Origin of the sequence: Aureimonas glaciei (assembly GCF_014643375.1) — a bacterium.
GTDB lineage: Bacteria > Pseudomonadota > Alphaproteobacteria > Rhizobiales > Rhizobiaceae > Plantimonas > Plantimonas glaciei.
This window is the reverse complement of the sequence record NZ_BMJJ01000004.1, coordinates 56,653-112,681: the sequence shown is the minus strand read 5'-3', so window position 1 is coordinate 112,681 and position 56,029 is coordinate 56,653. Positions and strand designations below refer to the sequence as shown.

Annotated in this window: 51 protein-coding genes, 1 pseudogene and 1 riboswitch (2 of these 53 running past the window's edge); of the genes and pseudogenes, 19 read left to right on the top strand and 33 right to left on the bottom strand. The window is 67.5% G+C overall.

What is annotated here, in order from left to right; genetic code table 11:
* The 9 genes from solA to hutF all read right to left on the bottom strand — a co-directional run.
* Positions 1 to 952, bottom strand: partial view of an N-methyl-L-tryptophan oxidase gene (solA, locus tag IEX88_RS09845; RefSeq protein WP_274604596.1) — the 5' portion only. 188 nt of this gene lie to the left of the window's left edge; only the first 952 of its 1,140 coding nucleotides appear in the window; the start codon lies at positions 950 to 952; its stop codon lies beyond the left edge, outside the window.
* Entirely contained in the window at positions 949 to 2,487 is a 1,539-nt protein-coding gene (gene hutH, locus IEX88_RS09840; RefSeq protein WP_188850439.1) for a histidine ammonia-lyase, read from the bottom strand. Before hutH ends, solA begins: the two co-directional genes overlap by 4 nt.
* Positions 2,484 to 3,749 (bottom strand): imidazolonepropionase, encoded by a 1,266-nt coding sequence (gene hutI, locus IEX88_RS09835; protein WP_373289568.1) that lies wholly within the window; start codon positions 3,747 to 3,749, stop codon positions 2,484 to 2,486. The genes hutH and hutI overlap by 4 nt, the downstream gene beginning before the upstream one ends.
* Positions 3,746 to 5,269 carry an HAL/PAL/TAL family ammonia-lyase gene (locus IEX88_RS09830; protein ID WP_188850438.1) on the bottom strand — a complete coding sequence of 508 codons (1,524 nt, stop codon included), beginning with the start codon at positions 5,267 to 5,269 and terminating at the stop codon, positions 3,746 to 3,748. Before IEX88_RS09830 ends, hutI begins: the two co-directional genes overlap by 4 nt.
* Before the next feature lie 19 nt (positions 5,270 to 5,288).
* Positions 5,289 to 6,059: an ABC transporter ATP-binding protein gene (locus tag IEX88_RS09825; protein WP_188850437.1), complete on the bottom strand. Its 771-nt coding sequence runs from the start codon at positions 6,057 to 6,059 to the stop codon at positions 5,289 to 5,291.
* 43 nt (positions 6,060 to 6,102) lie between these two features.
* Entirely contained in the window at positions 6,103 to 6,837 is a 735-nt protein-coding gene (locus tag IEX88_RS09820) for an ABC transporter permease (protein ID WP_188850436.1), read from the bottom strand.
* A 2-nt stretch (positions 6,838 to 6,839) separates the two neighbouring features.
* A complete protein-coding gene (locus IEX88_RS09815) occupies positions 6,840 to 7,562 on the bottom strand; it encodes an ABC transporter permease (protein WP_188850435.1) in 723 nt (240 codons plus the stop codon).
* Positions 7,563 to 7,652: 90 nt separating this feature from the next.
* Entirely contained in the window at positions 7,653 to 8,504 is an 852-nt protein-coding gene (locus IEX88_RS09810; protein ID WP_188850434.1) for a transporter substrate-binding domain-containing protein, read from the bottom strand.
* Positions 8,505 to 8,554: 50 nt separating this feature from the next.
* A complete protein-coding gene (hutF, locus tag IEX88_RS09805) occupies positions 8,555 to 9,934 on the bottom strand; it encodes a formimidoylglutamate deiminase (protein WP_188850433.1) in 1,380 nt (459 codons plus the stop codon).
* A 109-nt stretch (positions 9,935 to 10,043) separates the two neighbouring features.
* Between hutF and hutC the strand changes: the two genes are divergently transcribed.
* The 3 genes from hutC (at position 10,044) to IEX88_RS09790 (ending at position 13,111) form a co-directional block, all read left to right on the top strand.
* Positions 10,044 to 10,781, top strand: a complete 738-nt coding sequence (gene hutC, locus IEX88_RS09800) for a histidine utilization transcriptional repressor HutC (protein WP_188850432.1) — start codon at positions 10,044 to 10,046, stop codon at positions 10,779 to 10,781.
* A 105-nt stretch (positions 10,782 to 10,886) separates the two neighbouring features.
* Positions 10,887 to 12,563 (top strand): urocanate hydratase, encoded by a 1,677-nt coding sequence (hutU, locus tag IEX88_RS09795; RefSeq protein ID WP_188850431.1) that lies wholly within the window; start codon positions 10,887 to 10,889, stop codon positions 12,561 to 12,563.
* Positions 12,564 to 12,565: 2 nt separating this feature from the next.
* Complete coding sequence (locus tag IEX88_RS09790) at positions 12,566 to 13,111, top strand: HutD/Ves family protein (protein WP_188850430.1); 546 nt, start codon at positions 12,566 to 12,568, stop codon at positions 13,109 to 13,111.
* 106 nt (positions 13,112 to 13,217) lie between these two features.
* Here IEX88_RS09790 and IEX88_RS09785 read toward each other — a convergent pair whose 3' ends face one another.
* Positions 13,218 to 14,114 (bottom strand): DMT family transporter, encoded by an 897-nt coding sequence (locus IEX88_RS09785; RefSeq protein WP_188850429.1) that lies wholly within the window; start codon positions 14,112 to 14,114, stop codon positions 13,218 to 13,220.
* Between the two features lie 168 nt (positions 14,115 to 14,282).
* Between IEX88_RS09785 and IEX88_RS09780 the strand changes: the two genes are divergently transcribed.
* The gene (locus IEX88_RS09780; RefSeq protein WP_188850428.1) at positions 14,283 to 15,170 is read left to right on the top strand and encodes a LysR family transcriptional regulator; all 888 of its coding nucleotides are present in this window, start codon (positions 14,283 to 14,285) and stop codon (positions 15,168 to 15,170) included.
* Positions 15,171 to 15,383: 213 nt separating this feature from the next.
* On the opposite strand, the gene IEX88_RS09775 is transcribed toward IEX88_RS09780, so the two are convergent.
* A complete protein-coding gene (locus IEX88_RS09775; protein ID WP_444542185.1) occupies positions 15,384 to 17,318 on the bottom strand; it encodes a hybrid sensor histidine kinase/response regulator in 1,935 nt (644 codons plus the stop codon).
* 307 nt (positions 17,319 to 17,625) lie between these two features.
* On the opposite strand from IEX88_RS09775, the gene IEX88_RS09770 reads away from it, so the two are divergent.
* From IEX88_RS09770 to IEX88_RS09755, 4 genes and pseudogenes are all read left to right on the top strand, one after another.
* On the top strand, positions 17,626 to 18,396 hold the full coding sequence (locus IEX88_RS09770) for an exodeoxyribonuclease III (protein ID WP_188850427.1): 771 nt from the start codon (positions 17,626 to 17,628) through the stop codon (positions 18,394 to 18,396).
* A 178-nt stretch (positions 18,397 to 18,574) separates the two neighbouring features.
* Complete coding sequence (locus tag IEX88_RS09765; RefSeq protein ID WP_188850426.1) at positions 18,575 to 20,605, top strand: AI-2E family transporter; 2,031 nt, start codon at positions 18,575 to 18,577, stop codon at positions 20,603 to 20,605.
* Between the two features lie 168 nt (positions 20,606 to 20,773).
* Positions 20,774 to 21,358 (top strand): TRAP transporter small permease subunit, encoded by a 585-nt coding sequence (locus IEX88_RS09760; protein WP_188850425.1) that lies wholly within the window; start codon positions 20,774 to 20,776, stop codon positions 21,356 to 21,358.
* Between the two features lie 93 nt (positions 21,359 to 21,451).
* Positions 21,452 to 22,954, top strand: a pseudogene (locus IEX88_RS09755) (TRAP transporter large permease); the annotation flags it as partial.
* A 420-nt stretch (positions 22,955 to 23,374) separates the two neighbouring features.
* On the opposite strand, the gene IEX88_RS09750 reads toward IEX88_RS09755, so the two are convergent.
* The 8 genes from IEX88_RS09750 to thiC form a co-directional block, all read right to left on the bottom strand.
* Positions 23,375 to 23,989, bottom strand: a complete 615-nt coding sequence (locus IEX88_RS09750; RefSeq protein ID WP_188850424.1) for a hypothetical protein — start codon at positions 23,987 to 23,989, stop codon at positions 23,375 to 23,377.
* Positions 23,990 to 24,168: 179 nt separating this feature from the next.
* Positions 24,169 to 25,275 carry a TRAP transporter substrate-binding protein gene (locus IEX88_RS09745; RefSeq protein WP_188850423.1) on the bottom strand — a complete coding sequence of 369 codons (1,107 nt, stop codon included), beginning with the start codon at positions 25,273 to 25,275 and terminating at the stop codon, positions 24,169 to 24,171.
* Between the two features lie 197 nt (positions 25,276 to 25,472).
* Positions 25,473 to 26,258 carry a bifunctional hydroxymethylpyrimidine kinase/phosphomethylpyrimidine kinase gene (gene thiD / locus IEX88_RS09740; RefSeq protein WP_188850422.1) on the bottom strand — a complete coding sequence of 262 codons (786 nt, stop codon included), beginning with the start codon at positions 26,256 to 26,258 and terminating at the stop codon, positions 25,473 to 25,475.
* Entirely contained in the window at positions 26,258 to 26,914 is a 657-nt protein-coding gene (locus tag IEX88_RS26825; RefSeq protein WP_244640018.1) for a thiamine phosphate synthase, read from the bottom strand. The genes thiD and IEX88_RS26825 overlap by 1 nt, the downstream gene beginning before the upstream one ends.
* Positions 26,911 to 27,711: a thiazole synthase gene (locus IEX88_RS26820; protein ID WP_244640017.1), complete on the bottom strand. Its 801-nt coding sequence runs from the start codon at positions 27,709 to 27,711 to the stop codon at positions 26,911 to 26,913. The genes IEX88_RS26825 and IEX88_RS26820 overlap by 4 nt, the downstream gene beginning before the upstream one ends.
* 1 nt (position 27,712) lies before the next feature.
* The gene (gene thiS / locus IEX88_RS09730) at positions 27,713 to 27,910 is read right to left on the bottom strand and encodes a sulfur carrier protein ThiS (RefSeq protein WP_188850421.1); all 198 of its coding nucleotides are present in this window, start codon (positions 27,908 to 27,910) and stop codon (positions 27,713 to 27,715) included.
* Positions 27,907 to 29,028 (bottom strand): glycine oxidase ThiO, encoded by a 1,122-nt coding sequence (thiO, locus tag IEX88_RS09725; protein WP_373289567.1) that lies wholly within the window; start codon positions 29,026 to 29,028, stop codon positions 27,907 to 27,909. Before thiO ends, thiS begins: the two co-directional genes overlap by 4 nt.
* Positions 29,029 to 29,149: 121 nt before the next feature.
* Complete coding sequence (gene thiC, locus IEX88_RS09720) at positions 29,150 to 30,949, bottom strand: phosphomethylpyrimidine synthase ThiC (RefSeq protein ID WP_188850419.1); 1,800 nt, start codon at positions 30,947 to 30,949, stop codon at positions 29,150 to 29,152.
* Between the two features lie 84 nt (positions 30,950 to 31,033).
* Positions 31,034 to 31,149: riboswitch (TPP riboswitch) on the bottom strand.
* 355 nt (positions 31,150 to 31,504) lie between these two features.
* On the opposite strand from thiC, the gene IEX88_RS09715 reads away from it, so the two are divergent.
* A complete protein-coding gene (locus tag IEX88_RS09715) occupies positions 31,505 to 32,479 on the top strand; it encodes a diguanylate cyclase domain-containing protein (RefSeq protein ID WP_188850418.1) in 975 nt (324 codons plus the stop codon).
* A 101-nt stretch (positions 32,480 to 32,580) separates the two neighbouring features.
* Positions 32,581 to 33,771, top strand: coding sequence for a bis-aminopropyl spermidine synthase family protein (locus IEX88_RS09710; protein ID WP_188850417.1), 1,191 nt, complete (start codon positions 32,581 to 32,583; stop codon positions 33,769 to 33,771).
* Here the strand turns inward: IEX88_RS09710 and IEX88_RS09705 are convergent.
* The 3 genes from IEX88_RS09705 to IEX88_RS09695 are packed head-to-tail and all read right to left on the bottom strand — an operon-like array spanning position 33,765 to position 36,075.
* The gene (locus tag IEX88_RS09705; RefSeq protein WP_188850416.1) at positions 33,765 to 34,019 is read right to left on the bottom strand and encodes an acyl carrier protein; all 255 of its coding nucleotides are present in this window, start codon (positions 34,017 to 34,019) and stop codon (positions 33,765 to 33,767) included. The two genes, IEX88_RS09710 and IEX88_RS09705, sit on opposite strands and share 7 nt — an antisense overlap.
* The gene (locus IEX88_RS09700) at positions 34,016 to 35,719 is read right to left on the bottom strand and encodes an HAD-IIIC family phosphatase (protein ID WP_188850415.1); all 1,704 of its coding nucleotides are present in this window, start codon (positions 35,717 to 35,719) and stop codon (positions 34,016 to 34,018) included. Before IEX88_RS09700 ends, IEX88_RS09705 begins: the two co-directional genes overlap by 4 nt.
* Complete coding sequence (locus IEX88_RS09695) at positions 35,719 to 36,075, bottom strand: S-adenosylmethionine decarboxylase family protein (protein ID WP_188850414.1); 357 nt, start codon at positions 36,073 to 36,075, stop codon at positions 35,719 to 35,721. Before IEX88_RS09695 ends, IEX88_RS09700 begins: the two co-directional genes overlap by 1 nt.
* A 207-nt stretch (positions 36,076 to 36,282) precedes the next feature.
* Here IEX88_RS09695 and IEX88_RS09690 point away from each other — a divergent pair, with 207 nt between their 5' ends.
* On the top strand, positions 36,283 to 36,837 hold the full coding sequence (locus tag IEX88_RS09690) for a GNAT family N-acetyltransferase (protein ID WP_188850413.1): 555 nt from the start codon (positions 36,283 to 36,285) through the stop codon (positions 36,835 to 36,837).
* 35 nt (positions 36,838 to 36,872) lie between these two features.
* Here the strand turns inward: IEX88_RS09690 and IEX88_RS09685 are convergent, their stop codons facing one another.
* Together IEX88_RS09685 and IEX88_RS09680 are read right to left on the bottom strand one after the other, a co-directional pair.
* Complete coding sequence (locus IEX88_RS09685) at positions 36,873 to 37,634, bottom strand: SDR family NAD(P)-dependent oxidoreductase (RefSeq protein ID WP_188850412.1); 762 nt, start codon at positions 37,632 to 37,634, stop codon at positions 36,873 to 36,875.
* 97 nt (positions 37,635 to 37,731) lie between these two features.
* Positions 37,732 to 38,211, bottom strand: coding sequence for a TspO/MBR family protein (locus IEX88_RS09680; protein WP_188850411.1), 480 nt, complete (start codon positions 38,209 to 38,211; stop codon positions 37,732 to 37,734).
* 109 nt (positions 38,212 to 38,320) lie between these two features.
* Here IEX88_RS09680 and IEX88_RS09675 point away from each other — a divergent pair, with 109 nt between their 5' ends.
* Positions 38,321 to 39,502 (top strand): glycosyltransferase family 4 protein, encoded by a 1,182-nt coding sequence (locus IEX88_RS09675; protein ID WP_244640016.1) that lies wholly within the window; start codon positions 38,321 to 38,323, stop codon positions 39,500 to 39,502.
* 187 nt (positions 39,503 to 39,689) lie between these two features.
* Entirely contained in the window at positions 39,690 to 40,391 is a 702-nt protein-coding gene (locus IEX88_RS09670; RefSeq protein WP_188850410.1) for a class I SAM-dependent methyltransferase, read from the top strand.
* Positions 40,392 to 40,439: 48 nt separating this feature from the next.
* On the opposite strand, the gene IEX88_RS09665 is transcribed toward IEX88_RS09670, so the two are convergent.
* The 7 genes from IEX88_RS09665 to IEX88_RS09635 form a co-directional block, all read right to left on the bottom strand.
* The gene (locus tag IEX88_RS09665) at positions 40,440 to 42,077 is read right to left on the bottom strand and encodes an FGGY-family carbohydrate kinase (protein WP_188850409.1); all 1,638 of its coding nucleotides are present in this window, start codon (positions 42,075 to 42,077) and stop codon (positions 40,440 to 40,442) included.
* Between the two features lie 309 nt (positions 42,078 to 42,386).
* Positions 42,387 to 43,853, bottom strand: coding sequence for a mannitol dehydrogenase family protein (locus IEX88_RS09660; protein WP_188850408.1), 1,467 nt, complete (start codon positions 43,851 to 43,853; stop codon positions 42,387 to 42,389).
* A gap of 134 nt (positions 43,854 to 43,987) precedes the next feature.
* Positions 43,988 to 44,995: an ABC transporter ATP-binding protein gene (locus IEX88_RS09655; protein WP_188850407.1), complete on the bottom strand. Its 1,008-nt coding sequence runs from the start codon at positions 44,993 to 44,995 to the stop codon at positions 43,988 to 43,990.
* A 13-nt stretch (positions 44,996 to 45,008) separates the two neighbouring features.
* Positions 45,009 to 45,839 (bottom strand): carbohydrate ABC transporter permease, encoded by an 831-nt coding sequence (locus tag IEX88_RS09650; protein WP_188850406.1) that lies wholly within the window; start codon positions 45,837 to 45,839, stop codon positions 45,009 to 45,011.
* A gap of 3 nt (positions 45,840 to 45,842) precedes the next feature.
* On the bottom strand, positions 45,843 to 46,706 hold the full coding sequence (locus IEX88_RS09645) for a carbohydrate ABC transporter permease (protein ID WP_188850405.1): 864 nt from the start codon (positions 46,704 to 46,706) through the stop codon (positions 45,843 to 45,845).
* A 182-nt stretch (positions 46,707 to 46,888) separates the two neighbouring features.
* Complete coding sequence (locus tag IEX88_RS09640; RefSeq protein WP_188850404.1) at positions 46,889 to 48,205, bottom strand: ABC transporter substrate-binding protein; 1,317 nt, start codon at positions 48,203 to 48,205, stop codon at positions 46,889 to 46,891.
* Positions 48,206 to 48,380: 175 nt separating this feature from the next.
* Positions 48,381 to 49,337: a sugar-binding transcriptional regulator gene (locus IEX88_RS09635; RefSeq protein WP_188850403.1), complete on the bottom strand. Its 957-nt coding sequence runs from the start codon at positions 49,335 to 49,337 to the stop codon at positions 48,381 to 48,383.
* A gap of 210 nt (positions 49,338 to 49,547) precedes the next feature.
* On the opposite strand from IEX88_RS09635, the gene IEX88_RS09630 reads away from it, so the two are divergent.
* The 4 genes from IEX88_RS09630 to IEX88_RS09615 all read left to right on the top strand — a co-directional run bounded on the left by IEX88_RS09630 (position 49,548) and on the right by IEX88_RS09615 (position 53,784).
* Positions 49,548 to 50,945, top strand: coding sequence for a circularly permuted type 2 ATP-grasp protein (locus IEX88_RS09630; protein ID WP_188850762.1), 1,398 nt, complete (start codon positions 49,548 to 49,550; stop codon positions 50,943 to 50,945).
* Between the two features lie 6 nt (positions 50,946 to 50,951).
* Complete coding sequence (locus tag IEX88_RS09625) at positions 50,952 to 51,899, top strand: alpha-E domain-containing protein (RefSeq protein ID WP_188850402.1); 948 nt, start codon at positions 50,952 to 50,954, stop codon at positions 51,897 to 51,899.
* 196 nt (positions 51,900 to 52,095) lie between these two features.
* Entirely contained in the window at positions 52,096 to 52,845 is a 750-nt protein-coding gene (locus tag IEX88_RS09620; RefSeq protein WP_188850401.1) for a proteasome-type protease, read from the top strand.
* Positions 52,846 to 52,983: 138 nt separating this feature from the next.
* On the top strand, positions 52,984 to 53,784 hold the full coding sequence (locus tag IEX88_RS09615) for a GGDEF domain-containing protein (protein WP_188850400.1): 801 nt from the start codon (positions 52,984 to 52,986) through the stop codon (positions 53,782 to 53,784).
* Between the two features lie 54 nt (positions 53,785 to 53,838).
* Here the strand turns inward: IEX88_RS09615 and IEX88_RS09610 are convergent, their stop codons facing one another.
* Positions 53,839 to 54,204 carry a gamma-butyrobetaine hydroxylase family protein gene (locus tag IEX88_RS09610; protein ID WP_188850399.1) on the bottom strand — a complete coding sequence of 122 codons (366 nt, stop codon included), beginning with the start codon at positions 54,202 to 54,204 and terminating at the stop codon, positions 53,839 to 53,841.
* 184 nt (positions 54,205 to 54,388) lie between these two features.
* On the opposite strand from IEX88_RS09610, the gene moaA reads away from it, so the two are divergent.
* Positions 54,389 to 55,378 (top strand): GTP 3',8-cyclase MoaA, encoded by a 990-nt coding sequence (gene moaA / locus IEX88_RS09605; RefSeq protein ID WP_188850761.1) that lies wholly within the window; start codon positions 54,389 to 54,391, stop codon positions 55,376 to 55,378.
* Between the two features lies 1 nt (position 55,379).
* Positions 55,380 to 55,859, top strand: coding sequence for a hypothetical protein (locus tag IEX88_RS09600; protein WP_188850398.1), 480 nt, complete (start codon positions 55,380 to 55,382; stop codon positions 55,857 to 55,859).
* 85 nt (positions 55,860 to 55,944) lie between these two features.
* Here the strand turns inward: IEX88_RS09600 and IEX88_RS09595 are convergent, their stop codons facing one another.
* Positions 55,945 to 56,029: the 3' end of a hypothetical protein gene (locus IEX88_RS09595; RefSeq protein ID WP_188850397.1), read on the bottom strand. 470 nt of this gene lie beyond the right edge of the window; only the last 85 of its 555 coding nucleotides appear in the window; its start codon lies off the right edge, out of view; the stop codon is at positions 55,945 to 55,947.

The window sequence follows — 56,029 nt, the reverse complement described above, 5'->3', positions numbered from 1 at the left end:
CCGGCAGCATGGTGTAGCGGCAGGTGATCGCCGCCCGGCGGTGCCCTGTCGCCACCGGGATACGCCGCGTGACGAAATCGTCGAGCATGGCGAGATCGGCGTCGTTGACCTGCGGATTGGGCTGGTCTGGGTCGATCGGCTCCATGAAATGGGCGTGCTTGCCGACCTTCAGCCCGTCCGGTCCGAGCGCCGGCACGCCGAAGAAGGAGCCGCCTTCGGCCTCGTCGAGCAGGAAGGGCAGCATCGGCCCAAGCGTCGTGATGGCGTCATCAGGCGTATACCAGGCGACGACCTGCCGGATCGGCTGCGCGATGCCCACCAGCGCCGGCACGAGGTCGGCGATCCAGGGACCGGTGGCGACGATCACCTTGCGCGCCCGGACCCGCGAATGCTCGGTCTCGATGGTGACGCCCGCATCGTCCGGCTCGATCGCCGTGACTTTTTCGCCGAGCCGCAGCACGGCCCCTGCCCCAACCGCGACCTTCAAATGCGCGGTCACGGCCGCCTCGGGCCGGAGGAACCCACCCTGCGGCTCCAGCACCGCCACCTCGTCCGGCTCGAGGCGCATCGCCGGAAAGCGCCGCGCCATGGCGGCGGCGTCGAGCACTTCGTGCGGCAGGCCGTGAAGCTCGCAGGAGGCGATCGTGCCGGCGACGATGCCGCTGTCCGGTCGGCCGATCTGCAGGATGCCCGAGACGGTCAGAAGTTCGGCGCCGCTCGCCGCCTCCAGCGCCCGCCAGTTGGCATAGGCGCGGTGCAGCAGCGGCACATAGGCCGGGTCCTCGAAATAGCCGAGGCGGATCAGCCTGGTGTCGCCATGCGAGGAGCCGAGACCATGCGCCGGAAACTTCGCCTCGAAGCCGATGGCGCGGATCCCACGCTCGGCCAGATGCGCGATCGCGGCGCTGCCCATGGCGCCGAGGCCGATGACGGCGACGTCGAAATCGCTCAAAGCACCCCCTCCACGACGCCGGGCAGCGCGCCGCCGGCGGCGGCGAGCGCGCCGCTGACGATGAGCGCTGTCGCCTGCTCCATGTCGGGGGAGAAATAGCGGTCTTCGCCGAGCATCGGCACCTTCGCCCGGATCACCGCGCGCGCCGCTTCCAACAGGGGGCTGGAGACGAGCGGCGCGTGGAAGTCGCAGCCCTGCGCCGCGGCCAGGAGCTCGATGCCGACGACATGGGCGACGTTCATCGCCATCGGCCCGAGCCGCCGCGCGCCGTGCGTCGCCATCGAGACATGGTCTTCCTGGTTGGCAGAGGTCGGAATGGAATCGACGCTCGCCGGATAGGCCCGGCTCTTGTTCTCTGAGACGAGCGCCGCGGCCGTGACCTGCGGCAGCATGAAGCCGGAGTTGAGACCGGGTTTTGCCGTCAGGAAGGCCGGCAGGCCCGAGAGCACCGGGTCGACGAGCATGGCGATGCGCCGCTCGGTGATCGAGCCGATTTCGCAGAGGGCAATGGCGATCATGTCGGCGGCAAAGGCCACCGGCTCGGCGTGGAAATTGCCGCCGGAAATCACCTCGCCGGTCTCGGCGAAGACCAGCGGATTGTCCGACACGCCGTTCGCCTCGATGGCGAGCGTCGTCGCCGCCTGGCGCAACAGGTCGAGGCAGGCGCCCATCACCTGCGGCTGGCAGCGCAGGCAATAGGGATCCTGCACCCGCGTGTCGCCGACGAGATGCGACTGCCGGATCGGGCTGCCGGCCATCAGCCCGCGCAGGGCGTCCGCCACCTCGATCTGGCCGCGATGGCCGCGCAGCGCATGGATGCGCGGATCGAAGGGTCCGTCGGAGCCGCGCGCGGCGTCGGTCGCGAGCGCGCCGGTGACGAGCGCCGACTGGAACACGCGCTCGGCTGCAAACAGGCCGGCGAGCGCCAGAGCGGTCGAGACCTGCGTGCCGTTGAGGAGGGCGAGACCCTCCTTTGGGCCGAAGGCGGCGGGCGTCAGGCCGGCGCGTCGCAGTGCCTCGGCGGCGGGCATCCGCTCGCCCTTCAGCATCGCCTCGCCGACGCCCATCAGCACGGCGGCCATGTGCGCGAGCGGCGCGAGATCGCCGGAGGCGCCGACCGAGCCCTGGCCGGGAATGACCGGGATGAGGTGGTGGTCGAGACAGGCCTGCAGCGCCTGCAGCGTCTCCCAGCGCACGCCCGAGGCGCCGCGGGCAAGGCTGGCCAGCTTCATCGCCAGGATCAGCCGGACGACGGGCACTTCCAGCGGTTCGCCGACGCCGGCGGCATGCGACAGGACGATGTTTTCCTGCAGTTGCGCCAAGTCGGAATCGGGAATGCGCACGGTCGCCAGCTTGCCGAAGCCGGTGTTGATTCCGTAGACGGGCTCGCCCTTGGCGACGATCGCCTCGACAGTGGCGGCACTGGCGAGGACGCCCTCGCGGCAGGCGGGATCGAGGCGCACGGACGCGCCGACATAGACCGCGCGCCAGTCAGCGAGGCTGACCACGCCGGGGGTGAGGATGAGGTCGGTCATTGGCCTTGAAAGATCCTTTGGTGCAGCGGGTTGTAGCCGATGCGGTAGACGAGTTCGGCGGGACGCTCGATGTCCCAGATGGCGAGGTCGCAGGACTTGCCGGCTTCGAGCGTGCCGATGTCGGCGAGCCTTCCCAGTGCCCGCGCGGCTTCGCGCGTGACGCCGGCGAGGCATTCCTCGACCGTCATGCGGAAGAAGGTGGCGGCCATGTTCATCGTGGTGAGCAGCGAGGTGATCGGCGCCGTGCCGGGATTGCAGTCCGTCGCCACTGCCATCTTCACGCCGAAGCGGCGGAAGGCATCGATCGGCGGCTTCTGCGTCTCGCGCAGCACGTAGAAGGCGCCGGGCAGGATCACCGCGACGGTGCCGGCGGCGGCCATCGCCGCGGCGCCGGTGTCGCTGGTGTATTCGAGATGATCGGCCGAGAGCGCGCCGAATTCGGCGGCAAGACCGGCGCCACCGAGATCGGAGAGCTGGTCGGCATGCAGTTTGACGGGCAGGCCGAGCACCTCGGCAGCGGCAAAGACCCGCGCCACTTCATCGGTCGAGAAGGCGATGCCCTCGCAGAAGGCGTCGACCGCATCGACGAGCCCGGCTTTGGCGAGTGCCGGCAGCACCGTGTCGCAGACGAGATCGAGATAGCCGGCGCGGTCGGCGGCATATTCCGGCGGCAGCGCGTGCGCGCCGAGATAGGTCGTGGCGACACGGACGGCCCGGTGCGTGCCGAGGTCGCGCGCGGCTTCCAGCATGGTGCGCTCGCCCCTGGCGTCGAGGCCGTAGCCGGACTTGATCTCGACCGTCGTCACGCCCTCGGCGAGGAGCGCGTCGAGCCGCTTCAGCGCCGAGGCGACGAGGTCCTCGCGGCTGGCGGCGCGGGTGGCGCGCACGCTCGACAGGATGCCACCGCCGGCCGCCGCGATCGCCTCATAGCTGGCGCCCTCCAGCCGCATCTCGAATTCCAGCGCCCGGTCGCCGCCATGGACGAGATGGGTGTGGCAGTCGATCAGGCCCGGCGTCACCCAGCGGCCGCCGAGATCGACGGTCTTCTCCGCCGCGAGATCGGCCGGTAGGTCGGCGCGTGCGCCGACGAAAATGATGCGGCCGCCCCGGGCGGCGACGACGCCGTCCTCGATGATGCCGAGATCCGGCAAAGCAGGATCGAGCGTGGCGAGGCGCGCATTCGTCCAGAGCGTGTCGGCCGGCGCGGACAGGTCGACGGTGCTGCTGGCAATGGTGGGAGTGGGGGTCGGCTGTTGGCTCATGGTGCTCTCTCCTCCTGCGGCCCGGCATCGGGCGCCGCCGAGGCGACGATCAGACCGTGGGCGCGGGCCATCAGCCCCGATAGCGGCCGGTCGTCGCCATAGCGGGCGATCGCGGCGCGAAGATGCGCATGGACCGTCTCCGTTCCGGCAGCGCGGGACGCCGTGCCGGCCAGCGCGTCATGGGCGTCGCCCGCCGCGAGATATTCGATGCCGAGAATCATCGCGGCATTGTCGGCGATCCCGAGGCATTTCGTCGAGGCCGCCGTGGCGTGCGCCAGAAAATCCTCCTGCAGGCCGGAGGTCACGCCGCCGTCGAGACTGGCGGGCGCCGCCAGCCGGCGGTTCTCGGAGACGAGGCCGAGCGCCGTGTATTGCGCGATCATGAAGCCGGAATTCGAGCCGGGATCGAGCGCGAGGAAGGGTGGCAGGCCAAAAGCTCCCGAATTGACGAGCGGATTGATCAGCCGGTCGAGACGCCGTTCGGCCATCGACGCGACCTGCGCCACGGCGACGCCGAGCGAATCCAGCGCCTGTCCCAAGGCCGGCGCGACCGCATGCGCTTCCGAGTGCACGCGCGGCGCCTCGGCCGTGCCGGAAACCATGGGGTTGTCGGTCACCGCCGCGAGCTCCCGGTCGACCACCGCGGCGGTGACGGCGAGCACGTCGCGGGCGGCGCCGTGGACATGCGGGATGGCGCGCAGGCTGAGCGCATCCTGTGTGCGTACGCCGAGCGCCCGCGCGATCAGGTCGCTGCCGGCAAGGCGCGCCCTGAGGTTTTGGCCGACCTCGACGAGGCCGGGCGAGGCGCGGGCGGCGAGAACGTCCTCGTCGAAGGCGGCCATCTGGCCGCCGAGCGCTTCCAGCGACAGCGCGGCGATGGCATCGGCCCAGCCGAGAACGCGCTCGGCCCGCGCCAGAGCGAGGGCCGCAAGCCCGGTGGCGCAAGGGCTGCCGTTGACAAGGCTGAGGCCTTCCTTCGCCTCCAGCACCAAAGGCGCCTGGCCGATCCGCGCCAGCGCCTCGGCGCCGGTCATCCGCTCGTCGCCGATCCGCGCGAACCCTTCGCCGATGAGAACGAGGCCGATATGCGCCATATGGGTGAGATAGCCGACCGAGCCGCGGCCCGGCACTTCCGGCACGACGCCGTGGGCGAGAAGTCCCAGCATGGCGTCGACGGTAACGGGACGCACGCCCGAGCGCCCATGCGCGAAATTGTTGACCTGGACGGCGATCACCGCCCGCACTTCTTCGGCCGGCAAAGGCGCGCCGACGCCGCAGGCATGGCTCATCAGGAGATTGCGGGCGAAGCGGCGCTGCGATTCCCGATCGACGACGGTGTCGGACAAAGCGCCGACGCCGGTGTTGATGCCATAGGCGCGGATGCCACGATCGAGGATCGCCTCGACGATGCCGCGTGCGGCGCCGACCCGCTCCCAGGCCGAAGGGGAGAGTGCCAGCGCCGCGCCGGCCGCGACGCGGGCGATCTCCCGCCAGTCCAGCGTGGTGTCGATGGTCACCATGTTCCTGCCCGCCTGCTGGTCATGCGCCGAAATGCCCGATGAACTGCCGGAAGCGCGGCTCGGCGCCGGCGCCGAACATCTCGGCCGGCACGCCCTCCTGCGCCACGAGGCCCTTGTCGAGGAAGACGACGCGGTTGGAGACGTCGCGGGCAAAGCTCATCTCGTGCGTCACCACCAGCATGGTCATGCCCTCCTCGGCCAGCGCGCGCATGACGCGCAGCACCTCACCGACGAGTTCGGGATCGAGCGCCGAGGTCGGCTCGTCGAAGAGCATCACCTTCGGCCGCATCGCCAGCGCCCGGGCGATCGCCGCGCGCTGCTGCTGGCCGCCGGAGAGATGGGCGGGAAAATGACCGCGCTTGTCGGATATACCGACCTTTTCCAGCAGCGCCTCGGCCTCGGCGACGCATTCCGCCCGCGGCCGCTTCAAGACGCGCATCGGGCCTTCGATGACATTGTCGAGGATGGTCATATGAGACCAGAGATTGAAGGACTGGAAGACCATGCCGAGCTCGGAGCGGATGCGATCGACCTGGGCCTGGCTGCGCGCCACGGCGTGACCGCGTTTCACCGTCATCTCGATCGTCTCGCCGTCGACGGTGACGGTGCCGGCGTCGGGCGTCTCGAGCAAGTTGATGCAGCGCAGGAAGGTCGACTTGCCCGAGCCACTGGCGCCGAGGATGGAGATGACGTCGCCATCCCTGGCGTCGAGCGAGATGCCCTTCAGCACTTCGAGGCCGCCGAAGGATTTGCGGATGCCCTGGACGGAGAGGCGCAGCGGACGGGTCATGTCGGCTCCCTGGAAAGAGCGCTGGAAACGAGGGGCGGAACGATCATGCGGGGCCGGCCTCCGGGACGGGCAGAGACGGAAGCCCCGGTGAGGGCGGGCCGCGGCGGTGCGCCGAAAGCCGGCGCTCCAGGAGCGCGACGAGCTGCAGCAGGATAAAATTCAGCGCGAGGTAGATCAGCGCGGCGCAGAGGAACACTTCCATCGTCCGGTAGGTCTGCGAGATCAGCCGCTGCGCGACGCCGGTGACTTCCGAAACGGTGACGAGGCTCGCCAGCGCCGTCGACTTCACCATCAGCACGATCTCGGTCGAATAGGCCGGCAGCGCATGACGGAACGCGATCGGCGCGATGATCCGGCGGACCAAAAGCTGCCCGGACATCCCGATCGCCCTCGCCGCTTCCACTTCGCGCGGCGACACCGCGCGCAGCCCCGAGCGAAAGATCTCGGCGGTGTAGCCGGCCGTGCACAGCGCCAGCGACAGCACGGCGCAGGCGAAGGGCTCGCGCAGCACAGGCCAGACGAAACTCTGCCGCATCACGCCGAACTGGCCGAGGCCGTAATAGACGAGGAACATCTGGATCAGGAGCGGCGAGCCGCGGAAGACGAAGATGTAGGAGCGGGCAAAGCCGCGCAGGAAGCGGTTCTGCCCGACGCGCATCCAGACGAGGCCGAGGGCGAGAAGAAAGCCGAGGGAGATCGAGGAGAAGAACAGCGCCAGGGTCGTCGGCAGCGCCGCGAGAAGCGTCTGCAGGGTCGAGAGGAGGAAGGGAATGTCCATCTCTAGTTCCGGCCGATGCCGGCGGCGAGGCTGCGCCCGGTGCGCTTCTCGGCCGCCTCAAAAATCTGGCCGGAGACGCTGGTGAGGAGGAGAAACAGCACGCCGCCGACGATGTAGAACAGGAAATACTGCCGCGTCGAGCCGGCCGCGACCTGGCTGGTACGCATGATCTCGGCAAGGCCGGTGACCGAGACGAGGGCAGAATCCTTGAGGGAGAGCTGCCAGACATTGCCAAGGCCCGGCAGCGCGAAGCGCAGCACCTGCGGCACCAGGATGCGGCGCAGGCGCATCGCCTTGTTCATGCCGATCGCCCTGGCAGCCTCGATCTCGCCCGGCACGATGGCGAGGAAGGCGCCGCGATAGACCTCGCCCTGATAGGCGCCCGAGATCAGCCCGACGGCGAGCGCGCCGGCCAGGAACGAGGGCAGGCCGAGAAAGCCCTCATAGCCGAAGGCCCCGCCGATGGCGGTGACGGCAGAAGAGCCGCCGAAATAGACGAGATAGATGACGAGAAGCTCCGGCACGCCGCGGAACACCGTGGAATAGGTGCCGCCGAGAAGGCGCAGGAGGCGCGAGCCCGACAGTTTCGCCGCCGCCAGCGCGGTGCCGATGACGGCGCCGATCACGAGCGAGACGAGCGTCACCGCCAGCGTCGTCAACAGCGCGACGAGAAGCAGCCCGCCCCAGCCGGTCGGCCCGAAGCCTAGAATCGTGAGGATCGACACGCCGCGCCCTCTCCTGCCGAAAGCCGGTTGCGGGAAGAATGGAAACGGGCGGCCGCGCCGAAGGCCCAGCCACCCTGCCCTGTCAGACGCTTACGGCGTGACGTCGGTCTTGAACCACTTCTGGCTCAGCGTCGCCACGGTGCCGTCGGCGAGCGCCGCCTCGATCGCCTTGTCGAACATGGCCTTCAGGTCGGTGTCCGCCTTGCGCAGGCCGAGGCCCTCGCCGATGCCGAAAATGGTGCCGCCGATCTCGGGACCGGTGAAGCCCATCGGAGCGCCGGCCTTTTCGAAGGCGGCCTTGAGATAGACCGCGTCGTCGAAGGCGAGATCGATGCGGCCGCTCTCGAGGTCGAGATCGCGCTTGGCGCCGGTCTTGAACTCGCGCACCGTGGCGATGTCGCCGAACTTGTCATAGATAAACTTGGCATAGACGGTCGCCGCCTGGATGCCGATGGTCTTGCCCTCGAAGGCCTTGCGCATGGCCTCGATCTGGGCGTCGGCGCCAGAATAGTCCGGCAGCATCTTCACCACCGTGCCGGTGCCTTCGACGCCGGCGAGGTCGCTGTCGTTCAGCGTCGCGAAGGCGGCGTGGGTGTGGGCGTAGGGGACCGAGAAGTCGATGATCTTCTGGCGTTCCTCGGTGATCGACATGGCGTCCATGATGACGTCGAACTTGCCGGCGTTGAGGCTGGTGATCATCGAATCCCAGTCGCTGGCGACGAGCTTGCACTCGACCTTCATGTGCTCGCAGAGATAGGCGGCGAGCTCCGGCTCGAAGCCGCCGAGCGTGCCGTCGGGATTGGTCAGGTTCCACGGGGCATAGGCGCCCTCGAGGGTGATCGTCACCGTCTTCCACTCCTTGGCGGCGGCGGGGCCGGCGAGGAAGGAGACGGCGGCAAGGCTGGCGAGGACGGAAGCCCGGAGGCGGGAAAGGCTGGACATCGGCAGTCTCCTTGGGAGTTGCAGGCGGGGATGAAGGGAAAGGCGCTGTGTCATGCGGCGGCGAGCCGGCCGAGGGCGGCGCGGAAGGCGCGGTCGATCGCCTCTTCGTCGGCGTGGTGCCGGTCGCGGATCACCCAGCGCCCGCCGACCATGACGTCGCGCACGACGTTGGTGCCGCGGGCGAAGATCCAGCGATCGAGCACAAGGTCGCCTTTCGAGGTGGCGATGAAGGCGTCGTCGCCGTCGAGCACGGTGAAGCTGGCGGGAGCGCCGACCGCGATGCGCCCGCCGGACGCGGGCCCGAGCGCCGCGACGCCGCCGTCCAGCGCCGCGTCGAACAGCCGCCGGCCGGTCGAGCGGTCGGCGCCGCCGGCAAGCACGTTGCGCCGCCGCGCCTGCAGCCGCTGGCCGACTTCGAGCATGCGCAGCTCCTCGGCGACGGAGGTGGAAACCTGGCTGTCCGAGCCGATGCCGAAGGCGCCGCCCTGGCCGAGATAGGCCTCGGCGGGGAAAATGCCGTCGCCGAGATTGGCCTCGGTCTCCGGGCAGAGGCCGACGACGGCACCCGAGGTGGCGAGGTCTTGGACCTCGCCGGCATCCATGTGCGTCGCATGGATCAGGCACCAGCCCTCGCCCGCCCCCATCTCGTCGAGCAGAAAGCGCACCGGGCGCTTTCCGCTCCAGGCGAGGCAGGCCTCGACCTCGGCGGTCTGCTCGGCGACGTGGATGTGAATCGGCCCCGCAGCCAGGCCAGAACCCAGGATCGCGCGGATCTCGTCCGGCGTCGCGGCGCGCAGCGAGTGGAAGGCGAGACCCAGCGTCGCCGCCCCACCCAGTTCGGCGCGCAAGCGCTCGAGCAGGGCCAGGAAAGCGTCCGGCGAATGGATGAACCGCGCCTGGCCTGCATGCGGCGGCGCGCCGCCGAAATCGGCATGGGCGTAGAAGACCGGCAGCAGCGTCAGCCCGATGCCGGCGCGGCGCGCCGCATCGGCGATGCGCAGCGACATCTCGGCCGGATCGTCATAGGCGACGCCGCTCGGCGCGTGGTGGAGATAGTGGAACTCGCCGACCGCGCCGTAGCCGCCCTTCAGCATCTCGACATAGAGCTTTGCCGCGACGGCGCCGGCATCCTCCGGCGAGAGCCGGCCGGCGATGCGATACATGGTGTCGCGCCAGGTCCAGAAACTGTCGGCCGTACTGCCGGCCACCTCGGCCTGTCCGGCCATGGCATACTGGAAGGCATGGCTGTGCAGGTTCGGCATGGCCGGGACGAGCGGCCCGGCTACCTTTTCGGCACCCGCGGGGCTGGCGCCGGCCGTGATGGCGGCGATCCGCCCGTCGGCGCCGATGTCGAGGCGCACGTGGGTGGCCCAGCCCTCCGCGAGGAGCGCTCTTTCGGCAAACAGCGAAGCAGGGTAGACAGGAGACATGCGAAGACCATCAGCTTACATATACAAGCAGTCTATCCGGCCCGCCGTCCGGCGCAAGCGAATTTTGCTCGATTGTTTGGCGCAGTGCAACATTGACCGGAATTGAGGCATGAGCCAGGACCGCCCCCGTCTCGCCCGCACCGGCCAGGCGCCGCTCTATGCCGAGGTCAAGCAGGCGATCACCGCCCGCATCCGCTCGGGCGAGTGGCAGCCGCGCGACCGCATCGCCTCGGAGAACGAGCTGGTCGCCGCCCTCGGCGTCAGCCGGATGACGGTGAACCGGGCACTGCGGGAGCTGGCGGCCGAGGGCGTGCTGGTGCGCATCCAGGGCCTCGGCACCTTCGTCGCCGAGGGCAAGGGCCAGTCGAGCATGTTCGAGGTAAAGAACATCGCCGAGGAAATCGCCGCGCGGGGGCATGTCCACCGGGCGGTGGTGACCTTGCTCGACGCCGTCAAAGCCTCGCCGGAGGTGGCCGAGGAGCTCGGCATCGCCGTTGGCGACCCGGCCTTCCACTCGATCATCGTCCACCACGAGAACGACATTCCGGTGCAGCTCGAGGACCGCCACGTCAATGCGGCGATCGCGCCGACCTATATCGACCAGGATTTTACCAAGGTGACGCCGAACGGCTTTCTCACCGCCCTCGTCGCCTGGACCGAGGCCGAGCACGAGATCGAGGCGACGCTGCCCGCCAGCTGGGAAGCGCGCCTCCTGTCGATCGGCCGCGCCGACCCTTGCCTTCTGATGCGCCGGCGGACGCTGGCCTTCGACCGCGTCGTCACCTCGGTGCGCTTGCTCATCCCCGGCGGACGGTACAAGCTGCAAGGACGCCACCAGCCGCAGTGAACGGCGATGGCCGCGGAGCACAGGCGTCGACCCCGCGTGCGATAGATTGACAGAGCGGGAAGATTGATCCTAGCTTGTCTATACAAGCTAGACAGGATAGCCCCCATGAAGAGCAATACCCGCTACCGCGACGTCGAGATCCGGGCCCCGCGCGGCACCGAGATCTCCGCCAAGAGCTGGCTGACCGAAGCGCCCCTGCGCATGCTGATGAACAATCTCGATCCCGATGTTGCCGAGAACCCGAAGGAACTCGTCGTTTACGGTGGCATCGGCCGGGCCGCACGCGACTGGGAGAGTTTCGACCGCATCGTCGCCTCGCTGAAGTCGCTGGAGGCCGACGAGACGCTGCTCGTCCAGTCCGGCAAGCCGGTCGGGATCTTCCGCACCCATGCCGACGCGCCGCGCGTCCTCATCGCCAATTCCAACCTCGTGCCGCACTGGGCGACCTGGGAGCATTTCAACGCCCTCGATCGAGAGGGGCTGATGATGTACGGCCAGATGACCGCGGGATCCTGGATCTACATCGGCAGCCAGGGCATCGTGCAGGGCACCTACGAAACCTTTGTCGAGGCCGGCCGCCAGCATTATGGCGGCTCGCTCGCCGGCCGCTGGATCCTCACCGCCGGCCTCGGCGGCATGGGTGGCGCCCAGCCGCTGGCGGCGAGCTTTGCCGGCGCGGCGTCGCTCACCATCGAATGCCGCCAGGAGGGCATCGATTTCCGCCTGCGCACGAAATACGTGGACGTGCAGGCAAAAGATCTCGACGACGCCCTGCGCCTCGTCACCGAGGCCTGCGCCGAGAAGAAGGCGCTGTCCGTCGCCCTCCTCGGCAATGCCGCGGAAATCCTGCCCGAGCTCGTGCGGCGCGGCGTGAGGCCCGACATGGTCACCGACCAGACCTCGGCGCACGATCCGCTGAACGGCTACCTGCCGATCGGCTGGACCTGGGCCGAATACCGCGAGCGCTCGCGCACCGAACCGGAGGCCGTGGTGAAGGCGGCGAAGGAATCCATGGCCGTGCATGTGCGCGCCATGCTGGAATTCCACGCGCAAGGCGTCCCGACGCTCGACTACGGCAACAACATCCGCCAGATGGCGAAGGAAATGGGCGTCCTCGACGCCTTCGACTTCCCCGGCTTCGTCCCGGCCTATATCCGGCCGCTGTTCTGCCGCGGCGTCGGCCCTTTCCGCTGGGTGGCGCTGTCGGGCGATCCGGAGGACATCTACAAGACCGACGCCAAGGTGAAGGAGATCCTGGCCGACAACCACCACCTCCACCGCTGGCTCGACATGGCGCGCGAGCGCATTGCCTTCCAGGGCCTGCCGGCGCGCATCTGCTGGGTGGGCCTCGGCGACCGCGCCAAGCTCGGCCTCGCCTTCAACGAGATGGTGCGCAAGGGCGAGCTGAAGGCGCCGATCGTCATCGGCCGCGATCACCTCGACTCCGGCTCGGTCGCCTCGCCCAACCGCGAAACGGAATCCATGCGCGACGGCTCGGACGCCGTCTCCGACTGGCCGCTCCTGAACGCCCTCCTCAACACCGCCTCGGGTGCGACCTGGGTGTCGCTGCATCATGGCGGCGGCGTCGGCATGGGTTTTTCGCAGCATTCCGGCATGGTCATCGTCTGCGACGGCTCCGAGGATGCCGACCGGCGTCTCGCCCGCGTCCTGCACAACGATCCGGCGACCGGCGTGATGCGCCATGCCGATGCCGGCTACGACATCGCCATCGACTGCGCCCGCGAAAAAGGCCTGAACCTGCCGATGCTCGGGGGCGACTGACCATGGCGATCACCGTCACCGGACCGGCCGAGCACAGGCGCATGCCCTGGGCCAACGGCCGCGGCACGACGGTGGAGCTGGCGCGCCGCGACCACGCCGACGGCCGCCTCGTCTACCGACTGTCGGTGGCGGACGTCGTCGAGCCCGGACCGTTCTCGGCCCTGCCGGGTGTCGACCGGCAACTGCTGCTGATCGAGGGGGCCGGCTTCGACCTGTCGCTCGACGGCCAATCCGCCACCGTCCTGCCCCTGGTGCCGGTCGCTTTTTCCGGTGATGCCGCGGTGGCGGCCATCGCGGTCCGCGGTCCCTCGCGCGATTTCAACGTGATGACCGGCCGCGGCCTCGCCTCGGCGCACCTGTCGGTTCACCGCAACGGCGTCCGCCACCAGTGCGCCGATCTCACCTACGGCTACGTCGTCTCCGGCACGTTCGACTGCAAGGGCATCTCCGTCGGCCCGGCGGACCTGATCGCGGTCGAGGGCGAGGACATGGTCGACATCAGCGGCACGGGCTGCCTCGTCCTGGTCGACATCGCCGGCGTCACCTAGCAGAGGCCGACGACGGTGAGACGGCTTTCGACCCAACCACGCCGTTCACACGCTGCGAATGGCCTGCTCGAAGCAGACATTGTCCCACGATCGCTCAACCGAGAATTCAGCTCTTCGAGGTTAACCAGACTCCTGCAAGGGTGACGGCGAGCCCCAGGAACATCGCCGGAGTCAACGGCTCGGAGAACAGCATCCAAGCCCAGAGCATGGTGACGGGCGGGCTGAGATAGATGGCGGCACTGACCTTCGCCACGGGAAACAGGCGCAGCATAGTGTAGTAGACCGAGTAGGCGGCGAACGTGGCGATGAGCACGAGCCATGCCATGCCGATTGCGAACTCCCGGGTGATCGGCGGTTCCAGCCCGCCTGCGGCCAACCCCCAGATTCCGAACAGCGCGGCGCCCGTCAGACTGTGAATGCACAGGCTCTGATGCACGGGCATGTTCAGGGACCCGCGTCCGCTGCGGAGGACCGAGGCGAGGGCGAACACGATCATGGAGCCGATGGTCACCCCATACGCCCACAAAGGAGCGGTGCCGAAGCTGAGGCTGTCGAAAGAAACGATCAGCACGCCCCCAACCGCGACGGCGGTTCCCACCCATTGCCGACCCGTCAGGCGCTCCCCCAGAAGGGGTTGGGACATGGCTGCGATGACCAGCGGGACGAGATCGGACATCAGCGCGACCAGCCCGGTCGGGACGTGCTGCTCGATCGCCAGCGCGAACCCACCGAGGTAGATGAACACGGCCATGACGCCGAACCCCATCTGGGAAACGACGGCGCGCAGTTGCATCTTCGGCCCGAAAGCGAGCGCGAACGGAAGGAGGATGATCCCTGACAGCAGGGTTCTCCAGAACAGCAGGACCGCAACACTGGCTTCTTCGCTGGCGTAGCGGATCCCGACGAAGCCGGAACTCCAACCGATGATCAGCAGGGTCGCCAAGGCGGGAAACAGGAAGCGATGCCGCGTGGTGTTCACTGTGGCGGGAAAAGACGTGGTCATGGGATGCCCGGTTACGAATATCCCCGTCTCGTAGGCAAAACGCCGCCGCTGAGCACATGACAAAAATCGATCGTGCTATGACAAACCTTGAAAATCTGTCATGAAAGTCTGGTCTTCAGGGTTGGATTGGGCAAAGTGCCCGCATTGGTTACAGCTGGGAGCAGCGAGATGGAGATCACCAGCAGGCGGTTGGATATCGATGCACTGCGCGCGCTCCGGGCGATCAGGCTGCATGGCGGGGTGACGCGGGCGGCAGACGCCCTCGGGCTCACTCAGTCGGCAGTGAGCCACAAGCTGAAGAGGATGGAGGCCAGCCTGGGGTGCGAGCTGCTAAACCGAAGGCCGGGCGGTGCGATGTTCACCGCCGACGGATGTTCCCTTCTGGACTACGCCGAGAGAATCCTTGGACTGCACGACGAGGCTCTCGCCAGCTTGGCCAAATCGGAGCTGGAGGGGCGCATCATGCTCGGCCTGACGGAGGACACGACCTGCTCGGACCTGGCGCGCATCCTTGGACGCTTCCGTCGACTTCACCCTGGCGTGGCCGTGCGCACGAAGGTCCGAATGAGCTTGGCCCTTCGAACAATGCTGGAGCATGGCGAGTTGGACGTCGCCATCGTTCAGGTGTTCGCGCACGAGGTTCGGCCGACTGACGTGGTGCTGTTCCGCGAGAGCCTGCATTGGGTCAAGTCACGCAGCCTGGCGCTCGGTCCATCCGGGCCGATCCCGTTCCTGTCGTTCGACGAGGACTGCTTCTATCGACACTGGGCGCTCGACGTCGGACAGGATGGAGACACGAATCTCGAGACCGTCTTCGAATGCACGAGTGCTGCGGGCATCGTCGCCGCGGTTGAAGCGGGATTGGGCATTGCTCTGTTGAACGAACGCCATCTGCGTCCGGATATGGAAATCGTCGAAGTTCGCCTGCCCGAGCCGCCCCCGCTCGCCTACGTCGTGCGGCGTGCGAAGAAGGCGCGGAACCCGGCATTGGAGAGCCTGATCTCCAGCATGCAGGAAGAGATCAGCCGATACGGAAGGCTTGCGCTGGCAAGCTAGGTTCGGATTGAAGGCCTAGGCGGGCTTTGTGGTCAGCATTCTCGAACGTGGGACCCCAAAGCTCGTTCTGCATTCCACCCTGCCCAGCCCTTCGCTTTCGCGCTGGCGCCAGGTGTCTGATGCGACGGCCGGTCTTGCCTCATATTCGGATATTTCCCTGCCCCCTTCCGCGCAGGCGACCCGCAGCACAACCCCTCGGAAAGAGCCGCCGCGTCAGGCCGACATCACCTGGTCGATCAGACGCGCGAGGTCCTTCTGGCGGAAGGGCTTGGAGAGAAGCGGCAGGGCCTGATTGGCGCCCGGCGGAAGCTCGATGTAGCCGGTCGCCAGCACGATGGGGAGGCTTGGGCGCTCGGCCATGACCTTTTCGGCGAGCTCGGAACCGGTCATTTGCGGCATGGCATGATCGGTGATCAGGAGCTCGATCTGACTCTCCCGCCGCAGGATCTCCAGCGCCTGCTGACCGGAATAGGCCTCGAAGACCGTGTGACCGAGCTCCTCGAGCAAAGCGACGGTGTTCATCAGCACCAAGGCGTCGTCGTCGACGGCGAGGACGACGAGCCGGCGTCCTCCCGCAGGAAGCGGCGGCGAAGGCGGTGGCTCCGCGGGCACCGCCGCCGAACGCGGAAGGGTTGGCAGCCAGATCTCGGCCGTCGTTCCCTCTCCCTTGACGCTCCTGATGACCAGCCGGCCGCCCGATTGCTCCGTCAGCCCGTCGACCATCGACAGTCCGAGCCCGGTTCCCTTGCCGACCTGCTTGGTGGTGAAGAAGGGTTCTCGGACGCGGCCCAGCGTCTCCGCGTCCATGCCCTCTCCCCTGTCTGTCACCGAGAGGCAGACATAGGATCCCGGCGGCAGCGCGGTGACGTGGCCCGGCCCCACTTCTTCGGCCCGCGCGGCGACGGTGATGGGTGCCCGCCCCTGGCTGGCATCGGCGGCGTTCATGGTGAGGTTGAGCAGCGCCAGCTCGATCTGGTTGGGATCGGCGAAGATCGGGTCGAGCCCCTCGGCCATGTCGTATTCCAGAACGTCCGACGGACCCAGCGAGCGGGTCAGGAGGTCGGCCATCTCGGTCACGAGCACCGACAGCTCGACCGGCTTGGGTTCGAGAGGCTGTTTTCGGGCAAAGGCCAGCATCCGTTGCGTCAGCATCGCACCGCGCTCCGCTCCCAGAATGGCGTTGTCGATGAGCGGCCGGCTGCGCGGATCGAGCGGCAGCCGCAGTTTCAGGAGTTCCAGGCTGCCCAGGATGGCGGTCAGGAGATTGTTGAAGTCGTGCGCGATCCCGCCCGTCAATTGGCCGATCAGTTCCATCTTCTGGGCCTGGAAAGCGACCTCGCGGGCATTGGCCAGCGCATTGGCGGAATCGCGCTGCGCGGTGATGTCCCGCGTCACCTTGGCGAAACCGATGAGATCCCCGCGCTCGCTGCGGATCACGTCGATCACGACACTCGACCAGAAACAGGTCGCATCCTTGCGCTGGCGCCAACCCTCGCCTTCGTAGCGCCCCTCGCGCGTCGCGATCTGCAACGACCTTGTAGGGAGCCCGGCCGCGCGGTCCTCGGCCGTGTAGAAACGGGAGAAATGCTCGCCGATGATCTCTTCCGGCGCATAGCCCTCGATGCGCTCGGCCCCAACGTTCCAGCTGGTCACGCGGCCGAAGGGATCGAGCATGTAGATGCCGTAGTCGACGACACCCTGCACCAGCAGGCGAAACTGCTGCTCGCTGCGTTTCAGCGCCTCCTCGGCGACCTTGCGCTCGGAGAGATCGCGCGTGATCTTGGCAAAGCCCAGGAGTTCTCCGGAGGGCGAACGGATCGCATCAATGACGACATGGGCCCAGAAGCGCCCGCCGTCCTTTCGCACGCGCCAACCCTCGGCTTCGAAGCGGCCGACGGCCGCGGCCGTCTCCATCGAGCGTTCGGGCACGCCCGCCGCCCTTTCCTCCGGCAGATAGAAGCGCGAGAAGTGCTCGCCGAGAATCTCGTAGTCGGCATAACCCTTGAAGCGCTGAGCGCCAGCATTCCAGCTGGCGATGATGCCGTCCGGATTGAGCATGTAGATGGCGTAGTCCGTCACGGCCTCGACGAGGAGGCGGTAGCGGCTTTCCATCAGATGCGGCGGCTCGAACTGGTCGGAAAACTCCAAGGCGAATCACCCTTCAAGGCCGGCTTTGCCTTTTCACCTACCGCCATAGGTAGAGGAAACGCAAAGCCCCGCGTGCGACACCGAGCGCCCGGGTAAAGCCACACTCCAGGCCCGCGCTGCCCCCTTGCTGCCGACCGACGCAAGGTTGATCAGCCGAGGCGATCCGCTACCGGCCCTCGAAGCCCTGTCTGACAGGCCCGCTCGCCTCGGCACCGTTTTTCCCTGGCCGTTCACCGCCCTAGGTAGCGGTGACCTGGCGCCCGACGAAGTCGTCATCCCGCCTGAAGAACTCAGGGAGCAATTCTGCGTGAAGATCGCCAGCTACAACATCAACAATGTCGTGCGGCGTCTGCCGAACCTCCTGTCCTGGCTCGAGGCGGCCAAGCCCGACCTCGTCTGCCTGCAGGAACTGAAGGCCGTCCAGGACCGCTTTCCCGAGGACGAACTGGCGGCGGCCGGCTATCACGCGGCATGGCGGGGCGAGCGGCAGTGGAACGGCGTCGCCATCCTCGGCCGCGATGCCCCGCCGATCGTGACCAACGACACGCTTCCCGGCGACCCCAAGGACAAGCAGAGCCGCTACATCGAGGTTGCCTATCAGGGCGTGCTGGTGGCCTCGCTCTACCTGCCGAACGGCAACCCGCAACCGGGACCGAAATTAGACTACAAGCTGGCCTGGTTCGAGCGGCTGATCGACCATGCCGCGACGCTGCAGGCGGCCGGCCTGCCGGTCATTCTGGCCGGCGACTACAATGTCGTGCCCACAGACCACGACATCTATGCCACCAAGTCCCTTATCGGAAACGCGCTGATCCAGCCGGAGAGCCGGGAGGCCTTCGCGCGGCTCCTGGCCGACGGATGGACGGATGCCGTGCGAACGCTTCACCCGGATCGTCCGATGTACACTTTCTGGGACTACCAGCGCCGACGTTGGGAGAACGACCACGGAATGCGCCTCGACCATCTGCTGCTTAGCCGTGCCCTTGCGCCGCGCTTGAAAGAGGCCGGTGTCGACCGATCCGTCCGCGGCGAGGATGGCGCGAGCGACCATGCGCCGGTCTGGCTGACGCTGCGATAACGGCGCCTCACCGGCGGCGGTGAAGCGGGCTGGGGCGGAAATACCACAGGACGGCTTTCGTTTGCTGTGCGCGAACCGATTGCGTGAGAAAGCGCAACCTCCACCCGCATGGGTCGTTAGACAAAGCTACCGAAAATGCTTTGGCAGCACTGCGCATTTCGCTGCGACGGGGACTTCCATGCCAACACCTTCTCGTCTGCCGGAAGTGCCGCGCAACGACATTCCCGACCTGCCGCAGGGCGCCGGACTGCAGAGCCTGGCCGTGACCGTCGTGGTCATCGCCGCGCTCTATTTCGGCCGCGACATCTTTGTGCCGCTGGCCCTGGCGACCCTGCTGAGCTTTGCCCTGACGCCGATCATCTCGCGCCTGCGGCGCATGCACGTGCCGCGCACGCCGGCGGTCATCTTCGTCGTCATCATGGCCTTCATCGCCATTCTGGGTTTCGGCGCGGTGGTCGCCGGCCAGGTTTCCCAGCTCGGCAGCAACTTGCCGAAATACCAGTACAACATCCAGACCAAGATCCGGGATCTGCGCGCCAACGCCACCGGCGGGGGTCTTATCCAGCACGCCTCGGAGATGCTGCAAAAGCTCAGCCAGGAAATGGACGAACCCGACGAGACGCCGGCTGGCACAGAGGCGATAACGCCCGACGCAGACGAGCCCGCGGCGCCCCGCCCCATCCCGGTCCAGATCCAGCAACCCGATCCCGCGCCCTTCGAGATGCTGCAGACGATCGTCGGTCCGCTGATCTCGCCCTTGGCCACCGGCGGCGTGGTGATCGTCTTCGTCATCTTCATCCTCCTGCAGCGGGAAGACCTGCGCGACCGCTTCATCCGACTGGCCGGCGGCGGCGACCTGCACCGCACCACCCAGGCGCTGAGCGATGCCGGCAAGCGCGTCGCGCGCTATCTGCTGATGCAGCTCGTGGTGAACACCACCTACGGCATTCCGATCGGCGTCGGCCTCTGGCTCATCGGCGTGCCCAATCCCCTGCTCTGGGGGATGCTGGCGATCGTGCTGCGCTTCATTCCCTATATCGGGCCATTCATCGCTGCCCTGTTTCCGCTGGCGCTCGCGGTCGCTGTCGATCCCGGCTGGAGCATGCTGCTGTGGACCGGCGCGCTCTTTCTCGGCATCGAGCTGATCAGCAACAACGTCATCGAGCCCTGGCTCTATGGCGCCAGCACGGGGCTTTCGTCGGTCGCGATCATCGTCGCGGCGATCTTCTGGACCTGGCTCTGGGGACCGATCGGCCTGCTCCTGTCCACCCCGCTGACGGTCTGTCTCGTCGTTCTCGGCGAGCACGTTCCGCAATTCTCATTCCTGCACGTGCTCCTGGGCAGCCAACCGGTGCTGTCGCCGCAGGAGCAGATCTACCAGCGGCTTCTGGCCGGCGATCCCTATGAGGCGACGGAAAAGGCGGAGGACTATTTACAGGAACACTCCCTGCGGGACTTCTACGATGTCGTCGCGCTTCCGGCCCTGGCGCTGGTCGAGCAGGACCGGGCGCGCGGGGTGCTCGACGAGGTGCGGCGGGCCCGTGTCGCCGCGGGGGCGCGAACCCTTGTCGACAATCTCTCGGACCATCAGGACGTCGTGGTGGTCGAGGAAGAGCCCGATGGCGAGCCGGCCGAAGCCGGCATCGTCGCGGAGGAGACCGAGACGGTCGCGCCCCTGGTCGTCGTCACCCGCCCCGGCTGGGAAGAGGGCGCCATCCTCTGCGCCGGCGGACGGGGCAATCTCGACGACGTCGCCTCCGAAATGCTGGCGCAACTGCTTGAGAACGACGCCATCGGGACGCGGACGGTCTCCTTCGAAAATCTTTCGGCGGAGAACTACGCGCATCTCGACCTGGACGGCGTGCAGATGATCTGCCTGTCGTTCATGAACGCCGAATCCCTGGTCCATGCCCGCTATCTCGTCCGCCGGCTGCGGCGCCGCACCAGCGTGCCGATCCTCGTCGGCTTCTGGTCGTTGCCGCTCGTCGATGCCGACCGGCTCGACCTCGTCAAGACGACGCGGGCGGACATGTCGGCGACGACTCTGGCCGAAGCCGTGGCGCAGATCGACACCTGGGCCAAGGTCGAGGTGACACCCGCCGATCCCGCCACGGAAGAGGCGGCGAGCCCGGCCGAGGCGGACACGGGCGGTGCCGGCGGCGTTCTCGCGGCTTTGACGCCGGCGGGATGGCGCCCGGCCCTGTCCTAGGACCCGGCACGCCATCCTGGCGGGTGCTCTTCCTGTCAGGGGGCCCGCCCACGGTCGGCGGCAGGACGGCGGCGACAAGGCTGGTCAAGCGGGTCCGGCACGGCTAAAGCGTTGGCCTTGGCCGGCGACCGCCGGACTGGCCCCTTCCAGCGAACTGTCCCGCCGCCCATGCAGCCTCTGCTTCTTCTCAGCCGCGCCATCGACCGCATGAATGCCGGCTTTGCCGTCATCGCCGACTACTGCGTGCTGTTCGCCGTGTTGATCAGCGCCGCGAATGCCGGCGTCCTCTGGCTGGTCAGCCGTATTCCGACCTGGCTGAACCCGATCCCCGACGGCATCATCAACAACTTCTCCAACAGTTTTCTCGAGATCCAGTGGTATCTCTTCGCGGCCGTGGTCATGCTCGGCGCGTCCTACACGCTGAAGCTCAACGGGCATGTTCGGGTCGACATCATCTATTCCTCCCTCAGCGACCGGTCGCGCCTGAAGGTCGATATCTTCGGCATCCTGGTGTTCATGATGCCGGTGCTGACCTTCTTCCTGTGGCTGTCCTGGCCGTTCTTCTGGCAGTCCTACGTCTCCGGCGAGATGTCGAACAATGCCGGCGGGCTCATCCTCTGGCCGGCCAAGCTCATGCTGCCGCTCGGCTTTTCGCTGCTGTGGCTGCAGGGCCTTTCTGAGCTGATCAAGCGCTTCGCCGCCATGATGGGCCTGATCCAGCTCGAGACGAAGTACGACAAGCCGACGCAATAACGAGACCAACGAGAATGCTGGAGCGCGGCGCCTGGCGAAGGCGGCGCGAACAGGTCTCCAGCCACTGAAGCCCTGGGCGGAACGCGAAGACCGATGTTCGAATATGGAATAATGCCGCCGCTGATGTTCGGCGGGCTGATCGTGTTTCTCCTGGTCGGATTTCCCGTTGCCTTCTCGCTCGGCGCCGTCGGGATCTTCTTCGCCCTGATCGGCGTGGCGATCGACCAGTTCGACTTCGTCTTCATGAACGGCCTGCCGGCCCGCTTCTTCGGCATCCTGTCGAACGAGCTTTTGCTCGCCATTCCCTTCTTCACCTTCATGGGCGCCATTCTCGAGCGCTGCGGCCTCGCCGAGGATCTGCTGGAGGGCTCCGGTCAGCTGTTCGGCCCCCTGCCCGGCGGCCTCGCCTATGCCGTGGTCATCGTCGGCGCCATTCTCGGCGCCATCACCGGCACGGTCGCCGCCTCCGTCATCGCCATGGGCGTCGTCTCGCTGCCGGTGATGATGCGCTACGGCTACAACATGCGCGTGGCTACCGGCGTCATCGCCGCCTCCGGCACGATCAGCCAGGTCATCCCGCCCTCGCTGGTGCTGATCATCATTTCCGACCAGCTCGGCCGCTCGGTCGGCGACATGTATGCCGGCGCCATCGGCCCGGCCATGCTGCAGGTCTTCCTGTTCCTGCTGTTCATCTTCGCGCTGTCGATCTTCCGGCCGAAACTGATGCCGCCTCTGCCGCCCGAGGCCCGCACCGTGCACGGCTGGGCGCTGGCGGCGAAGGTCGCCAAGGGCATGGTGCCCTCGCTGTTCCTGATCTTCCTCGTCCTCGGCACGATGATCCTAGGCATCACCACGCCGACCGTCGCCGGCGCCATGGGCGCCTGCGGCGCCATGCTGCTGGCCGCCCTGCACGGCCGCCTGTCCTGGACGCTGCTGCGCCAGGCGATGGCGACGACCGCGCGGCTGACGGCGATGATCATCTTCATCCTCGTCGGCTCGACCGTCTTCTCCTTCGTCTTCCAGGGCATGGACGGCGGCAAGTGGATCGAACATCTGCTGACGAACCTGCCGGGCGGCGTGCTCGGCTTCCTGATCTTCGTCAACGTGTTCATCTTCCTGCTGGCGTTCTTCCTCGACTTCTTCGAGATCGCCTTCATCATCATTCCGCTGCTGGTGCCCGTCGCCAATGCGCTCGGCATCGATCTCGTCTGGTTCGGCGTGCTGATCTGCGTGAACATGCAGACTTCCTTCATGCACCCGCCCTTCGGCTTCGCGCTGTTCTACCTGCGCGGCATCGCGCCGGCCGCGGTGAAGAGCTCGGACATCTACTGGGGCGCCATTCCCTGGGTCTGCCTGCAGCTCGTGCTGGTCGTGATCGTCATCGCCTTCCCCGGCACGGTGACGCATTTCCTGAAGAAGGAAGCGGTGGTCGATCCCTCGACGATCCAGCTCAACGTGCCGATGCCGGGCCTGGGCCAGAACCCCTATGGCGCAGCCCCGAGCCAGGGCGCGGCGCCGAGCTTCGGTGCAACGCCGGCTCCCAGTTTCGGGGCACCGCCCGCACCGAGCTTCGGCGCGCCGCCAGCGCCGAGTTTTGGGGCGCCGGCTGCGCCGAGTTTCGGTACCCCGGCTGCACCCGCCCCCGCAGCGCCCGCGCCGAGCTTCGGCGCGCCTGCCCCCGACGTGGCGCCGGCTGCACCGAGCTTCGGCGTACCCGCGCCGGCGCCCGACGTGACGCCGGCCGCACCGACCTTCGGCGCACCCGCGACCACGCCTGCGCCCGCACCGGCGGCGCCGGCCCCCGCAGCACCGGCCGCGCCCAGCCTCGGCGCCCCTGCGCCCAACTTCGGCGCGCCCAGCCCGCAGCCGAATTTCGGGCAGACGCCGGGTTGAACCGTTCGGCGCTCGGCGCCGGATTTCCATCAGGGGTGAAAAGCTCCGCCGGCTAGAGCCGGCGGGATGCGGGAGAGGCCGGGGTCCCGCCGTGGGTCCGCGAACCGGCTCCTGCCCGTCCGGCTAGGGCCGCAAAGGCGGCTCGTCGGCGCTGTCGGCCTCCTGCAGCCGCGCCCGGAACTCCCCGAGCCGTGCCCGGTAGCCGCCGGCATCGCCGAATTCCAGGAATTCGTAGTAGCGCCGATGCGGATCCTCGAGGCGCAGAGCGTGCTTGATCGGACACCAATACTGCTCGGTGCGGCTGCCAATCTCACGGACATAGCCGATCACGCCATTGCAATAACCGCAGTAGAGACAGTTCAGCTTCTCGATCCCGTTGAGATAGGCGAGGTGCCGACGGTCCAGGAGGATATAGGCCGAGCGCTGGACCCGGGGGATGCCGTAGACCCTGAAACAGACCTGCTGGTAGAGGTTGGCCCAGAGGTCGACCAGGACCATCGGCACGATCAGCGAATAGATGACCGGCGCAGAGAGCACGGTGCCGATCGAGGACCGGGCGAGGAAGCCGGCAACGCCCCGCCGCAGGCGTCGGTGCTCCATCGTGATGCCGTGCTCGAAATCGACTAGACGGGCCCTGATCCGGACACCCAGGAACTTGCGGCGGGCCTCGATCTCGCGGTCGAGTTCACCCTGGAGGCGGACGATCTCGCTGGCGAGATCCTGCATGCGTTGCGTCATCCAGGGTCCGATCCTCATGCTCGACCGCCCCTTGTGGCATGCCGGTGTCGGGACCTCCAGTGCGGGTTTCGCCGCCACGGAGCAGGATCGAGCCCGAGCGGCAGCTGATCGCGGCGCCGGGGAGGATGCACTGAAGCCGTCCCCCTCACCCGAAGCCGGGCAAGGGGAGCGGCATGACCTTACTTGCCGGCGGCCTGCTGGGCGTAGGCGTAGGAGTCGTTGGTGTATTCCGCCACGCGGAACCACTCGTAGCTCTGGCTGCGGAAGGTGTTCCAGGGCTCGTACATCTTCTTCCACTCGGCATTTTCCGCCGAGAGGCTGGCATAGAGCTTCATCGCCTCGCCATAGGCCGCATCGAGGACGTCGCGCGGCAGCGAGCGGAGTTGCACGCCCTTGCCGACGAGGCTGCGGATGGCGCGCATGTTGTTCACGTCGTACTGCGCCAGCATGTTGACGTTGGCGGCCTTGGCGGCGGCATCGAGCACCGCCTTGTAGGCCTCCGGCAGCGCTTCGTACTTGTCCTTGCCGAACATGAAGTGGACGCTCGGACCGGCTTCCCAGAAGGCGGGATAATAGTAGAACTTCGCCACCTGGTAGAAGCCGAGCTTCTCGTCGTCATAGGGGCCAACCCACTCGGTCGCGTCGATCGTGCCGCGCTCCAGAGCGGGGTAGATGTCGCCGCCGGCGAGCTGCTGCGGCACCAGGCCGAGCGGCTGCATGACGCGGCCGGCCAGGCCGGCGATGCGCATCTTCAGGCCGTTCAGATCGGCGAGGCTGTTGACCTCCTTGCGGAACCAGCCGCCCATCTGGGTACCGGTATTGCCGCCGGGCATGGCCACGATGTTGTACTTGCCGAGGAATTCGTTGACGAGCTCGTTGCCGCCGCCGTGGTAGAGCCAGGCGTTCTGCTGGCGGGCGTTGAGGCCGAAGGGGATGGACGAGGGAATGGCGAAGGTCGGATCCTTGCCGACATAGTAGTAGGCGACCGTGTGCGCCGCCTCGACCGTGCCGTTCTGCACCGCGTCGAGCGCCTGCAGGCCGGGGACCAGCTCGCCGGCCGGGAAGACGTCGACGGTGAACTGGCCGTCGGTCATCGCCGAGACCGCCTTCGACAGCACCTGCGCGCCGCCATAGATGGTGTCGAGCGTGTTGGGGAAGCTCGAGGTCAGGCGCCAGCGGATTTTTGGATTGGACTGCGCCAGGGCTGGAGCCGCGAGCGAGACGCTGGCCGCGGCCGCGCCGCCGGCGGCAACGCCCGCCTTGGTGATGAATGTACGCCGATCCATCGGCTTCTCCTCCCGTGTTTTTCGACAAGAACGGAGGCAGCACCTTCAGCGGCAGTCGCCCCCCGTCGACCGGCGCGGAGTGAACCCGATCGGACGGCAAGGCACAAGCGCTGCGCCGCCGATGGCGTCTTTCGTTCGCAGATTTTCCGCCGCCGTCCACGGATCTTCCGCCTGTTGCCCTCCCCGACGGACGCGCCTCAGGGGAGCGCTTCGACCGGGCGCTCCGCAGCTTCGGCCGTCAGCAGGCGGAAAAGATAGGATTTGGCAAAAGCGCAGGCCGCCGCGAGGTCATCTCCCTTCGCCAGACGGACCGCAATGGCCGTGGCGAGGCGGCATCCGGTGCCGCGCAGGCGGGCGTCGACGCGCGGGGAGGAAAAGCGCGTCGGCGCGCGGTGGTGGCGTTCGAACAGAAGGTCGGCCGCTTCAGGCCCGGCGGCGTGACCACCCTTGACGAGAACGGCCCGGGCCCCGGCGCGCATGACGAAGGCGGCCTGGCGGGCGACCGAGTCCCCCGGCGAGGCGCCGAGGCACAGCGCCAGATGCTCGAGCTCGGGCAGGTTCGGCGTCAACAGCGCCGCCATCGGCAGGAGCTTTTCGATCAGCGCGGTGACGCCGGCCTCGTCGAGAAGCGCGGCGCCGGAGCTCGCCATCAGGACGGGATCGATGACGACGGGACGCCGCTCGGCGAAATCGCGCAGGGCGTCGGCGACGGTCGCGACGCAGGCGGCATTGCCGAGCATGCCGAGCTTGGCGCTGCGGACGGCCCCGTCGGCGAGCGCCATGTCGATCTGCCGGCGCACCAGCGCCGGGGGCAGATCGTGCACCGCGCCGACGGACTGGTCGGTCTGGGCCGTCACCGCGGTGACCGCCCAGCGGAGCTTTGCCCCGAGCGCCTCGGCGGCGAGGAGATCGGCGGCGAGGCCCGCGCCGCCGCTGGAATCGGAGCCGGCAATGGCGAGGATGGTCGACGAGCGGCCCGGCATCACGCCGGCATCGCCGCGGTCGCGGGCCGGCCTTCGCCGAGGGCGGCACGGCGATCCGCCGTCGCCGCCAGCCACTGCCGGCAGCGCGCCTCGGGATCGGCATGCCGGGTGATGTCGGTGACGACGGCGGCGCTGTCGGCGCCCGCGGCAAAAACCTCGGGCAGCCGCTCGACCGTCACGCCACCGATGGCGACGAGCGGCAGCGCGCCGATCCGCGCCCGCCAAACGCAGAGGCGCCCGGGCGTCTGCGGCGCCCAGGGCATCTGCTTCAGGATGGTCCGCCAGATCGGCCCGAGGGCGACATAGTCCGGCCGGGCGGCCAGCGCCGTCTGCAATTCCGCCGCGTCGTGCGTGGACAGGCCGAGTTTTAGCCCGGCCCGCTCGATCGCGCCGCGATCGGCCGCGGCCAGATCCTCCTGGCCGAGATGGACGAAGTCGCAGCCTTCCTCGATCGCCATCTTCCAGTGATCGTTGACGACGAGTTGGCAGCCCTGCCCCGCGCAGATGTCGCGGGCGGCGCGGATCTCGGTCCGAAGTTCCGCCCGCGGCAGATCCTTGGCCCTGAGCTGCACCAGTTTGACGCCGAGCGGCACCAGCCGCTCGATCCAGGCGGCCGTGTCGACGATGAGGTAGAACGGGTCGAGCGGCGCGCTCACGCCAGCACCGCCTGGCCGAACACCGGCGTCGAGGGCGCCGCCATGTCGCGTGCCGCCATCAGCCCGGCCTCGAAGCCGAGGCGACCCGCCTCGACTGCGAGGGCAAAGGCGCGGGCCATGGCGGCGGGATCGTCCGCGCCGGCCACCGCCGTATTGAGGAGAACTCCGTCGAAGCCGAGCTCCATGGCCGCTGCCGCATGCGAGGGCGCGCCGAGTCCGGCATCGACGATCATCGTCACCTCCGGAAAATGCGCGCGAAGCGAGCGCAGGCCGTAGACATTGTTCAGGCCGCGGGCGGAGCCGATCGGCGCGCCCCAGGGCATCAGCACGCGGCAGCCGGCCCGCAGCAGGCGCTCGGCCGCGACGAGATCCTCCGTCGTGTAGGGCAGGACCTCGAAGCCTTCTGCGGCGAGAATGCCCGCCGCCTCGACGAGACCGAAGAGATCGGGCTGCAGCGTATCGGCCTCGCCGATGACCTCGAGCTTGATCAGCGTCGTGCCAAAGACCTCGCGCGCCATTTGCGCGGTCGCCACGGCCTCCTTCACCGAATGGCATCCGGCGGTGTTCGGCAGGATGGCGACGCTGAGATCGCGGACCAGCTGCCAGAAATTTTGGCCTGCCTGCCCGAAGCCGCCCTGCCCGACGCCGCTCTGGCCGCCCAGCGTCTCGCGGCGCAGCGACACGGTGACCAGCGCCGGCCCCGCGGCCTTGAACGCCGCCGCGAGGATTGCGGGCGAAGGATATTGCGCGGTCCCGAGCATCAGTCGCGAGGAAAAGCTTTGTCCGTAGATGTCCATCTCAGCCTCCCTGCATCGGCGCGACGATTTCGATCGCGTCGCCCTCGGCCAGCGTCGTCTGGCCGCGCGCCGTGGCCGGCACGAAGTCGCGGTTGAGGGCGGTGGCGACGATCGCGTCGGCCAGGCCGAGTTCGGCCAGCGCATCCCTCAGCGTCGCGGCCTGCACCTCGCGCCCTTCGCCGTTGACGATGATCCTCATGCGACCCTCCGCGTGGCATCGGCCATCAGCCGGTCCGCCGCGGCCCCGGCAAAGGCAGGCGCCAGCAGAAATCCGTGCCGGTAGAAGCCGTTGATCGAGAGGCCGGCGGGTCCCTCGCCAATGCGCGGCAGATTGTCGGGGAAGGCCGGGCGGAGCCCTGCGCCGGTCTCGACGATCTCGGCCTCGCCAAAGCCCGGATGCAGCGCCACGGCGGCGTTGAGGAGATCCATGATCGATCGGGTGGTGATGCGGCCCGTCGCGGCGCTCTCGATCTCGGTCGCCCCCAGCATGAACAGACCATGGCCACGCGGGACGACATAGAGCGGATGGCGCGGATGCAGGAGCCGCACCGGCCGCGACAGCGAGACGCCGGGCGCATGGAGGATCAGCATCTCGCCGCGCACGCGCCGGAGGTTTGGATCGTCCGCCGCGGCACCGCGGCAGTCGATCACACGTCCGCCGGTCTCGGCCGCCAGCTGCTCCGGACCGACCTCGGTGTTCAGAGCCAGGGTGCCGCCGAGGCCGACGAACCGTTCGGCGAGCGCTTCGAGGGCGCGGCGCGGATCGAGATGAGCCTCGTCGGCGAAGTAGAGGCCGGCGGGAAAGCGCCCGGCCAGGTCCGGCTCGAGCGCGGCGACACCGGTCGCATCGAGACGTTGGCCGCCGCTCGTCCGTCGAGCAAACCGCGCGACTTCCCCGGCATCGCGCGATAGCGCGACGACGAGCGTGCCGCGCCGCTCGACGCCCGGCACGCGCGCCGCCCACCAGTCGATGGCGGCCAGGCCCGGCGCCACGATCGCCGCATCCGCCTTTTCCGCCTCGCAATGCGGTGCCAGCATGCCGCCGGCGAGCCAGGACGCGGCGCCGGCGCCGAGCGTTGCGGCGCGGTCGTGGAGCGTAACGGGGACACCGCGCTCGGCGAGCGTCACCGCCAGGGTCAGGCCGGCGACGCCGGCGCCGATGATGGTGACGGGGCGCTCCCTGCTCCAACGGGAGGGGGTGAGTTCGCCGTCATCCCGCGTCGTGCCGGATCCCCGCCCTTCGACAGGCTCAGGGTGAGGATCTTGGGGTTCGCGTCGGAGCGGCTGGGGCTGGAGACCGTCGAGGTGGTTCTGCAATCCTGGCGCCCAAGCCCCAAGTCCCTCATGCTGAGCCTGTCGAAGCACGGGGGACCGGCACGGCGGTGACGCGGGTTGCAGGCCCAGGGGGGGGTGGGCCACCGAGGCTGGCATGCCCACCCTACTCCCCCGCCGGCATATAAAGATCCCCGCCGTCGCGATACTTCTGCGCCATGGCTTCCATCCCCTCCTTCTGGGCCTCGGCGCGGATGTCGTGGCTGATCTTCATCGAGCAGAATTTCGGGCCGCACATCGAGCAGAAATGCGCCGTCTTGTGCGCTTCCTTGGGGAGAGTCGCATCATGGAAGAGGCGCGCCGTCTCGGGGTCGAGCGAAAGGTTGAACTGGTCCTCCCAGCGGAACTCGAAGCGGGCACGGGACAGCGCGTCGTCGCGCAGCTGCGCCGCCGGATGACCCTTGGCGAGATCGGCGGCATGCGCGGCGATCTTGTAGGTGATGACGCCGACCTTCACGTCGTCGCGGTCGGGAAGCCCCAGATGCTCCTTCGGCGTGACGTAGCAGAGCATGGCCGTGCCGAACCAGCCGATCATCGCCGCGCCGATCCCCGAGGTGATGTGGTCGTAGCCGGGCGCGATGTCAGTGACCAAGGGTCCGAGCGTATAGAAGGGCGCGTCGCCGCAGACCTTCACCTGGCGCTCGACGTTCTCCTTGATCTTGTGCATCGGCACATGGCCGGGGCCCTCGATCATCACCTGGCAGTCTTTCGCCCAGGCGATCTGCGTCAGTTCGCCCAGCGTATCCAGTTCGGCGAACTGCGCGGCGTCGTTGGCGTCGGCGATGGAGCCGGGGCGCAGGCCGTCGCCGAGCGAGAAGGAGACGTCGTACATCCGGCAGATGTCGCAGATCTCCTCGAAATGCTCGTAGAGAAAACTCTCGCGGTGATGGTGCAGGCACCATTTTGCCATGATCGAGCCGCCGCGCGACACGATGCCGGTGACGCGCTCGACCGTCAGCGGGATGTGGCGCAGGCGAAGCCCGGCATGCACGGTGAAATAGTCGACGCCCTGCTCGGCCTGCTCGATCAGCGTATCGCGATAGACCTCCCAGGTGAGATTCTCGGCGATGCCGTCGACCTTCTCCAGCGCCTGGTAGAGCGGCACCGTGCCGATCGGCACCGGCGCGTTGCGGATGATCCAGTCGCGGATGTTGTGAATGTTGCGGCCCGTGGAGAGATCCATGACGGTGTCGGCGCCCCAGCGGATCGCCCAGACCATTTTCTCCACCTCCTCGGCCATCGACGAGGTCACGGCGGAATTGCCGATATTGGCGTTGATCTTGACCAGGAAGTTGCGGCCGATCGCCATCGGCTCGAGCTCGGGATGGTTGATGTTGGCGGGGATGATCGCCCGGCCCGAGGCGACTTCGTCGCGCACCCATTCCGGCGTGATGAAATCGGGCGTCACCGCCGAGAACGGTTCGCCGTCGCGTTTCAGGGCAGCAGTGGCACGCTCGCGGCCGAGATTCTCGCGGATGGCGACGAACTCCATCTCGGGCGTGACGATACCGGCGCGGGCGAAGGCGAGCTGCGTCACCGCCTTGCCGCCGACGGCACGCAATGGGCGGTGCTGGACGGGAAAGGCGGGCGTGAGCTTGGCTTCCGGCAGGTTGCCGTTGTCCTCGGGCTTCAGCGCGCGTCCGTCATAGGCCTCGACATGCGCTTGCGACCAGGCCTGGCGCAAGCGCGGCAGGCCCTTGGCGATGTCGACGGTGAAGGCCGCATCGGTAAAGGGGCCGGAGGAGTCGTAGACGGTGACCGGCGGCTCTCCCGCGGTGGGATGGACAGCGATCTGGCGCATCGGCACCCGAATTTCCGGGTGCACCGTTCCGGCCCGGTAGACCTTGGTGGAGGCGGGAAGCGGACCGGAGGTGACGGACACCACGGGCGGGATATGGACATTCATGAGGGATTCTCCTTCGACGACGCGTTGGAGACCCAGCTCTGCTTTCGGTGATCGAACGAGTCGTCCGGCAATCCGGCCATCAGCCGCGGCGACTCTCCCCATCCCTACGCCAGTATGAACTGGATCAGGTTCTTAGGGTCGCCACGCGCTTATCGCCGTTGGCCTCTCAGTTCCCTGCCGGAACTCCCCTTGGTACGCTGCAAAGGGTAACCCGTTCGGCCGACCTGTCAAGCTGACACCCGCCTCCGCCGCTCAGGCCGTCCTCAGAGCCCTCGATGCCAAGGTTGCCCGCGCGGCGGAGACCGAGCATCACGCGGACGTGACCAATGTCAGTAGATGCCTAGAGAATAAATTCATACGTAAGCGCTACAACACACAGATGATTCTTAGCAAAAGCGACAGAGCCATATGACTGCCCCCGACCCGGCCCTGGCATTGCCGCCCCTTCGTCAGACAGACCCGGAGCCGGCCGAGAGAGCCGGGGTTCAGACCGATCCATGGCAGCGGGGCGATCCCCGCCAGACGCCGCCATGGCCCGCCTGCGCAGACACGCGGATGCCCTCCCTGCCCGAGGATGCGGTGGCGACCATCGGGCGCCTTCAGGCGCTGATCCGGGAGCAGGACGCCGTCATCCGCAGCCAGGCCGAAGCCCTCGCGCAGAGCCACCAACTCTTCGAACGCGCCTCGGCCGCGGCGCGGATCGGGGTCTGGCAATGCGACCTGTCGGACGACTCGCTGACCTGGTCCGATGTCGTCTACGACCTTTTCGACGCCCCCCGCGGATCGGTCCTCGACCGGGCCAGCACCGTGGAATGCTATACGCCGCAGTCGCGGGAAGCGCTGCACACCCTGCGCAGCCAGGCGATCGCCGAGCGTTCGGGCTTCACGCTCGACGCGGAAATCGTCACGCCTCAGGGTCGGCATCGCTGGATCCGGCTGACCGCGACCGTGCAATGCGAGAATGGCGTCGCCGTGCGCATCTTCGGCATGAAGCAGGACATTACCGACGAGAAAATCCTCTCCGACCGGACCCGCTACCTCGCGGAATTCGATTCGATGACGGGCCTGGCCAACCGCCACCGTTTCGAGGATCGTCTGGCGAGCATCGGCGCCCATGCCACCAGCGCCATTGGGTCGCTGCTCCTGGTGGACCTCGACGGCTTCAAGCAGATCAACGACACTTTCGGGCACGCGCTCGGCGACGAATGCCTCGTCGAGATGGCCCGGCGTCTTGGCCAGAGCTGCCACGGCGCGGAACTGGTGGCGCGGATCGGCGGCGACGAGTTTGCGATTCTGCTGGGTGCCGACCTGGCGGAAACCGAGGTTCTGGACCAGGCGGCCCGCATCGTGACCGCGCTGAGCCAGCCGGTCGAATGCACCGATCTCACTCTGACGCTGAGCGCCTCGGTGGGGATCGCCCTGGTAAAGGACAGCGCGCCTTCGGACCTGTTTCGCCACGCCGACAATGCGCTCTATGCCGCAAAAGCCGCCGGGCGGAACACGTTCCGGCTGTTTCAGAACTTCGTCTGAGGCGCCACGAGGGGAGCATGCCGGCAGACCGAGCGGGGAAGACCGCGGCAAACCGGTGGGCCCTGGTGGACATCGCCGACGCTTCACGCTCTAGCTCGTCCATGACCGATCGAGAAACAACCGGCGCCGCGGCGCCCTCCCGCCTGACCGCCATCGCCGCCGCGACCGACCTGCGCGAGGGCGCCGAGGGCGTGGCGCTGATCCTGCGCACCGCGTTTCGCGACGGCCCGCTGCTGCTGCGCGATCTGGCGAAAGCCGTGCGCATGCCGCTGCCGGTCGTTGGCGCGGTTCGGCGCGAGCTGGAGCTGGCCGGCCTCCTCGACCGCGGCCATGGCGTCGAGCTGAGCCTCGCCGGGCAGGATTTCTGCCGCGACGTCCTCGGCGTCTCCGCCCGCCACGATTCGCGCTGTTCCTGCTGTCACGGCCACGGCGTCGTCGTCGCGCCGGATCTGGAGCGGGTGCTGCGCCTCCTGGAAGAACACGCGGCCCTCGGGCCCCCGGTCGACGTCACGCTCGACCAGGCGCCCTGCACGCCCGAGACGGCGCTGCGCCGGGCACTCGCCATGCACGAGGCCGGGGCTCTCGACGGACGCTCGATCATCATCCTCGGCGACGACGATTCGATGTCGGTGGCCTTGATGCTCCTGGCACAGGCGATCGGCGCCAGGCCGCGGCGGCTGACCGTGCTCGAACTCGATCCCGGCCGCATCGCGCACCTCGACGGTGCGCGGCAGCGGCATGACCTCGCCTTCGATCTCGTCGCCCACGATCTGCGCGAGCCGCTGCCGGCCGATCTTGCCGGGCGCTTCGACGTGTTCGAGACCGACCCGCCCTACACCGTCGATGGCATGAGCCTCTTCGTCTCGCGCGGTCTGGAGGCGTTACGCAGCGAGCCGGGACTGCCGGGCTTCCTGTCCTACGGCGACCTCGCCCCCGACGATCTTCTCGACCTGCAGGCGCGGCTGACCGAGATGGGGCTGGTCGCGACGCGCATCCGGCCCTCCTTCAACCACTACCAGGGCGCCTCGATTCTCGGCTCGGTTGGCCAGCTGATCGACCTGAAGACCACCCGTCGGACGAAATCCGTGACGGGGGCGGAAACCTTCGCCGCGCCGATCTACACCGGCGAGGTGCGTCCGCGCGAGCGCCGCTACCAGTGCCGCGCCTGCGCCGCGATCACCGAAGTCGGCCTTGCCGAGGCCTTTGCGACGATCGAGGCGCTGAAGGAAAAGGGCTGCCCGTCCTGCGGCGGCACGGTCTTCAAGCGTCTGCACGCCAAGACGGCCTACTGACGGCCCTGGCGCGAGGCCGCGGCCTGCACCGCGGCGAAAAGGCCCTGAATGCTGCCGGCGGTCTCGATCTCGCCCATGGTCAGCGACACGCCGAACTGCGCCTCGGCCGCCAGCACGATGCGCACCTGGCCAAAACTGTCCCAGGCCGCGAGATCCACCCCTTGGGTGTCCGGTCCGAGATCGCCTGCCGGGATTTCCAGCACGTCGGCGACGAGCTGGATGATGGCGTCGAGGGTTACGTCGTTCACCTGTCACTCCCGGTCAGTGGATCGATCAGAACAAGGCCATCGGGCTTTTGGAGGCCTGCCGCCGCGAGCGCCAGCTGCCATTCGCCTTCCCGCTCGACGAAGCCATGGCGGGCGAGGCAGTCGCGCGCCGGCTCGTTGCGCGCCAGAATCGCGATCCGGCCGGTGAGGCGCGACAGGCCGAGTGCCCGGGCGCGGCCCGCCAGTGCGTGCAGCATGGCGCCTTCGACGCCGCGCTCGAGCGCCCGGCAGCTGAGGCAGAAGGCGTCGATCACGGCATCGTCGCCGCGGATCGAGGCCAGCACCAGTCCGACCAGCCCATGCGCGCCGAAGGCGTCGTCGAGCTGCGCCATGAAGTCCAGCCCGCCCGGGCGAGCGCCCAGTTCGAGCACGTTGGGGCGCAGCGCGGTAAAGCGGAACTGGTTGACGCGGGAAGCGAGCTCGGCCGCGCGCGGCAGGAGATCGGGCTCCAGCGGCCGGATCGTCACCTCGGTTTTCAGGCTCTGCAGGAAGGCCGCCGCGTCGGGCGCGCCGGCCCTGAGATGGTCGACCGCAGCCTTGCGTTGGTACTGCTCGGCCCGCGCCGCGGAATTGGACACCGAGCCTCCCGCCAGCAGCGGATCCCCGAGCAGCGTTGCCGCAAAGCCGTCGCCGGTGAAGCGGCGCACGTCCATTTCCGGAAAGCGAGCGGCGACCTTGGCGCAGTTCACCGGATCGTCGTCGACGAAGACCGCGTGCGCCGAAGAAAGGCCAAGCCGATCCAGGACTTCGGCGACAAGGCCAGGTTTGTCGGACCAGCCGACGGCCCGGGCGGAGAAATCGCCGAGGGAGAGCGGCGCGTCCCCCAGCGTTTCGAAATGTCGCTCGACGTCGGCGGGATCGTTACGACTGGCGAGGGCAAGGACGAAGCCGCGCTGCCGCAGCGCTGCGAGCGTCTCGGCATAGGCGCGATCGAGCTCCGGCGGAGCGGCGCCCTCGCTGGCCTCGCCCAGCACGCCGCGCCACAGCGTTCCGTCGAGGTCGGTCACCAGAAGTTTTGGCGCCGTGCCCTTCAGGCGGGCGGCGAGCCCCGCCGCCGCGTCGGCCAGGCGGTCGGCAGCCGCCGGAGACAGGATCGCTCCGAAAGTCGCGGCAAAGCGGGCGTCGAAGACCGGCGTCCCGTCCGCCGGCAGCGGCAGCACGATCACCCCGCCGCCTTCGGCCGGCGAGTTGGGGGATGCCGGCGCGAAATCCGCGATGGCGACCGGGGCGAGCGCGCGGGCGGCGACCGCCGTGGCGGCATCGGACACCATGTCCCCGCGGCCACCGGCCTCGTCCGGCAGGCACATCAGGACGAGGTCGAGGTCCGCGAAGAGCTTTGTCGCCGGGTCAGCCAGGGCGGTGCGCAGGTCCAGAACGCCCTCGATGGCGCGGATGTCCACGGCGAGGCCTGCTATGGCGAAAGCGAGGCGGAGCGCGTCCTCGATCGGCCGGGGCTGCTGCGCCGTCACCAGCAAGAGGCGGACGGGCTCGCCGAACCGGGCGGGCGCGGCCGCTTCGGCGGAGCGTAGCAGGCTGGCGGCCCGCGCCGTGCCGAGCGCGGCGCGCGCCTGCCGCAGTTCCCGCGTCAAGGCGCCCCGACCCTCGGCGGCGGCGGCAGTGATCGATCCCGCCGAGGGCAGCACTCCCTCGGCCGGGACAAAACGCCACCAGCCGTCCGTCATCAGGCGACTTCGAGGGATTCGATCGAGCGGGTGACGTAGCTGCGCTCGACGAGACCGTCGGGACAGAGCCAGCGCGCGACCTCGTCGACCGCCGCATCCTCGGACATGTCGGGATTGCACAGGAGAATATCGACGAGCACCATGCGGTATTCCGGCCAGGTGGTCAGCATGATGTGGCTCTCGGCCAGGAACACCACCAGCGTGATGCCGTGCGGCACGTAGCGCTGGGCGTGCTCGCCGATGATGGTCGCGCCAGCCGCCGTCGCCGCGGCCAGCGCCGCGTCGCGCAGCACGACCTCGTCCTCGATCTGCGGACCGCAGTTGCGCATGTCCGCCAGGACCTGCCGAATTTTCATGGCGTCACCATCGCTTGGGAGGTTCGTCCCCTTTGCAAGGATCGTCGCCCGTCCCGGGGTTTGCCGCCGTCATCGGCCGCGCCCTGCTTCGTCTGGCGGGAAGCCCGCCGCTGGCTCCCTATAGTCATTGCCCGCCGGAGCGGCAAGGCTTGCGGAAGGCGGCGACGGCTTGGTACGACACAAGCACGCTCCGGAAGAAAGTCTGCCATGTCCCGCGAAACCGCGCCCGCCGCTGCCGACGCCTCGCCCGGCGCCGCGCCGCGCCCGGTGCCGACAATCCGCAACTTCAAGCCGGCCGACATCGACGCCGTCGCCGGGTTCGAGGCGGAGATCGCCGTGCGCTCCTTCGCCGACGAGGCGGTCACCGATCTCGACCACTACCGCAAGAAGCTCGGCAAGCTGCTGAAATACGGCGACGACTGGACGAAGGTGCTGGTCGTGCCGACCGAGGGCGGCCCCGACACCGTCGTCGGCTGGGCCTGGGTGGCGCCGCGCCAGAATTTCATCACCGGCGAAACCTATGCCGATTTCCGCAGCCTCTACGTCGACGGCGCGAAGGCCGGGCCTTCCGCCGCGATCATGCTGCTGCGCGCGGTGCTGGCGCATTGCGAGGCCAAGGGTTTCACTCGCATCGTGGGGCGCACGGCGACGAGCAATGCGGCGATGCGCTCCCTCTACGCGCTGGCCGGCTTCCAGGAGCGCCACGTGGTCTACGAGATGGACATCGGTGCGGCGGCCGCAGGCCGCCGCCCGACCGGCTGAGCGGCCGCCGTCGCGGCGCGCCCGGCCCTTCCGGCTCAGATCGAGCCGGCTTCGACCATGAAATTGTTCGCCGTGCACATCGCCGCGTCGTCGGAGGCGAGAAACAGCACCATGCGCGCGAGATAGACCGGCTCGATCTCCACCGGCAGGCACTGGCGCTGGAGACTGGCCTCGAGCGCCTCCGGCGTCACCCAGAGTTCCTTCTGGCGCTCGGTCATCACCCAGCCGGGCACGACGGTGTTCACCCGGATGAGGTGCTTGCCGAGATCGCGGGCAAACGAGCGGGTCATGCCATGCACGGCCGACTTCGCCGTCGTGTAGACCGGCATGTTGCCGACCGCCTGCCACCAGGAGTTCGAGCCGAGATTGACGATCGAGCCCTTGCGCGCCGCGATCATGCCCGGCGCCACCGCCTGGATGGCGAAGAACATGTGGCGCAGGTTTGTGGCGATGCGCTCGTCGTAATAGTCGGGCGTGACGTCCTCCCAGCCATGGCGGTCGTCGCGGGCGGCGTTGTTCACCAGAACCCCGGCCGGACCGTTGGTCGCTTCGAGAGCCGCGAAGGCCGCCTTCAGCGCGTCGATGTCCTTGAGGTCGCAGGCCTCGAAGGCGACGCGCTGCCCCGTTGCCGAGAGTTCCGCCGCCAATGCCGTGCCCCGCACGGCGTCGATGTCGACGAAGCCGACCCTGGCATCCTGCGCCGCGAAGGCGCGAACGATCTCCGCCCCGATGCCCGAGGCGCCGCCGGTGACGACGACGGCGACGTCTTTCAGGCTGGGATAGCTGGCGAACTGCATGTTGGGCTCCCGTGTCGCGCATGGCCCGGTGAGCGGGCGCGCCGTGAACCGCTTGCATCATTCCTGATCCGGCAGGTCAAGCGGGTGGGACGCCTGTTCAGGAGGTGGCGAAGCGGCCGGGATTGAGACGCCAAACCGAATAGTTCAGCAAGCCTGCAATGGTGACCCAGGCGGCGTAGGGAACGAGCATCCAGGCGGCCAGGGCGCTGATCGGCGCGAAGGCGAAGATGGTCGCGACGATCGCGAGCCAGAGCGCCACGAGGTCGAAGAAGGCAATATCAGGTCGCCGCCGGCCGAAGAAGAGGTAGGACCACAGGCCGTTCAGAACCAGTTGCAGCGCGTAGAAGGCGAAGGCCGATGGGGCCAGGCCGACCTCCCGCCAGACCAACCAGCCGGACACGGCGATCATCAGGAACAGCACGGACCAGACGACCGGAAAGGCCCAGTTCGGGGGCGTCCAGGACGGCTTGTCGAGGCCGCGATACCACTCGCCGGGCTTGAACACGGCCCCGCTGGATGCCACCGCAAAGGACACCACCAGAAAGGCGAACAGAGCAAGGGCGGAAGAGAGGGTCATCGGCCTATCCGGGAGAGTTCGGGCGCATGGATCAAGATAGTGCGGCGCCGCCCGAGCGAAAGTGCGGCACGCGGTCCCCAGCGCTTTGCCTGCCGCGGACAAAGGAGCTATGGCAGGGACCACCCGCTTTGCCCTCCCGGACCTGCCCATGCCTGCCGAGCAACCCCGGCGAAAAATCGTCTTCGTCGTCACCGAGGACTGGTTCTTCGTCTCGCATTTCCTGCCGATGGTGCGCGCCGCCCAGGGGCTCGGCCTTTCCGTCGTCGTGGTCACGCGGGTGCGCGCCCACGCCGGCGCGATCGAGGCGACCGGCGCGCGCGTCGTGCCGCTGGAAGCCGAGCGCCGCAGCCTCAATCCCTTGGCGGCCCTTTCGACGGCGCGGCGTCTGGCCGCCATCCTGGCGCGCGAGCAGCCGGACATCGTGCACTGCATCGCGCTGAAATCGATTGTCGTCGGCGGCGCGGCGGCGCGGCGCGCCGGCATCGACCGCCGCGTCTACGCCCTCACCGGCCTCGGCCTCATCGGCGCCAAGCGCGACCGCGTCGGGCGCCTGGCGCGGGCTGGCCTGCGGCTCGTCCTGCGCGGCGCCCTGGAGACGCCTCGGACGCGCTACCTCTTCGAGAATGCCGATGATCCTCGGCTGCTGGGGCTCGATCCCGCCGGCGACAACGTCACCATCGTCGGCGGCGCCGGCATCGATCCCGACCGACTGTCTCCGAGCCCGCCGCCGGCTCTGCCGCCGCTCCGGATCGCCGTGGTCGCCCGGATGCTCTGGTCGAAGGGCGTCGACGTCGCGGTGGAGGCGACGCAGCTGGCGCGGCAGCAGGGCGCCGACATCACCCTGTCGCTGTTCGGCGCCCCCGATCCGTCCAACCCCAAGGCGATCCCCGCCGACCGGCTGACGGCCTGGTCCGCCCTCGACGGGATCACCTGGCACGGCCGGGCCGAGGACATTTCCGCCGTCTGGCGCGACCATCACGTCGCCTGCCTGCCCTCACGCGGCGGCGAGGGCCTGCCGTTGACGTTGCTCGAATCAGCGGCCTGCGGACGGGCGCTGGTGACGACCGACGTGCCGGGCTGCCGCAGTTTCGTGCGGGACGGGATCGACGGCCTGATCGTTCCGCCCGGAGACCCGGGCGCCCTCGCCGCGGCCTTCCGACGCCTTGCCGCCGAGCCCTCACTGGTCGAGGCCATGGGGCGAGCCGCCCGCCAGCATGTCCTCGACGGCTACACGCAGGCACAGGTAACGGGCGCCGTCGGCGCGCTCTACCAGGACATGCTGGACGGCTGACCGGCTCCGCCGGGCAATTCAGGCAGCAACCTCGCTCCAGACCTCGGCGAATGGGCAATAGACCCATCCCGCAGCAGGCTCGAAGGCGGATCAAGCGGCATTAACCACGATAAAAGCACTGAGCATTTAACAGGGGACTTTTTTCGTTCCTGTCGTTATGCCTTAACTGATCGTTAAGGAACCGACCATGCGCGCTTTTAGCATCATCCGCTCCAATACATGGTCGAAGCCGGATCCGATGGCGTCGGATCGCAGTGTCGAATTCAGGTTTCGCGCCCGACGATTTGCCTACATCGCGTCGATCATCGAAGAATTGCTTGAAACCCGCACGTCCATCCGCATTCTGGACGTCGGCGGAACGGAAGACTACTGGCGGATCGCCCGGGAACTCCTCGCCCGCTATCGCGACCGGATCTCGATCACGCTGGTCAACACGGAAATGCAGAACGTCGCCGACACCGGCCTGTTCAGGACGCTCTGCGCCGATGCCTGCGAGCCGGATTTCCTGGCCGGCGACCATTACGATCTCGTCCACTCCAACTCGGTCATCGAGCATGTCGGCGACGCGGCCCGGATGGCGGCCTTTTCGGAAAACATCCAGCGGCTCGGCCGCCGCTACTACGTCCAGACGCCCAATTACTGGTTTCCGCTCGAGCCCCATTTCCGGGTCATCGGCTTCCAATGGCTGCCGATCGCGCTCCGGGCATGGCTGATGCGGCGCTTCAACCTCGGCTTCTTCCCCCGCGCGAAGACCGATGCCGAGGCGATGTCCAACGTCGCCGAGATCCGCCTCCTGAACGCCCGCCAGATGCGGCAATTGTTCCCGCGGGCCGAGCAGCGCATCGAGCGCGTCGCCGGCCTGTCGAAGTCGATCATGGCGGCGGGCTGAAAGCGCGGCGCTTCGGGCAGATGCCCGACCGAAACCGGGATGGTGGGGTCAGACGTCCTGCATGATCCGGCGGACAGTCCGTTCGCTCTGCTGCAAGGCGCCATAGGCGGCATATTTGGCGGCGTGATAGGCGGCCGTCGCCCCCGTGGCCGGCACGATTTCCTCGCCCGTCCGGCACATCGCCGCCGCCGCGCTCCTAAGATCCGGATAATGGCCGCCAGCAACGGCGCCAAGCATGGCCGAGCCGAGGAGAACCGGCTCCACCGTTTCCGGCAGCGCGACATAGAGATCGGCGGCATCGGCGAGGATACGCCGCAGCAGTGGACTGCGGGCGGCGCCGCCGCTGACGACGATGGTGCCGATGACGACGCCGCGCCGGCGCATCGCCTCGACGATCTGCCGTGTGCCGTAGCAGAGGCCGCAAAGGCCGGCGACGAACAGCCGGACGAGGCTGTCGAGACTGGTGTCGAGACCCAGGCCCGCGATCGCCGCCTTGGCCTTCGGATCGGCCTCCGGCGACCGGTTGCCGAGAAATTCCGGCACGATGTGGAGATCCCGCGCCAGCCGGGCCGCGGCTTCCAGCGAGCCGGCCATCGCGACGGCGCGCTGTTCCAGGAAGTCGAGCAGGCCGAGATCTTTGGCCGCCGCCGCCTCGCGTGCCGCGGCCGCGGCCGGGTGCAGACCGACGAGGTAGTCGAGGCCGGCCCCGTAGGCGGACTGGCCGCCCTCGAGCAGCCAGTAATCCGGCAGCAAGGCGCCGAAATACGGACCCCAAACCCCATCGACGAAGGCCGCCTGGGGCGTCAGCGCCATGGCGCAGGACGACGTACCCATGATCATCGCCAGCTGCGCCGCCGGATCGGCCGGCGCCTCGCCGGCGGCATTGCGGCCACCCAGCGTGCCGACGCCGCCGGCGTGCGCGTCGATCAGCGACGCCCCAACCGGCGTGCCCGCGCAAAGGCCCAACTCGGCGGCGGCAGCGGCCGTCAGCCCCGTGCCGAGCGGCGAGGCGATGTCGACGATCTCGGTGCCGATGCGGGCAAAACCCTCGTCGGCAAGTTCCCCTAGGCCGATGGTGTGAAAGTAGTCGGCATCCCAGCGGCGCTCGTGCGCCAGATAGGTCCACTTGCAGGTCACCGTGCAGACCGAGCGGGCGAGGCTGCCTGTGGCGCGGTAGGACAGGAAATCGGCGAGGTCGAAGAAGTGGCCAGCGCGGCGGAAGATGTCCGGCCGATGTTCCTTCAGCCACAGCAGTTTCGGCGTCTCCATCTCCGGCGAGATGACGCCGCCGACATAGGTCAGGACGGCATGATGGGTGGCGTTGATGCGCCGGGTCTGGTCCATGGCGCGGTGGTCCATCCAGACGATCACGTCGCGCTGCGGATCCTCGGACGGACCGACGGGCAGCGACCCGCCCGCGGCGTCGAGGACGACCAGCGAACAGGTGGCATCGAAACCGATGCCGCCCACGGCTTCGGGGGCGCCGCCGGCCTTCGTCATGGCCTCGCGCATCGAAGCGACCACCGCCGCCCAGATGTCGGCGGACGACTGTTCGACCAGGCCGCCCTCTTCGTGCCAGGTGCGGATCGGGCGCCGCGCCGCGCCGCGCAGGCGGCCCAGGCCATCGAACACCCCGGCCCGCGCGCTGCCGGTGCCGACATCGACGCCGATGAAGAGCTTGTCCATGGTCACTCCCGATACCGTTCGGGAAGCACCTAGAACATCGGGCGACGAATCGGAAGCGGGGCTGACGTGGGTTCGCGACGGCGGCGGCACTCCATTCACACTGCCCTCGCCGCTTCGTCATCCCGGACTTGATCCAAGATCCATTCCAAGTCGTTGAACAAGCGTCCTAACCGTGGGACCTTCCGCTTGTTCTGACTCGAACTGCGACCCCTTCGCCGGGGAATGGATCCCGGATCAAGTCCGGGATGACGAAACATTGGTGTCTGCGCAGAGTTCGATTGGGCCGAAGCTACGCCAGTGGTTGGGCGCCTAAGCCAGATAGGCCTTCAGCGTCGCCTCGACGCCGTCCTGCCACAGCGCCTTCAGCATCGTGGCGAAGCGTTCGCGGAAGACGGCATTACCGGCGAGATCGCCATAGACGTCCTTCAGCGCCAGGAAGGCGTCGGGATCGGTCTTGGCAGCCTCGGCCGCGGTGCGAATGCGGTCGAGATTGGGATCGACCAGCGGCATGTCCTTGCAGCTTTCCGATGCGCCGCCGAGGGCCCGGCACCAGAGGGCCGAGACCAGCGCCAGGCCGTCGATCCCCTGCCCCGCCGCCAGCCGGTCGCGGATCGTCGGCACGATGAATTTCGGCTGCCGGTTCGAACCGTCGAGGGCGAGCCGCGCGACGGTGTCGGCGATCTTCGGGTTGAGGAAGCGGTGCTCGATCAGTTTCCGGTAGTCTTCCAGCGAGGTGCCCGGCACGGGCGGCACCACGGGGATGATCTCGTCCTTCGTCAGCTTCTCCAGGAAGGCGGCGATCAGCGGATGCTCCATCGCCTCGTGGACGTACTGGATGTCGAGGAGGATGCCGGGATAGGCGATCGCCGCGTGGCCGCCGTTCAGGATGCGGATCTTCATCAGCTCCCAGGGCGCGACATTGTCGACGAAGGTGACGCCGACCTTTTCCAGCGCCGGGCGGCCGGAGGGGAACGTGTCCTCCATCACCCACTGCTTGAATTCCTCGCAATAGACCGGCCAGTTGTCGGCGATCCCGAACTCCGCCACGAGCTTGTCGATCTCGCGCGGGCTCGTCGCCGGCGTGATGCGGTCGACCATCGAGTTCGGGAAGGCGACGTTCTCGCGGATCCACTCGGCCAGCGCCGGGTCGGACAAAGCGGCGGTGCCGGCGACGGCATCGCGCGCGACGACGCCATTGTGCGGAATGTTGTCGCAGGACATCACGGTGAAGGGCGCGATGCCCCTCTCGCGGCGCGCCTTCAGGCCGGCGGCGATGAGGCCGAAGACGGTCTTCGGGTTCTCGGGATTGTGGCCGTCGTCGACGATCGCCTTCTGCGTCGGGTCGAAATGACCCGATGCGTCGACGAAATAGCCGCCCTCGGTGATGGTCATCGAGACGATGCGGATCGCGGGATCGACGAGTTTTTCGATGATCGCCTTGCCGTCGCCGATCGGCAGATAGTCGATCATGGCGCCGGTAACGCGGGCGGCGGTGCGGTTGTTGTCCTGCTCGACGACGGTGGTGAGGTAATCCTGCGCGGAGAGCTTGTCGCGCATGGCGGTCTCGAACGGCAGCATGCCGGCGCCGACGATGGCGAAGTCATGCCCTTCGCCCAGATTGAACAGGTCGTCGAGATAAACAGCCTGATGCGCCCGGTGAAAGTTGCCGATGCCGAAATGCAGGATGCCGGCAGTCAGGGTCGACCGGTCATAGGCGGGGACGGCAACGGTTTCGGCCGCCGCGGAAAGGGTCGCTGAAGACAGCCTGACGCTCATGGTTTCGGTTCCTGTAAGGGGTCGAGGACGGGCGACCTGCTGGTCGGCCCATCGCTGTGCATGTGTTTTAACCGGGACGCCGCCTGGCCGATCGTCAGGCCGTCCTCAGGCCGGCCGGACGATCGGCGTGACCGTCAGGCCTTGCCGCTGGCGAGGCCCTTGGCGTCGAAGAGATGCATGTGGCCCGGTTGCGGGGTCAGCCAGACGGGATCGCCGTGCTTGATCCGATAGTCGCCGAGGCCGCGGGCGGTCACCTGCTCGCCATTGTCCATCTTGATGTGGATGAAGGTGTCGGAGCCCAGATGCTCGGAGACGCCGGCGATGCCGCGCAGCGCGCCGTCGTCCTTCGAGATGGTCAGGTGCTCGGGCCGGGCGCCGAGCGTCTTGGCGCCGCGGGACTCGGCATAGGCGCCGGTGAAGAAGTTCATCTTCGGCGAACCGATGAAGCCGGCGACGAAGAGGTTCTTGGGGTTCTCGTAGAGTTCCAGCGGCGAGCCGACCTGCTCGACATTGCCGCGGTTGAGAACGACGATCTTGTCGGCCATGGTCATCGCCTCGACCTGGTCGTGCGTGACGTAGATCATCGTCGTCTTCAGCTGCTCGTGCAGTTCGGAGATCTCGAGACGCATGTTGACGCGCAGCGCCGCATCGAGGTTCGACAGCGGCTCGTCGAACAGGAAGCCCTTGGGCGAACGCACGATGGCGCGGCCGATGGCGACGCGCTGGCGCTGGCCGCCCGACAGGTCCTTCGGCTTGCGGTCGAGATATTCGGTGAGGTTCAGCGTGGCGGCGGCCGCCCGCACCTTCTGCTGGATCGCGTCCTTGCTCTCGCCGGCCATCTTCAGCGGGAAGCCGATGTTCTGGCCGACGGTCATATGCGGATAGAGCGCGTAGGACTGGAACACCATGGCGAGGCCACGGGCCGCCGGGGAGACGCCGGTGACGTCCTTGTCGTCGATCGAGATGGCGCCGCTGGACACGTCCTCGAGGCCGGCGATGAGCCGCAGCAGCGTGGACTTGCCGCAGCCCGACGGCCCGACGAAGACGACGAACTCGCCGTGCTGGATGTCGAGGTCGATGCCGGGAATGATCACCGCATCGCCGAAGCGCTTCGAGACCTGCCTGAGATTGATGGAAGCCATGGCGATCCCTTTCTTACTTGACGGCGCCGAAAGTCAGACCGCGCACCAGCTGCTTCTGCGAGAACCAACCGATGATGAGGATCGGGGCGATCGCGAGCGTCGAGGCGGCGGAAAGCTTGGCGTAGAAATTGCCCTGCGGGCTGGAGAAGGAGGCGATGAAGGCGCTGAGCGGCGCGGCGTCGGTGGTGGTCAGCAGCAGCGTCCAGAACGCCTCGTTCCAGGCGAGGATCACGTTGAGAAGAATCGTCGAGGCGATGCCGGGGATCGCCATCGGCGCCAGCACCTGCGTCAGCTCCTTGCGAAGGTTGGCGCCGTCCATGCGCGCCGCCTCCAGGATGTCGACCGGGATCTCCTTGAAATAGGTGTAGAGCATCCAGACGATGATCGGCAGGTTGATCAGGAAGAGGATCATGATCAGGCCGAACCGTGTGTCGAGCAGGCCGAAACTACGGAAGAGGATGGTGACCGGCACGAGAGCGCCGACCGCCGGCATCATCTTCGTGGACAGCATCCAGAGCAGCACGCCCTTGGTGCGCTTGGTCGGCGAGAAGGCCATGGCCCAGGCGGCGGGAATGGCGAAGCAGAGTCCGACGAAGGTGGAGCCGAGGGCGAGGTAGATCGAGTTCATCAGGAAGGCGAAATAGTTCCTCTGCTCCTGGATCGCCACGTAGTTCTCGGTCGTCCAGTCGAAGAACAGGAATTTCGGCGGGATCGAGATCGCGTCGAGTTCGCTCTTGAACGAGGTCAGGATCGTCCAGAGGATCGGGAAGAAGATCAGGAGACCGACGACCCAGGCCAGAACCGTCATGCCCAGCTTGCGACGTGTCGTGATGGCGCGCGCCATGGCTCAGCCCTCCAGGTTCTTGCCGACGATGCGGACGAGGAAGAACGCGACGACGTTGGCGACGACGACGGCGACGATACCGCCGGCCGAGGCCGTTCCGACATCGCCTTCCAGCGAGATGATCGAGGCGATCAGGAAGGGCAGGTTGGAGGAGGCCGCGCCGCCGCCAGTGGTGACCGCGATCTCAGCATAGACCGAGAGCAGGAAGATCGTCTGGATCAGGATCACGACGGTGATCGCCCGCTTCATGTGCGGCAGCGTGATGTAGAAGAAGATCGACATCACGCCGGCGCCGTCCATCTCGGCGGCTTCCTTCTGGTCCTGCGACAGCGACTGCAAGGCGGTGAGGAGGATGAGGACCGAGAACGGCAGCCACTGCCACGCGACGATGATGATGATCGAGGTCAGCGGCAGGTTGGTCAGCCAGTCGACCGAGCCGATCCCCACGGCGTTCAGCATCTGCCCGATGACGCCGTAGACCGGGTTCATCATCATGTTCTTCCAGACCAGCGCGGCCACCGTCGGCATGACGAAGAAGGGTGCGATCACGAGCAGGCGGACGATCGTCTGGCCGTAGAACTCCTGGTCGAGGAGCAGCGCGATCAAAATGCCGCCGATGATGGTGATGCACAACACGCCGAAGACGAGAAGCAGCGTCGTCTGAAAGGCGCTCAGGAAGCGCGGGTCGGTCAGGAAATAGGAGTAGTTCTCGATCCCGACGAAAGGCGTCTCCGGATTGTAGAATCCGTAGCGCAGCGTCGAGAAATAGAGCGTGAGAAGGAGCGGAACGATCATCCAGATGAAGAGGACGATCACGGACGGCGCCATCATCAGGCGCGCGACGGACTTGGTTTGGGTTGTCGCCATGGTCCTGTTCCGACAAGGGGCCGCGCGCAGAGGCTGGGGCGGCCGAAACCAGTCTTCGGGCGGCAGACGGCCCGACTTCGTGAGGTAGTCGACGGGGAGCGTGTCACGCGGCGGCGCTTGGCGCCACGCGAAAGATCGAAGGGCCGGTGGAGGCCGGCCCTTCGATGCATGCCGTCAGAGGCTTACTTGATGTAGCCGCCGCGGGTCATTTCGCGGACGGCCTGGGCCTGGGCCGCGGCGAGCGCGGCTTCGACCGTGGTCGAGCCCGACAGGGCGGCGGCCATCTGCTGGCCGACGGCGGTGCCGAGGCCCTGGAACTCAGGAACCGCGGCGAACTGCAGGCCGACATAGGGCTTGCCCTCGCCCATCGACGGGTCAGCCTTGTTGATCGCGGCCAGCGTCGCTTCGGCGAACGGCGCCGCCTTCACATATTCCGGGTTCTCGTAGAGCGAGGTGCGCGTGCCGGGAGGCACGTTCGCCCAGCCTTCCTTGGAAGCGACGAGCTCCAGATAGGCCTTGGACGTCGCCCAGGAGATGAAGGTCTGCGCGGCTTCCTGCTTGGCGGACGAGGCCGGAATGGCGAGCGACCAGGCCCAGAGCCAGTTCGCGCCGTCGTTCGGGCAGTTCTCGATGCCGCAGGGACCCGGCGCGAAGCCGACCTTGTCGGCGACCTGGCTCTGCTTGGGATCGGTCACGAAGGACGCCGCGACGCTCGCATCCATCCACATGCCGCACTTGCCCTGGCCGAACAGCGAGAGGTTCTCGTTGAAGCCGTTGGCGGCAGCGCCGGGAGGACCATACTTCGTCATCAGCTCGACATAGAGGGTGACGGCCTTCTTCCAGCCTTCGCTCTCGAACTGCGGCTGCCAGTTGGCATCGAAGTAGTTGGCCCCGAAATCGCGGGCCATGTTGCCGAGGAAGGCCATGTTCTCGCCCCAGCCCGGCTTGCCGCGCAGGCAGATGCCGTAAACGCCGGTTTCCTTGTTGGTCATCTTCTCCGCGGCTTCCGCGATGAAGTCCCAGGTCGGCTTCTCCGGCATGGTGAGGCCGGCGGCCTCCAGGAGGTCCTTGCGGTAGAGCGTCAGCGTGCTCTCGGCATAGAAGGGCGCGGCGTAGAGCGTGCCGTCGGTCGACAGCGCGTTGCGGATGGCCGGGATCAGGTCGTCGACGTCATAGTCGTCGCCGAGCTTGTCGAGCGGCGCCAGCCACTGCTGCTTCGACCAGATCGGGACCTCGTAGGTGCCGATGGTCATGACGTCGAACTGGCCGCCCTTGGTGGCGATGTCGGTGGTCACGCGCTGGCGGAGAATGTTCTCCTCAAGCGTCACCCAGTTCAGCTTGATGTCGGGATGGGCCTCAGTGAAGGCGTCCGTCAGACCCTGCATGCGGATCATGTCGCTGTTGTTGACGGTGCCGATGGTCAGCGTCGTCTCGGCCTGCGCGACCGCGGTGAAAGCCAGCAGCGACGCGGCGCAGCCAAGGGTTTTCAATAGGGACATTCGGTGCCTCCCAGCAATTTTGAGCATTTGACCAGTGTCCGGGCAAAATCCCACCGACCCGCGCCAGTGTCAAATGAATCCCGTGCGGCGACGCAGCAATTCGGCGCCGTTCGGCACGTCGTCCCCAGCCGATCGTCAGCCATCCACAGTTACGACAGGAAAAGGGCGCTCCGGATCAGCCGGCGTCGAGCAACCGTGCCGTGGCTTCGTCGGTGATCAGGCCGTTGACCATGCGGCCGGCCATCGCGGCACGAATCGCCGGCGCCTTGGCCGCGCCCATGGCGACGAGGATGACCTCGCTGGTTTCCGTCGAGGGGATGCGCGCACTGGCGACGCGGTCGTTGAAGGGACAGTCGATGATGTGGCCGGCCTCGTCGAAGACCCAGCCGACGATCTCGCCGATGCCGCCGACGCTGTTGAGGAGATCGCGGTCCTCGCCGGTGATGAATCCGTCGACGACAAGCGGTGCCTTGGCCCCGAGTTCGCCGACGCCGACGAAGGTGACGTCGGCCTTGGCGGCAAGCGCCAGCGTACTCTGGACGACTTTCTGCTCGTGCAGAAGCGCGCGTTCCTCGGGCGTGGAGACGACGACCGGCAGCGGCATCGGATAGTGCCGCGCCTGGATGGCGTCGGCCATGGTGAAGATGACGTTGTAGACCGAGGCCGAGCCGTCGAGGGCGATGTTGCCAGTCAGCGAGACGATCCGGTGCTGGCTGCAGGTCATCTTCGGCAGGCGCTCCACCGAGGCCTTGAGAGTACGGCCCGTGCCGAGCGCCATGATCACCGGCTCGGCCCGCATCAGCCGGCGCTCCATCTCGGCCGCACAGGCCTCGGCGATACCGATCGTGGTCGACAAGGAACTGGGATCGGAGGGCACCACCTCGCAGAACGACAGGCCGAAGGCCTGCTGCAGCGACCGCGCCTGTTCCAGACAGGAGGCGATCGGGTGGTCGATCCGCACCTTGACGAGGCCGGCCGAGACCGACAGCGACACCAGGCGCTGCGCCGACTGGCGCGACGTGCCGAGCTTGGCCGCGATCTCTTCCTGCGTATTGCCGGCGACGTAGTACAGCCAGCCGGCACGCGCCGCCTCGTCGAGGCGCAACAGATCCTCTCCCCGTGTCTTTGCCAAAGCCGCCTCCTGCTCGCGTCATTGTGTAGGGCGGGCGCCGGGGTTTGCGCAAGCTTCGCCGTGCCGGAGGAGACACCGCCCCTGCCACGCGTCCCGCCCAAAATTTCGGCCTGTCCCCTATTCGCTCAGCGGGTCCTTGATTTCTTGGCTATTGGCTTCTCTTCTAGGGCCAGAGTCGCAAGGAGGGTTGCCGTGAAGCCGTTTGACGAGATGCTGACGGGAGAGGCAGGACAGGTCCGACAGCCATACGAGCGTTTTCACGCCTGGTTCGGCCAGCAGGATCCCGAATCCCTCGTCGAGAAGGCCGGCGAGGCCGAGAGCTTCTTCCGTCGAACGGGAATCACCTTCGCCGTCTATGGCGAGGCCGAGGCGGCGGAGCGCCTGATCCCGTTCGACCTGGTGCCGCGCATCATCAACAACCGCGAATGGCAGAAGCTCGCCGAGGGCATCGAGCAGCGCGTGCGCGCGCTGAACATGTTCCTGCACGACATTTATCACGAGCAGAAGATCGTGAAGGCCGGCATCGTCCCCGCCAGCCTCATCGACGGCAATGCCGCCTTCCTGCCCGAGATGATCGGCTTCACCCCGCCCGGCGGGGTCTACACCCACATCATCGGCACCGACATCGTGCGCGTCGGCGAAGACCGGTTCTACGTGCTCGAGGACAATGCCCGCACGCCTTCCGGCGTCTCGTACATGATCGAGAACCGCGAGACGATGATGCAGATGTTTCCCGAGCTGTTCGCGCAGAACCGCGTGCGGCCGGTCGAAACCTATCCAAACCACCTGCGGCGCTCGCTCGCCGCCGTCGCCCCGCCGCTGTGCGAGGGTGTCCCGACGATCGCGGTGCTGACCCCCGGCATCCACAACTCCGCCTATTACGAGCACGCCTTCCTCGCCGACCAGATGGGCGTCGAGCTCGTCGAGGGCGCCGACCTGAAAATGGTCGACGGCCGCATCAAGATGCGCACCACGCAAGGCTACAAGACGATCGACATTCTCTATCGTCGCGTCGACGACGACTACCTTGACCCCGACGTGTTCAATCCGGATTCCGTGCTCGGCGTCGCCGGCATCATGGAAGTCTACAAGGCCGGCGGCATCACCATCGCCAATGCGCCGGGCACCGGCATTTCCGACGACAAGGCGATCTACTCCTACATGCCGGAGATCGTCGAATTCTACACCGGTCAGCCGGCGCTTCTGGAGAACGTGCCGACTTGGCGCTGCGCCGACGCCGACAGCCTCGCCTACGTCCTCGACCATCTCGCCGAACTCGTCGTCAAGGAAGTGCACGGCTCGGGCGGCTACGGCATGCTGGTCGGGCCGACGTCGACGGCGGAGGAGCGCGAGGCTTTCGCGCACAAGCTGCGCGGCAGGCCGGGCAACTATATCGCGCAACCGACCCTGGCGCTCTCGACCGTGCCGATCCTCGGCGAAAAGGGCCTGTCGCCGCGGCATGTCGATCTCCGGCCCTTCGTCCTGGTCTCCGACAAGATCAAGATCATTCCGGGAGGGCTCACCCGCGTCGCCCTCAAGGAGGGCTCGCTCGTGGTCAATTCGAGCCAGGGCGGCGGCACCAAAGACACCTGGGTTCTGGAGGACTGATTTCGCATGGCTCTACTCGGACGCACGGCCCAGGGCCTTTTTTGGATGCACCGCTACATCGAGCGGGCAGAAAACATGGCGCGCCTGATCGACGCTGGTTTGCGTCTGTCCCTGACCAATCTCTCCTCCGAGCAGGATGAGTGGCAATCGGTGCTGGTCACCGCCGGCGTGGAGGCGGGCTACAAGGCGAAATATGCCGACTTCGAACCGCGGCAGATGATCGACTACCTCCTGAGCGACGTCGACAACCCGTCGAGCGTCCTGTCCTCGATCGAATCGGCCCGCACGAACGGGCGAATGGTCCGCACCGCCCTCACCCGCGAGACCTGGGAGGCGCTGAACGAAAGCTGGATCCTCCTGAAGCGGCGCCTGCAGATGCCGCTGCGCGACGGTCAGCTGCCGGCCGTGCTCGACATGGTGAAGAAGCAGACCGCCTACATGCGCGGCGCCTTCTACGGCACCATGCTGCGCAACGAGATCTTCGACTTCTGCAATCTCGGCACCTTCGTCGAGCGCGCCGACAACACCGCGCGCATTCTTGACGTCAAATATTGGGTGCTCCTGCCGACGCACTCCTCCGTCGGCTCCTCGCTCGACAATTTCCAGTGGGGTTCGATCCTCAGGTCCGTCTCCGCGCATCGCTCCTACATCTGGGAGTACGACGCCGAGTATCGCGCGGTCGACATCATCGACTTCCTGATCTTCAACGAGCGGATGCCGCGCTCGCTCGCCTACTGCTACAAGAACATCCGCGAAAGCCTCGGCTTCCTCGCCCGGACCTACGGCACCGAGCATGTTTGCCGGGCGACGGCGGACCAGCTGTGCGACGGGTTCACGGGGTCGGACGTCGGCACGATCATCGAGGGCGGCTTGCACGAGTTCCTCACCGCCTTCATGGTCGATCACAACCGGCTTGCGGTCGAAATTGCCCAGAGCTACCGCTTCTATTCGTGACGCCGGTCGGCTTGCGGCAAGCCATTTGACGTAGAACCGTAGCGCTCCGCCCTGCCCGGGCTCTGGGGACAAAGCCCGGCAGCGCTTGCGGTGGCAGTGCTTCGATCGTAGACCGGGCCCCCGGCGGGGACGCAAAGTTTCGGATGCGGCCTCAGACGCCGCGCGGCCCCGGCCGTCCTTGGGGGATTTCGTATCCATGACCTATTGCGTCGGACTGCTCGTCGATCGCGGCCTGGTGTTCATGTCGGACACACGGACCAATGCCGGGATCGACAACATCTCGGTCGTTTCCAAGATGAAGACCTGGTCGGTGCCCGGCGAGCGTTTTCTCTGCCTGCTCAGCGCCGGCAATCTGGCGACGACGCAGTCGACCGTGTCGCTGCTCGAGGAGCGGAGCGTGGCGCCCGCCGACCGCGAGCCGGCGATCCTGAACCAGCCCTCGATGTTCCAGACGGCCAAGCTGATCGGCGACACGCTGCGCGAGGTCATCTCCTATACCAGCCCCTCCGGGCAGAAGGCCGACGGCCGCTTCTCCGCCTCCTTTGTGCTCGGAGGCCAGATCAAGGGCGGCCGTCCCCGGCTGTTCATGATCTATCCCGAGGGCAATTTCATCGAGGCCGGGGCCGACAACCCCTTCTTCCAGATCGGCGAGCACAAATACGGCCGGCCGATCATCATCCGCACCTACGACGCCGGCATGGCGCTGGAGGAGGTCGCCAAGCTGCTGCTGGTCTCCTTCGATTCCACCATCCGCTCGAACCTCTCGGTCGGCCTGCCGATCGACCTCCAGTTCTACGAGGCCGACAGCTTCATGCCGGGCTACCGGCACCGCTTCGACCAGCGCGATCCCTACTACCAGCTGATCTCCGAGGGCTGGTCGGACTCGCTGAAGGCGGCCTTCGACCAGCTGCCGGCCTTCGAGCGGACGGCCGACGTCGAGGCCTGAGCCCCCCTCAGGCCAAGACCTGGCACGTCGAGCGGGGCAGATAGGGATATCCTTGCTGCGGTGCAGCGCAACTGCAGGGCGATTGCGTTAACGGTTTTGCTCAATGCTGGTCTGGCTTGGCCGAGACCAGAGGGGTCGATGACGTTTTATACCTTAGCGGGTTCGCTGTCATGGCAGGACCTTTACAGGCTGGGCCGCCTGCCACTGGGCGGCGTCGCCGTCTGCGTCAGCGTCTCCGTAACCTTCAACCTATGGCTCTTCTGGCACTCGGATCCTGACGCCTTCTTCAAGAGCATGGTCTGTTCCGTCTTCCTGCCGACCCTGTTGGCCGGCCCGCTTTTCGTCGTCATCTCGCTGAAACTGCACCAGGCGGCCGAGCTGAACCGGGAGCTGCGCTATGCCGCGACCCATGACGGCCTGACGGCCATCCTCAACCGCAGCGCCTTTACGCAGATTGTCGCCGACAGGCTGGACGAGATCGACCGGGCGGAAGGTGGTCGCGGCGCTCTGCTTCTCGTCGATGCCGACTTTTTCAAGTTGATCAACGACCGCTGGGGCCACGCCGCTGGCGACGTGGCGCTGCGCCAGATCGCCGCTCTCCTCGTCGAGGTGACGCGCGCCGGCGACGTGCTGGGTCGGCTCGGCGGCGAGGAATTCGGCATCTTCCTGCCCGGCGCCGGCCTCCTGTCGGCTGAGGCGACGGCGGAGCGCCTGCGGGCCGTCGTCGCCGCGGCCGAGATCACGACGCCGAACGGCGAGCCGATCCTGCTCACCGTCAGCGTCGGCGGCGTCTTCTTCCGCAACGCGATCAGCTATGAGACGCTGTTTCAGCGGGCCGACCGCCAGCTCTATCAGGCCAAGGCGAATGGCCGAAACCGCGTCGAGATCGAGGAATACCGGCCGGTGGGCATTGCCGAGCTACGGCTCCCCCGGGCCTGACCGTCGCCGTCAGCACAGGCAAGTCCGTCTGCGCGGCGCCTATCGGCCACGCCGTCAGCCTTCGCGTCGGAGCCCCTTGGCTTTCAGCTCGTCGAGATAGGCGGCAAAGAGCGCTTCCCCGTTCCGCCCGAGTTCCGCCAGATAGGTCCAGGTGAACAGGCCGGTATCGTGGCCGTCGTCGAAGACGATGCGGATGGCGTAGTGCCCGATGGGCACGATGTTGGCGATGCCGACATCCTTCTTGCCCCCGACCGTCACGCGCTGCTCGGGCGAATGCCCCTGGACCTCGGCCGACGGCGACAGGACGCGCAGCATTTCCGCCGAGAACATATCGGTAGCCCCGTCCGCCAGCCGGACCGTCAGCGTGCGACGGTCCTTGGACACGCGGATTTCCTGCGGTGCGGCGGCGGCCTGGACCATGTCATCTTCCCTACTGACCGCCGAGACCGGCGCCCGGCAAACGGTCGCTCCCGTCGATCGGCTTGACCGGAGGTCCGCGACCTTCCATCTGTTACTGATGACCGATGCTATGAACGAAGCTCACGGCGGCCGCAATCTCCTCGGGGTGACGAGCGACATTGCCCTGCCCCGCACGCCGCCGGAGATGATCGACCCTTTCGGGCGAGCCATCACCTATCTCCGCGTCTCGGTGACCGATCGCTGCGACTTCCGTTGCGTGTACTGCATGGCGGAAGACATGACGTTCCTGCCGAAGCGCGATCTCCTGACGCTCGAGGAACTCGACCGGCTGGCCAGCGCCTTCGTCGACAAGGGCGTGCGGCGCCTGCGCCTGACCGGTGGCGAGCCGCTGGTGCGCAAGAACATCATGCATCTCATCGCCAGCCTGTCGCGCCATCTCCAGAGCGGCGCGCTCGACGAGCTGACGCTGACGACCAACGGCTCGCAGCTGCAGCGCTATGCCGCGGAACTCGCCGGGCACGGCGTGAAGCGGCTGAACGTCTCACTCGACACGCTCGATCCCGACAAGTTCAGGGCCATCACGCGCTGGGGCGAGCTGGACCGGGTGCTCCAGGGCATCCGCGCCGCGCAGTCCGCCGGCATCAAGGTCAAGCTCAACGCCGTCGCGCTGAAGGGCTTCAACGACCTTGAAATCCCCGAGATGATCCGTTGGGCGCATGGCGAGGGCATGGACCTGACGCTGATCGAGACCATGCCGATGGGCGAAATTGACGAGGACCGGACCGACCAGTATCTGCCGCTGAGCCAGGTCCGCAGCGATCTAGAGCAGCGTTTCACGCTCAGCGACAACGACTACAAGACCGGCGGCCCGGCCCGCTACGTCACCATCGCCGAGACCGGCGGTCGCCTCGGCTTCATCACGCCGATGACGCACAATTTCTGCGAGAGCTGCAACCGCGTGCGCGTGACCTGCACCGGCACGCTCTACATGTGTCTCGGACAGGAGGATGCGGCCGATCTGAGGGCGCCCCTGCGCGCCTCCGAAGGCGACGAGCTCCTGTCGCAGGCGATCGACGAGGCGATCGGGCGCAAGCCCAAGGGGCACGACTTCATCATCGATCGCGCCACGCGGCGGCCCGCCGTCTCGCGCCATATGAGCGTCACGGGAGGATAGGATGAGAGCGGGATACCGGATCGTCTTCAGCGCGGCCGCGGCCTTCGTCCTCGGCTTTGGCCCGGCCTTGGCGGAGGACATGACCTACCGCAACGAGCGCTTCGGCACCGTCGCGACGTTTCCGCGCGAGGCCTTTCCCGAAGCGCAGCCCGAGCCCGTCAATCGCGACGGGCGCGCCTGGACGGGGCCGAACGGCGCGGAGCTCTTCATCTACGCCCGCGCCAATCGGGGCGGCGAGACGCCGTCCACGATCATCGCCGACCGGGCGGCGGACGACACCGTCACCTACAAAAAGGGCGGAAAACGCTGGGTCGTCGTCTCCGGCTATCGCGACGGCAAGATCTTCTACGAGCGCTACATCTTCCGGGGCGACCTCGTTCACTCCGTCGCCATCCGCTATCCCGAGCGCGCGCGCACCCGCTACGACCCTCTGGTCGGTCCGATCACGCTCTCGCTGAGCGCCGAACCGCCCCGCTCCTGATCCAACGCGCCGACCGGCGGTGCGCTTCGCCCGCCGGAAGTCTGGTCAAGCGCCGGTCGCGCCGCGGTAACGGCGATCTCTGCCGCTAGTCGGTCTGATATAGCGCGCTGACCGCCCGGGCTGCGGCAACGGCCCTGCCCGCCGAACGGGCCGGCACGGTTTCCCTCAAG

What these genes read in the sequence shown, in the direction of transcription:
- hutH (WP_188850439.1), bottom strand. Translation starts at nt 2,487, where the DNA reads ATGACCGACCTCATCCTCACCCCCGGCGTGGTCAGCCTCGCTGACTGG.
- hutI (WP_373289568.1), bottom strand. Translation starts at nt 3,749, where the DNA reads ATGAGCCAACAGCCGACCCCCACTCCCACCATTGCCAGCAGCACCGTC.
- IEX88_RS09830 (WP_188850438.1), bottom strand. Translation starts at nt 5,269, where the DNA reads ATGGTGACCATCGACACCACGCTGGACTGGCGGGAGATCGCCCGCGTC.
- IEX88_RS09825 (WP_188850437.1), bottom strand. Translation starts at nt 6,059, where the DNA reads ATGACCCGTCCGCTGCGCCTCTCCGTCCAGGGCATCCGCAAATCCTTC.
- IEX88_RS09820 (WP_188850436.1), bottom strand. Translation starts at nt 6,837, where the DNA reads ATGGACATTCCCTTCCTCCTCTCGACCCTGCAGACGCTTCTCGCGGCG.
- IEX88_RS09810 (WP_188850434.1), bottom strand. Translation starts at nt 8,504, where the DNA reads ATGTCCAGCCTTTCCCGCCTCCGGGCTTCCGTCCTCGCCAGCCTTGCC.
- hutF (WP_188850433.1), bottom strand. Translation starts at nt 9,934, where the DNA reads ATGTCTCCTGTCTACCCTGCTTCGCTGTTTGCCGAAAGAGCGCTCCTC.
- hutC (WP_188850432.1), top strand. Translation starts at nt 10,044, where the DNA reads ATGAGCCAGGACCGCCCCCGTCTCGCCCGCACCGGCCAGGCGCCGCTC.
- hutU (WP_188850431.1), top strand. Translation starts at nt 10,887, where the DNA reads ATGAAGAGCAATACCCGCTACCGCGACGTCGAGATCCGGGCCCCGCGC.
- IEX88_RS09790 (WP_188850430.1), top strand. Translation starts at nt 12,566, where the DNA reads ATGGCGATCACCGTCACCGGACCGGCCGAGCACAGGCGCATGCCCTGG.
- IEX88_RS09785 (WP_188850429.1), bottom strand. Translation starts at nt 14,114, where the DNA reads ATGACCACGTCTTTTCCCGCCACAGTGAACACCACGCGGCATCGCTTC.
- IEX88_RS09780 (WP_188850428.1), top strand. Translation starts at nt 14,283, where the DNA reads ATGGAGATCACCAGCAGGCGGTTGGATATCGATGCACTGCGCGCGCTC.
- IEX88_RS09765 (WP_188850426.1), top strand. Translation starts at nt 18,575, where the DNA reads ATGCCAACACCTTCTCGTCTGCCGGAAGTGCCGCGCAACGACATTCCC.
- IEX88_RS09760 (WP_188850425.1), top strand. Translation starts at nt 20,774, where the DNA reads ATGCAGCCTCTGCTTCTTCTCAGCCGCGCCATCGACCGCATGAATGCC.
- IEX88_RS09750 (WP_188850424.1), bottom strand. Translation starts at nt 23,989, where the DNA reads ATGACGCAACGCATGCAGGATCTCGCCAGCGAGATCGTCCGCCTCCAG.
- IEX88_RS09745 (WP_188850423.1), bottom strand. Translation starts at nt 25,275, where the DNA reads ATGGATCGGCGTACATTCATCACCAAGGCGGGCGTTGCCGCCGGCGGC.
- thiD (WP_188850422.1), bottom strand. Translation starts at nt 26,258, where the DNA reads ATGCCGGGCCGCTCGTCGACCATCCTCGCCATTGCCGGCTCCGATTCC.
- IEX88_RS26820 (WP_244640017.1), bottom strand. Translation starts at nt 27,711, where the DNA reads ATGGACATCTACGGACAAAGCTTTTCCTCGCGACTGATGCTCGGGACC.
- thiS (WP_188850421.1), bottom strand. Translation starts at nt 27,910, where the DNA reads ATGAGGATCATCGTCAACGGCGAAGGGCGCGAGGTGCAGGCCGCGACG.
- thiC (WP_188850419.1), bottom strand. Translation starts at nt 30,949, where the DNA reads ATGAATGTCCATATCCCGCCCGTGGTGTCCGTCACCTCCGGTCCGCTT.
- IEX88_RS09715 (WP_188850418.1), top strand. Translation starts at nt 31,505, where the DNA reads ATGCCCTCCCTGCCCGAGGATGCGGTGGCGACCATCGGGCGCCTTCAG.
- IEX88_RS09710 (WP_188850417.1), top strand. Translation starts at nt 32,581, where the DNA reads ATGACCGATCGAGAAACAACCGGCGCCGCGGCGCCCTCCCGCCTGACC.
- IEX88_RS09700 (WP_188850415.1), bottom strand. Translation starts at nt 35,719, where the DNA reads ATGACGGACGGCTGGTGGCGTTTTGTCCCGGCCGAGGGAGTGCTGCCC.
- IEX88_RS09695 (WP_188850414.1), bottom strand. Translation starts at nt 36,075, where the DNA reads ATGAAAATTCGGCAGGTCCTGGCGGACATGCGCAACTGCGGTCCGCAG.
- IEX88_RS09690 (WP_188850413.1), top strand. Translation starts at nt 36,283, where the DNA reads ATGTCCCGCGAAACCGCGCCCGCCGCTGCCGACGCCTCGCCCGGCGCC.
- IEX88_RS09685 (WP_188850412.1), bottom strand. Translation starts at nt 37,634, where the DNA reads ATGCAGTTCGCCAGCTATCCCAGCCTGAAAGACGTCGCCGTCGTCGTC.
- IEX88_RS09680 (WP_188850411.1), bottom strand. Translation starts at nt 38,211, where the DNA reads ATGACCCTCTCTTCCGCCCTTGCTCTGTTCGCCTTTCTGGTGGTGTCC.
- IEX88_RS09675 (WP_244640016.1), top strand. Translation starts at nt 38,321, where the DNA reads ATGGCAGGGACCACCCGCTTTGCCCTCCCGGACCTGCCCATGCCTGCC.
- IEX88_RS09670 (WP_188850410.1), top strand. Translation starts at nt 39,690, where the DNA reads ATGCGCGCTTTTAGCATCATCCGCTCCAATACATGGTCGAAGCCGGAT.
- IEX88_RS09665 (WP_188850409.1), bottom strand. Translation starts at nt 42,077, where the DNA reads ATGGACAAGCTCTTCATCGGCGTCGATGTCGGCACCGGCAGCGCGCGG.
- IEX88_RS09660 (WP_188850408.1), bottom strand. Translation starts at nt 43,853, where the DNA reads ATGAGCGTCAGGCTGTCTTCAGCGACCCTTTCCGCGGCGGCCGAAACC.
- IEX88_RS09655 (WP_188850407.1), bottom strand. Translation starts at nt 44,995, where the DNA reads ATGGCTTCCATCAATCTCAGGCAGGTCTCGAAGCGCTTCGGCGATGCG.
- IEX88_RS09650 (WP_188850406.1), bottom strand. Translation starts at nt 45,839, where the DNA reads ATGGCGCGCGCCATCACGACACGTCGCAAGCTGGGCATGACGGTTCTG.
- IEX88_RS09645 (WP_188850405.1), bottom strand. Translation starts at nt 46,706, where the DNA reads ATGGCGACAACCCAAACCAAGTCCGTCGCGCGCCTGATGATGGCGCCG.
- IEX88_RS09640 (WP_188850404.1), bottom strand. Translation starts at nt 48,205, where the DNA reads ATGTCCCTATTGAAAACCCTTGGCTGCGCCGCGTCGCTGCTGGCTTTC.
- IEX88_RS09630 (WP_188850762.1), top strand. Translation starts at nt 49,548, where the DNA reads ATGCTGACGGGAGAGGCAGGACAGGTCCGACAGCCATACGAGCGTTTT.
- IEX88_RS09625 (WP_188850402.1), top strand. Translation starts at nt 50,952, where the DNA reads ATGGCTCTACTCGGACGCACGGCCCAGGGCCTTTTTTGGATGCACCGC.
- IEX88_RS09620 (WP_188850401.1), top strand. Translation starts at nt 52,096, where the DNA reads ATGACCTATTGCGTCGGACTGCTCGTCGATCGCGGCCTGGTGTTCATG.
- IEX88_RS09615 (WP_188850400.1), top strand. Translation starts at nt 52,984, where the DNA reads ATGACGTTTTATACCTTAGCGGGTTCGCTGTCATGGCAGGACCTTTAC.
- IEX88_RS09610 (WP_188850399.1), bottom strand. Translation starts at nt 54,204, where the DNA reads ATGGTCCAGGCCGCCGCCGCACCGCAGGAAATCCGCGTGTCCAAGGAC.
- moaA (WP_188850761.1), top strand. Translation starts at nt 54,389, where the DNA reads ATGATCGACCCTTTCGGGCGAGCCATCACCTATCTCCGCGTCTCGGTG.
- IEX88_RS09600 (WP_188850398.1), top strand. Translation starts at nt 55,380, where the DNA reads ATGAGAGCGGGATACCGGATCGTCTTCAGCGCGGCCGCGGCCTTCGTC.